This window comes from Burkholderia sp. BCC0097 (assembly GCF_902832985.1).
GTDB classification, from domain to species: Bacteria; Pseudomonadota; Gammaproteobacteria; order Burkholderiales; family Burkholderiaceae; genus Burkholderia; species Burkholderia orbicola.
Map to the genome: position 1 here is coordinate 1 of NZ_CADFDM010000009.1, position 57,671 is coordinate 57,671.

Sequence of the window (57,671 nt, forward strand, 5' to 3'; positions counted from 1 at the left end):
TAATCCCGCTGCGTCCGCTTGATCCCTTGCTCCACTTGCCACCTCTTCGTCTCGGCGAAAAAGTGTCAACCTATTTCAGGATGGGTCAGCCAGACAAAAAAAGCCGCTCCGGAGAGCGGCTTTTGGATCGGGCAAGCGGGGCGAGGTAAGGCGCTACCGGTCGCCCGCAGCCCGCCGCATCAGTCGTCGAGCAGCGACAGATCGCGCACGGCGCCCTTGTCGGCCGACATGACGAGCTTCGCGTACGCCTTGAGCGCCGCGGACACCTTGCGCGGACGCGGCTGCGCAGGCTTCCAGCCCTTCGCGTTCTGCTCCTCGCGGCGGCGCGCCAGTTCCTCGTCCGACACCAGCACGTCGATCGTGCGGTTCGGAATGTCGATGCGGATCCGGTCGCCGTCGCGCACGAGGCCGATCGCGCCGCCTGCCGCCGCTTCCGGCGAGCAATGGCCGATCGACAGCCCCGACGTACCGCCCGAGAACCGGCCGTCCGTCAGCAGCGCACACGCCTTGCCGAGCCCTTTCGACTTGATGTAGCTGGTCGGGTAGAGCATTTCCTGCATGCCCGGGCCGCCCTTCGGGCCTTCGTAGCGCACGATCACCACGTCGCCGGCCTTGACCTTGTCGTTGAGGATGTTCTCGACCGCTTCGTCCTGCGATTCGGTCACGTGCGCGGAGCCTTCGAACACGAGGATGCTTTCGTCGACGCCGGCCGTCTTCACCACGCAGCCGTCGAGCGCGATGTTGCCGGTCAGCACCGCGAGGCCGCCTTCCTTCGAGAACGCATGCTCGTACGAGCGGATGCAGCCTTCGGCGCGGTCGAGGTCGAGGCTCGGCCAGCGCGTGTTCTGGCTGAACGCGACCTGCGTCGGGATGCCGGCCGGGCCGGCCAGGTAGAACGTGCGGACCGCTTCGTCCTGCGTGAGGACGATGTCCCACTGGTCGAGCGCATCCTTCAGCGTCGGCGCATGGACGGTCGGCACGTCGGTGTGCAGCTTGCCGGCGCGCTCGAGCTCGCCGAGGATCGCCATGATGCCGCCGGCGCGGTGCACGTCCTCGATGTGGTACTTGTTCGTGTTCGGCGCGACCTTGCACAGCTGCGGCACGGTGCGCGACAGGCGGTCGATGTCCTTCATCGTGAAGTCGATGCCGGCTTCCTGCGCGATCGCGAGCAGGTGCAGGATCGTGTTGGTCGAGCCGCCCATCGCGATGTCGAGCGTCATCGCGTTCTCGAACGCCTTGAAGCCGACCGAGCGCGGCAGCACGCGTTCGTCGTCCTGCTCGTAGTGCTGGCGCGTCAGTTCGACGATGCGGCGGCCGGCGCGCTTGAACAGCTGTTCGCGATCGGCGTGCGTGGCGACCACCGTACCGTTGCCGGGCAGCGACAGGCCGAGCGCTTCGGTCAGGCAGTTCATCGAGTTCGCGGTGAACATGCCCGAGCACGAGCCGCAGGTCGGGCAGGCCGAGCGTTCGACTTCGGCGACGTCGGCGTCCGAATACGACTGGTCGGCCGCGATCACCATCGCATCGACGAGGTCGAGCTTCTTCAGTTCGACGGTCTTGGTGACCGGGTTCGCGAGGCGCGTCTTGCCGGCTTCCATCGGGCCGCCCGACACGAAGATCACCGGAATGTTCAGGCGCATCGCGGCCATCAGCATCCCCGGCGTGATCTTGTCGCAGTTCGAGATGCACACCATCGCGTCCGCGCAGTGCGCATTCACCATGTATTCGACCGAGTCGGCGATGATGTCGCGGCTCGGCAGCGAGTACAGCATGCCGTCGTGGCCCATCGCGATGCCGTCGTCGACCGCGATCGTGTTGAATTCCTTCGCGACGCCGCCGGCAGCCTCGATCTCGCGCGCGACGAGCTGGCCGAGATCCTTCAGGTGCACGTGCCCGGGCACGAATTGCGTGAACGAGTTGACGACCGCGATGATCGGTTTCGAGAAATCGTCGTCTTTCATGCCGGTGGCGCGCCACAGCGAGCGCGCACCTGCCATGTTGCGGCCGGCGGTGGAGGTTTTGGAACGGTAAGTGGGCATGGTGATGGCTGAAGAAATATCGCGGGAAAAGGGTGGAGGCACGGGAATAAAGGCCTCTCTCGCGCCCGTGCGAACAACCTCTTGAGCTGCGCCCTGGGCAAACTCCGCGATTATCCCACAGCCGCCGGGCGGAGCGGGCGAGTGGTGCCGGTGGTGCCCCGGACAGCGGTTAAGTGCACCGGGCACACCGACGTCACGAAGCACGAAGCCCCAAGCCCCAAGCCCCAAGCCCCAAGCCCCAAGCCCCAAGCCCCAAGCCCCAAGCCCCAAGCCGGACGCAGGCCCGCCGGCGGCTTCATTGCCCGTTCTGCCGACGATGAAGCCGCGCCATGCCACTCGATCGCGCGTCAGTCGAGCAGCGTCAGGATCTCGTCGTACAGCGCCTTCGGAATCCGCACGCCGTTCGCGATGCTCCGCGCGCGGGCGTCGAAGCGCCGTTGCGACGGCAGCCGCGCGCCCTGCGCGACGATTGATTCGAACATCCGCTCGCCGCGCGCGAGCCCCGCGTCGAGATCGTCGCCGAGAAACACCTTCGGATCGAACGCGATCACGAGTTCGCCGTGGCACGGCGTCGCGCCGACGCCTTCGTCGAAGTCCATCGATTCCCGGCTCGTCATGTCGCCGATCAGCGCGCCGCCGAGCAACTCGACCATCGCCGCGAGCGCCGAACCCTTGTGGCCGCCGAACGTGCGCATCGCGCCTTGCAGCGCGGCTTTCGGGTCGGTGGTCGGCTGGCCATCCGCGTCGATCGCCCAGTGCGGCGGAATCGCCTTGCCTTGCTTCGCGTGCAGCTCGATGTCGCCGCGCGCGATCGCGCTCGTCGCGAAATCGAACACGAACGGCTCGCCGCCCGGGCGCGGCCACGCGAACGCGATCGGGTTGGTGCCGAACACCGGTTCGCGGCCGCCTTCCGGGGCGACCCAGCTATGGCTCGGGTTCATCGCGATGCCGACCAGCCCTTCGGCCGCGATCGCCTCGACCTCGGGCCACAGCGCGGAGAAGTGATAGCAGTGGTTGATCGCCATCGCGGCGATGCCGTGCTGCTTCGCCATCTCGACCAGCACCGGCAGCCCGGTCTCGAAGCTCAGCAGCGAGAAGCCGCGATGCGCGTCGACCGCGACGATCGACGACGACAGCCGGCGCAGCGTGGGCACGGCTTGCGGATCGACCTTGCCTTTCCTCAGCGACCGCACGCAGACGAGCAGCCGGTACACGCCGTGCGAATGGCATTCGTCGCGCTGGCCTTGCGTGATCACGTTCGCGATGGCGCGCGCATGTGCGTCGGACATCCCGTGGTGCGTCAGCACGCGCAGCGCGAGCGCATGGACTTCATCGAGCGACAGGACGACTTCGGCGGTGGGCTCAGCCATGGTTCACCTCGCGCGGAACGGGCACGCCGTCGATGCGTTGCGGCACGTGCAGCGGATTGCTGCTGCGGAGCGCGTGCGGCAGCAGCGCGTCCGGCACGTCCTGGTACGACACGGGGCGCAGGAAGCGCTCGATCGCGCGGGCGCCGACCGACGTCGTGCGGGTGTCGGACGTCGCCGGGAACGGGCCGCCGTGCACCATCGCGTGGCCGACCTCGACGCCCGTGCCGAAGCCGTTGACCAGAATGCGGCCGGCCTTGCGTTCGAGCGTCGGGCGCAGCGCGGCGAACAGCGCCGCGTCGCCATCGGTGATGTGTGCGGCGATCGTCAACTGGCCTTCGAGCGATTTCAGCACGCGATGCAGCGTGTCGGCGTCCGGGCAGCGCACGATCAGCGATGCGGGACCGAATACTTCGTCGCGCAACTGGGGGTGGGCGATGAACGCGTCCGCAGAGGTTGCGAACAGCGCCGCACGGGCCTGATGGCGGCCGCCTTCAACGCCTTCGGCCAGCAGTTCGATGGCCGAGTGATCGCGCAATGCCGCGACGCCTTGCGCATAGCTCGCATGGATGTGCGGTGTCAGCATCGTCTGCGCGGCGACGGCGCGCACGGCATCGGCGGCAGCGGCCTCGAATGCGCGCAGCGGGGGGCCGTCGACCGCGAGCACGAGGCCCGGGTTCGTGCAGAACTGGCCGGCGCCGAGCGCGAGCGACGCGACGAACTGCGGGGCGATGGTGTCGTGACGGGCCTCGAGCGCGGCCGGACACAGCAGCACGGGATTGATCGAGCTCATTTCCGCATAGACGGGGATCGGCTCGGGGCGTGCGGCCGCGATATGCATCAGCGCGACGCCGCCGCGGCGCGACCCGGTGAAGCCGACGGCCTTGATGCGCGGATCGGCGACGAGCGCCTGGCCGATCTCGCGCGACGCGTCGAACAGTAGCGAGAACACGCCGGCCGGCATCCCGCATTCGCGCGCGGCCTGCTGGATCGCGCGGCCGACGAGTTCGGACGTGCCCGGATGCGCGGAATGCGCCTTGACGATCACCGGGCAGCCGGCCGCCAGCGCCGATGCCGTGTCGCCGCCGGCCACCGAGAACGCGAGCGGGAAGTTCGACGCGCCGAACACGGCCACCGGCCCGAGCGCGACGTTGCGCAGGCGCAGGTCGACGCGCGGCAGCGGTTTGCGCTCGGGGCGCGCCGGATCGATGCGCGCATCGAGGAAACCGCCGTCCCGCACCAGCGACGCGAACAGCGCGAGCTGGCCGACCGTGCGGCCGCGTTCGCCTTCGATGCGTGCACGTGGCAGCCCCGTTTCGACGACGCAGCGCTCGATCAGGTCGTCGCCGAGCGCCATGATGTGGCGGCTGATCGCGTCGAGGAACGCGGCGCGTGCTTCGAGCGACGTTTCGCGATAGGTGTCGAACGCGTCGTCGGCGAGTGCGCACGCCGTTTCCAGGTCGTGCAGGCTCGCGCCGCCGAACGCCGGTTCGAGCGGTTCGCCGGTCGCGGCGGCGAGCGCGTGGAGGGTGCCGTTCTGTCCGGCGACGGCCGACTGGCCGATCAGGAGCTGACCTGTGAGTTGCATGGGTTTCCTCGGAAAAGGCAGGGCCGGGCGTACTGCGCCCGGCCGATGGAAGGGAAAAAGGGCGCGGGCGCGTCAGTCCTCATCGTCGTCGAGTTGCAGCTTGTCGGCGCGCACGCCGGTGTTCGCGCCCCAGTAGTAGATGACGAGTGCGACGGCCGCGACGACGACCGTGTCGTACGGATGCGCGAGCCGGCCCGTGCCGCCGAAGCCGCCGAGATACGACAGCACGATCATCGCTGCATAGAACGCGATCAGCCACGCGGACGAACGCACCTGCTCGGCGAGGCTCAGGTGCGCGGTCGGCACCCAGCGGCGGCACGCGAGATAGATGACGAACATCACGATCTGCAGCCCGAGCAGCCAGGACACCGTGCTCCAGCCCGACCAGTAGACGATCAGCGCGGCGATCACGAACGACGCGGGGCCGGTGAGGCCGAACGCGCTGGCGCGGAACGGCCGCGGCAGGTCGGGCGCGGTGCGGCGCAGCGCGGCGACCGACACGGGCGCGACCGCATAGCTCAACACCAGCGCGGCCGACACGATGTTGATCAGCGCTTCCCACGACGGGAACGGCAGTGTCCAGAAGATCGCGAGGCCGAACGTGAGCCACAGGCCCGCGCGCGGGATGCCCGACGCTTCGTCGACGCGTGTGAACACCTTGAAGAACGTGCCCGTCTTCGCCCAGCCGTAGACCACGCGCGGCGTCGCGTTCATGTAGATGTTGCCGCAGCCGCTCGGCGAGATCATCGCGTCGGCGACGACCATCACCGCGAGCCAGCCGACGCCGAGCGCGAGCGCGATGTCGCGGTACGGCAGCGAGAACGCCTTGCTCACGTCATGCCAGCCGGCGGCGAGCATCGCCGTCGGGATGCTGCCGATGAACGCGAGTTGCAGCAGCACGTAGATCAGCGTCGACAGCAGGATCGACAGGATCAGCGCGATCGGGATCGTGCGCTGCGGATTGCGTACCTCGCTCGCGACCGACACGATCGGCGTGAGCCCGAGATACGCGAAGATGATGCCGCCGGCGGACACGGCCATCTCGATGCCCGGCATGCCGAACGGCGCGAAGCCGTGCACGGTCAGGTTCGCGGGCTTGAAGAACGTGAACAGCACGCCGATCACCGCGAGCGGCACGATGAACTTGAAGACGCTGATGATGTTGTTCGCCTTCGCGAAGGTCTTCACGCTCGAATAGTTCAGGTAAAAGAAGAAGCAGAGCAGCGCGGCCTGCACGAGCCAGCCGACGGTGGTCGGGTCGCTCGATCCTTCGACCGTGAGGCCCGGAAACCATGCGGCCGCGTACTGGCGCGCGGCGACGACTTCGATCGCGATCAGGCTCGAGAATGCGATCAGCGTGATGAAGCCCATCAGGTAGCCGAGCAGCGGGCCGTGCGAGAACACCGGGTAGCGCACCACGCCGCCCGCGCGCGGCAGCGCGGCGCCGAGTTCGCAGTAGACGATGCCGAGCAGCAGCACCGCGAAGCCGCCGAGCAGCCACGAGAAGATGCCGGCCGGGCCCGCGATCGTCGATACGTGACTCGCGGCGAACAGCCACCCCGAACCGAAAATGGCGCCGAGACCGATGAACGTGAGATCGGTCAGCGACAGCTGTTTCTTGAACTTGCCGTGACCCGCGTCGGGGTGCGCGGAACGGGAAAGCGGGACAGACGGGTGTGCGTTGCCTTGGCCTGGCATGGGCGTGTCTCCTGGAGGGAATATCGGCACAGGCTTGAGGTGCGCCACGCTCCGACGGAGCAGCAGCGCCTGCCTGTCGGCCGGCAACGCCCGGTTCGAGCGACCGGGGCGGGCTACGGGGCATTCACGCGGGGCACGCTCTGGCGCCGGGGCGAACGGGCCCGCATGCCATGCCGGACCGGAGAGGGCGGCGCGCAGGCACAATGCCCGCGCGCCGCCGCAGGGCATCGATCAGAGACCGACGTCGGGCAGCGCCGGGCGCGTTTCGAGCGCCTTCGCGACGATGGCCTTCACTTCCGCAAGCGTGTCGCCTTGCAGCGCGAGGCGCGGCGGACGCGTGATCGCGCTGCCCCGGCCGACCAGCTCTTCGCACAGCTTGATGCACTGCACGAGGTCGGGGCGTGCGTCGAGGTGCAGCAGCGGCATGAACCAGCGATACAGCGCGAGCGCTTCGTCGAAGCGCTTTTGCTTCGCGAGGCGGAACAGCGTCTCGCCTTCCTTCGGGAACGCGTTCGACATGCCCGACACCCAGCCTTCGGCGCCGACCGCGATGCTCTCCACCACGACGTCGTCGAGGCCCGCGAACAGCACGAAGCGATCGCCGACCGCGTTGCGCAGGTCGATGAAGCGGCGCGTATCGCCCGACGAATCCTTGAAGCAGACGATGTTCTCGCAGTCCTGCAGCGCGATCAGCACGTCGGGCGTCACGTCGTTCTTGTAGATCGGCGGGTTGTTGTAGACCATCACCGGCAGGTCGGTGCTCGTCGCGACCGCGCGGAAGTGCGCGGCGGTTTCGTGCGGCTTCGCCGAGTAGACGAGCGCGGGCATCACCATCACGCCGTCGACGCCGACGCGCTGCGCTTCACGCACCGTGTTGCGCGCGAATTCGGTCGTGAATTCGGCGATGCCGGCGATCACCGGAATCTTGCCGCCGGCCGCGTCGCGCGCGGCCTCGATCACCTGGAGCTTCTCGCTCGTCGACAGCGACGTGTTTTCGCCGACCGTGCCGCAGACCACGAGGCCCGACACGCCGTCGTTCACCAGGTTCTTGACCACGCGGTGCGTGGCGTCGATGTCGAGGGAAAAGTCCGGCTTGAACTGGGTGCTGACGGCCGGGAAAACCCCGGTCCACTGAATGGCTTTGCGGCTCACTGAAATCTCCTACGTTCGTATCGGTCGGCCGACGGGTGTGTCGGTGTGGCAACCAGTATCGCCGCGCAAACGCCCATCACGCTTGAGTCGTATCGCGGAGCAAAATGACGAAATCGGCACAGCGGCCGGCAGGGGCGGGAGGGGCCCGCCGCACTATGCCGATTTCGTCGTCGTCCTCATCGAAAAGCCACAAGCGGACGGACGCGCGACGGAGGAAGCTATGCTCCTTTCCCCACTTCGGACGGCTCATGATGAAGCGCATCCAGATCATCGATTCGCACACGGGCGGCGAACCCACTCGGCTCGTCGTGTCCGGCTTTCCGTCGCTCGGCAGCGGCACGATGGCCGAGCGCCGCGACGTGCTCGCGCGCGAGCACGATCGTTACCGCACCGCGTGCATCCTCGAGCCGCGCGGCAGCGACGTGATGGTCGGCGCGCTGCTGTGCGACCCGGTGGCGCCCGACGCGGCGGCCGGCGTGATCTTCTTCAACAATAGCGGCTATCTCGGGATGTGCGGGCACGGCACGATCGGCGTCGTGCGCACGCTGCATCACATGGGGCGCATCGCGCCCGGCGTGCACCTGATCGAGACGCCGGTCGGCACCGTCGAGGCGACGCTGCACGACGATCTGTCGGTCAGCGTGCGCAACGTGCCCGCCTATCGTCATGCGCAGGGCGTCGCGCTCGACGTGCCGGGATACGGCCCCGTGAAGGGCGACATCGCGTGGGGCGGCAACTGGTTCTTCCTGATCAGCGACCACGGGCAGCGCGTCGCCGGCGACAACGTCGCGGCGCTCACCGCGTATGCGTCGGCCGTGCGCGAAGGGCTCGAACGCGCGGGCATCACCGGCGCGAACGGCGGCGAGATCGATCACATCGAGTTGTTCGCCGACGATCCCGAGCACGACAGCCGCAGCTTCGTGCTGTGCCCGGGCCTCGCGTACGACCGTTCGCCGTGCGGCACCGGCACCAGCGCGAAGCTCGCGTGTCTCGCGGCGGCCGGCAAGCTCGCGCCGGGCGCCGTGTGGCGGCAGGCGAGCGTGATCGGCAGCGTGTTCCACGCGAGTTACGAGCGGGCCGACGGCGGCGGCATCGTGCCGACGATTCGCGGCAGCGCGCACCTGAGCGCGGAAGCGACGCTGCTGATCGACGAAGACGATCCGTTCGGCTGGGGCATCGGGTCGTGAGCGAAACGAAGACCGACGTCGTCGTGATCGGCGCGGGCATCGTCGGCGCGGCCTGCGCGCACGAACTCGCGCAGCGCGGGCTGCGCGTGCTCGTCGTCGACGACGCCAGCGGCGGCGCGACCGGCGCGGGCATGGGCCACCTCGTCGCGATGGACGACAACGCGGCCGAGCTCGCGCTGAGCCATTACTCGATCGAACTGTGGCGCGCGTTGAGCCGCGAGATGCCCGACGGCTGCGCATACCGCAACTGCGGCACGCTGTGGCTCGCGGCCGATGCGCACGAGATGGATCTGGCGCGCGCGAAGCAGGCGACGCTCGCCGCGCACGGCGTGGCCGGCGAGCTGATCGACGCGGCGGCGCTCGCGCAACGGGAGCCGATGCTGCGCGCCGGGCTTGGCGGCGCGCTGAAGATTCCCGGCGACGCGATTCTCTATGCGCCGGTTACCGCGAACTGGCTGATGCAGCGCGCGCCGCGCATCACGTTGCGTCGTGATCGGGCCGTCGCGGTCGACGGCCCGAGCGTGACGCTTGCAAGCGGCGACACGCTGCGCGCGGAACGCGTGGTCGTCGCGAACGGCGTTGCCGCGCGCACGCTGCTGCCCGAGCTGCCGCTGCGCCCGAAGAAGGGCCATCTGCTGATCACCGACCGCTATCCAGGCCACGTGTCGCATCAACTCGTCGAACTCGGCTATGCGGCGAGCGCGCACGCGAGCGACGGCACGTCGGTCGCGTTCAACGTGCAGCCACGGCCGACCGGCCAGTTGCTGATCGGCTCGTCGCGCCAGTTCGACACCGAGGACGCTCAGGTCGAGCCGCCCGTGCTCGCGCGCATGCTGCGCCGCGCGGTCGGCTACCTGCCGGATCTGGCCGACTTGAACGGTATCCGCGCATGGACCGGCTTCCGTTCGGCGAGCCCCGACGGCCTGCCGCTGCTCGGCGAGCACCCCGCGCGGCCGGGCGTGTGGCTCGCGGTCGGCCACGAAGGGCTCGGCGTGACGACCGCGCCGGGCAGCGCGCGGCTCGTCGCCGCGCTGATGGCCGGCGAGCGGCCGCCCATCGATATCGAACCGTATTTGCCGGGACGCTTCCTCACCGCGTCGTCCTTGGCCGGAGCGCTGACGTGAAACGACCCCCACGCTTACTTCATTCGCGATCGACCGGAGTTGGCGCTTCAGCGCTTACTCCGGTCCCATGCAAGGTGCCCCCCGCAGGGGCTGTCAGCCGCCCACGGCCGGCTTTGCAAAGCCGGCCGGCTACGCAGGCGCAGAGCGATGCTCTGCGAATTCCCTGCTACGCCCTTGGGGCGGCCCGGCGGAGGCTGACATGATCATTCATCTGGACGGCCGCGCGCTGACCGTGGCCGACGGCGCGACCGTCGCGGCCGCCGTTGCAGCGAGCGGCGACGACACGACGCGCGTGTCGTGCACGGGTGCGGCGCGTGCGCCGTTTTGCGGGATGGGCATCTGCCAGGAATGCCGGATGACGATCGACGGCCGGCGCCGGCTGGCGTGCCAGACGCTGTGCCGCGACGGCATGCAGGTGGAGCGCACGCGATGAAACAGGAACGACTGAGCGCTGACGTCGCGATCATCGGCGCGGGCCCGGCTGGACTGTCGGCCGCGCGGGCCGCCGCGCGCAGCGGTGCGACGGTCGCGATCGTCGACGACAACCCGCGCGCGGGCGGACAGATCTGGCGGCAGCCGGCAGCCGCCGCACCGACGCCGGCCGCCGCCGAACGCCTCGCCGTGCTGCGGCAGCCGAACGTCATGCACCTCGCGGCGACGCGCATCGTCGCCGAAACGCAGCCGGGCACGTTGCTGCTCGAAGACGACGAACGCGGGCGGCTGCTCGATTTCCGGACGCTGATTCTCTGCTGCGGCGCGCGCGAGCTGCTGCTGCCGTTTCCGGGCTGGACGCTGCCGGGCGTGACCGGCGCGGGCGGCTTGCAGGCGCTGATCAAGTACGGGCTCGACGTGCGCGGGCAGCGCACGGTGATCGCGGGCAGCGGGCCGCTGCTGCTGGCGAGCGCGGTGACGGCCCGGCAGGCCGGCGCACGCGTGTCGCACGTGCTCGAACAGGCCGCATGGGGCGACGTCGCCGGCTTCGGCGCGGGGCTGTGGCGCTGGCCGTCGAAGCTCGCGCAGGCCGCGAAGCTCGCCACCGCTGCTTATCGGCCCGCTGCGTACGTCGTCGAGGCATTCGGCGACCAGCGGCTCGAACGTGTGCGGATCCGTCAAGGCGATCGCGAATTCGACGTCGACTGCGACCGGCTCGCGTGCGGCTTCGGCCTCGTGCCGAATACCGTGCTGCCGCGTCATCTCGGCTGCCGGATCGAGCACGGCGCGGTGGTGGTCGACGCACACCAGCGCACGAGCCGCGACGGGTATTTCGCGGCGGGCGAGTGCACGGGCGTCGGCGGCAGCGAGCTGGCGATGGTCGAAGGCGAGATCGCCGGCTATGCGGCGACCGGGCAGACCGACCGACTGGCCGCGCTGGTCGCACGCCGCGCGCGCTGGCAGGCGTTCGCGGATGCCGTACGCGAGCGCTTTGCGATCCGCGAGCCGATCCGCCGGCTCGCGCGGCCCGACACGCTGCTGTGCCGGTGCGAAGACGTGCGGTTCGATACGGTCGCACGGGAACCGGGCTGGACGGCTGCCAAACTGCAGTCGCGTTGCGGGATGGGCGCATGCCAGGGTCGCGTGTGCGGCGCGGCCGCGCAGGCGCTGTTCGGCTGGACGCCGCCGGCGCCGCGCACGCCGCTCGTGCCCGCGCGGGTCGGCACGCTGATGCTCGACGGTACGGAATCCTGCGATGGCGCGTGACGCGCGCCGCATGACGCGTACAGCGGCCCGGTTCGCGCCGGGCCGCGCTCGTTACGCCTGTTCCGCCTGTCACTCCACCTTCACTTTCTCCCACCCGCCGACCTGCGGCGCCGCACAGGCGCGCAGGCACTCGATCGTCGCGGCCACGGCCGCGCGGTTCGCGCTGTCGGGGTGCCAGTACATCGACACCGCGCCCTGGCCCTCGAGCTCCATCGGCAGGATGCGGATCGCGTTCAGTTGCGCGAAGCGCCGCGCGGCGCGGTGCGACGCGACGCCCAGCAAGTCGGTGTTGTTCAGCAGCGTGAGGTTGAGGATCGACGAATTCGATTCGACGCAGTGCGGCGGCTGCACGCGGCCGGCGGCTTGCAGCGCGGATTCCAGCGCATTGTGGACGGGCGTGCCCGCCGGCCACACGATCCACGGATAGGCGAGCACGTCGTCCCAGCCGAGCGACGTCGCGCCGGCCAGTGCGTGGTCGGGCCGCGCGACGAACACGACCGGATCGACGTACAGCGCTTCGGCATGCAGCAGCGGATCGACGGACGTCGAACCCGAGCGGCCGACGACGATATCCAGTTCGCCGCGCGCGAGCTGCGGCATCAGCTGGTTCATCGTGCTTTCGGTGAGCCGCACCTGCGCGCGCGGCATCCGTTTCAGCAATTGCGACACCGCGAACGGCACCGTGTCGGCCGCCGCGACGCCCGACGTGCCGATCGTCACGAGCCCGCTGCCGCCTTCGCGCAACGCGGCCATGTCGTCGCGCGCGATGTCGAGTTGCGCTTCGACGCGTCGCGCATGCTCGATCAGCGCTTCGCCGTAAGGCGTCGGCCGCAGCCCGCGCGCATGCCGCTCGAACAGCGGCAGCCCGACATCCTCTTCCAGCTCCTTCAGCCATTTCGACAGCGCCGGCTGCGTGGTCGCGAGCGCGACCGCCGACTGGCTCAGATTGCCGGTGCCGGCGAGGCTCAACAGTACCTGCAGATGTCTCAGCCGCAGCCGATGGGTCCAGTCCATTGCGTGCCTCGTCGCGAGAAGGTATATCCGGAACTATATGGATCAGATGATTTGACCATTTTACCGGGTATGTCTGCGTCGAATATAAATGCGCTAACGGACTGCAGCACGGTCCCCGCCCCGACATAGCGCCGACGCCGATCGGCCACCCCGAAGGAGACATCATGACGACCCATCCGGATGCGACGCGCGCCGCCTACTACGCACGGATCGCCGAGCAGCGCCTCGCGCCGCTGTGGGAATCGCTGCACAACCTCGTGCCGACATCCCCGCAGCCGGCCGCGCAGGCCGCGATCTGGAAGTACGCGCAGGTGCGCGATCTCGTGATGCAGGCTGGTAGCGTGATCAGCGCAGAGGAAGCGGTGCGTCGCGTGCTGGTGCTGGAGAACCCTGGGCTGCCGGGCAAGTCGAGCATGACGCCGAGCCTGTATGCAGGATTGCAACTGATCCTGCCGGGCGAAATCGCGCCGAGCCACCGTCATACGCAGTCGGCGCTGCGCTTCATCGTCGAAGGGAATGGCGCGTGGACGGCCGTGAACGGCGAGCGCACGACGATGCATCCGGGCGACTTCATCATCACGCCGTCGTGGGCGTGGCACGACCACGGCAATCCGTCGGTGGAAGACGGCGGCGAGCCGGTCGTGTGGCTCGACGGACTCGACATTCCGCTGGTCGCGAACCTCGACGCCGGTTTCGCGGAGAACTACCCGGAAGCCGTGCAGCCGGTGAATCGTCCGGAAGGCGACAGCTTCGCGCGCTTCGGTCACAACATGGTGCCGGTGCGGCATCGCGTCAGCGACCCGACGTCGCCGGTATTCAGCTATCCGTACGCGCGCAGCCGCGAGGCGCTCGACGCGCTGTACCGAAACGGCGAGCTCGATGCGTGGGACGGCGTGAAGCTGCGCTACGTGAACCCCGCGACGGGCGGCTGGCCGATGCCGACCATCGCCACCTTCATGCAGTTCCTGCCCGCCGGCTTCGACGGCCGCCCGTACCGCAGCACCGACGCGACGGTCTATTGCGTCGTCGAGGGCAGCGGCACCGCCGTGATCGGCGACCAGGCATTCGCGTTCGCGCCGCACGACATCTTCGTCGCGCCGTCGTGGGCGCCGGTGCGGCTGTCGGCGTCGCGCGACAGCGTGCTGTTCAGCTACTCCGACCGGCCCGTGCTGTCCGCGCTGAACCTGCTGCGCGAAGCGCGCGACTGACGCCGGCTGTTTTTCCACTATCCGTTTTTCCGTGCGCCGCCGCCAAGGCGCGCGCCCCTTCATTCATGCCCACGCTGGAGCCGTTCATGACTTTCGTATTCCCGCCCGAAGCGCCGGTGGCGCTGCCCGTCGCCGGCAGCGACGCCCGATTCGCGGTACGCCGCGTCTATTGCGTCGGCCGCAACTACGCGGCCCATGCGCGTGAAATGGGCTTCGATCCCGATCGCGAGCCGCCGTTCTTCTTCTGCAAGCCGGCCGATTCGATCGTGCCGGTGGCATACGGCGACACGCTCGAGCTCGCCTATCCGTCGCAGACCCGGAACTATCACTACGAAGCCGAACTCGTCGCGGTGATCGGCAAGGGCGGCGCGGACATTCCGCTCGAGCGCGCGCTCGACCACGTCTGGGGCTATGCGGTCGGCCTCGACATGACGCGCCGCGACCTGCAGATGAAGATGCGCGAGATGGGGCGGCCGTGGGAAATCGGCAAGGCGTTCGACCGTTCGGCGCCGATCGGGCCGGTGCATCCGGCGAGCGACGTCGGTCATGTCGAGCAGGGCGGCCTGTGGCTGACCGTCAATGGCGCGACGAAGCAGAAGAGCGACGTGTCGCACCTGATCTGGTCGGTCGCCGAGACGGTGGCCGACCTGTCGAAGTTCTTCCGCCTCGAACCGGGCGACGTGATCTTTACGGGCACGCCCGAAGGCGTCGGCGCGGTGGTCGCGGGCGACGTGATGAAGGTCGGCGTCGAGCGTCTCGGCGAACTGACCGTGCGCGTGGTTTGACGCCCGTTCGTCGATTTCCTCGAAAGGCCACATCGTGCAACTGCATAGCTTCTTCAACAGTTCGACTTCCTACCGGGTGCGCATCGCGCTCGCACTGAAAGGGCTGCCGTACGACACGCTGCCCGTCAACATCCGCACCGGCGAGCATCGCGATGCCGATTACGTCGCGCGGGTGAACCCGTCGGCCGCGGTGCCGGCGCTGGTCGACGGCGATTTCCGTCTCGGCCAGTCGCTCGCGATCCTCGATTACCTCGACCAGATCCAGCCGACGCCTCGGCTGATTCCGCTCGAACCGCGACGCCGCGCGCGCGTGCTGGAACTGGCGGCGCTGATTGCCTGCGACATCCATCCCGTCAACAACCTGCGCGTGCTGCGCTATCTCGACAGCGAACTGAAGGTCACGCCGCAGCAGAAGACCGCGTGGTACCGGCACTGGATCGCGGAAGGGATGGCCGGCGTCGAGCGGCTGCTGGCCCGCGCGGACGACGGCCCGTGGTGCTTCGGCGATACGCCGACGCTCGCCGACGTGTGCCTGGTGCCGCAGGTCTCGAACGCGTTGCGGATGGGTTGCGACCTGAGCGCGTATCCGCGCTGCCTCGCGGTGGTCGAGCACGCGCGGCACGAGCCGGCGTTCGAGGCCGCGCAACCGCAGCGGCAACCGGATTACGTCGCGTAACACGAATCGCGTACCAGAAGCAGGAGACGAACATGGACGAGACAATCAATAAAGGCCGGCACGTACTCGTGATCGGCGGCGGTATCGGCGGGCTCGCGGCGGCGCTGGCGCTTGCGCGTCAGGGCATTCGCGTGAAGCTGCTCGAACAGGCCGAACGGATCGGCGAGATCGGTGCGGGCATCCAGCTCGCCGCGAACGCGTTCAATGCGCTCGATGCGCTGGGTGTTGGTGAAGCGGCGCGCGGCCGGGCGGTATTGACCGACTGGCTGCAACTGATGGACGCGCTCGATGCACGCGAAGTCGCACGCATCGATACGGGCGCCGCGTATCGCGAACGCTTCGGCAATCCGTACGCGGTGATCCACCGCGCGGACATTCACCTGTCGATCTACGAGGCGGTCGAGGATCACCCGCTGATCGAATTCCGGACGAGCACGCAGGTATGCGGGTTCGAGCAGGACGGCCACGGCGTGACCGTGATCGACCAGCACGGCGAACGCTATCGTGCCGACGCGGTGATCGGCTGCGACGGCGTGAAATCCGCCATCCGTCAGGCGCTGATCGGCGATGCGCATCGCGTGACGGGCCACGTCGTGTATCGCGCGGTGGTGGACGTCGACGACATGCCGAAGGATCTGCAGATCAACGCGCCGGTCGTATGGGCCGGCCCGCATTGCCATCTCGTTCACTATCCGCTGCGCGGCGGGCGGCAGTACAACCTCGTCGTCACGTTCCACAGCCGCGAGCAGGAGACCTGGGGCGTGCGCGAGGGCAGCAAGGAAGAGGTGCTGTCGTACTTCGACCGCATCCATCCGCTGCCGAAACAGATGCTCGATAGGCCGACGTCGTGGAAGCGCTGGGCGACTGCCGACCGCGATCCGGTCGAGCGCTGGAGCACGGGCCGCGCGACGGTGCTCGGCGACGCCGCGCATCCGATGACGCAATACATCGCGCAGGGCGCGTGCCAGGCGCTCGAAGATGCGGTGACGCTCGGCGCGGCCGTTGCGCAGACCGACGGCGATTTCGAGGCCGCGTTCGCGCTGTACGAACGCGTGCGGATTCCGCGTACCGCGCGCGTGCTGTATTCGGCGCGCGAGATGGGGCGGATCTATCACGCGAAGGGCGTCGAGCGGCAGGTGCGCAACGGGCTGTGGGTCGGGCGCACCGATGCGCAGTTCTACGACGCGCTCGACTGGCTGCACGGCTGGCGTGCGGAGGATTGCCTGAAGACGGTCGCATGACGCACCAGTTCAGCCCGATTCCGGCGACGCACATTTCAACGACAGACGACGCGCGCCGCCTTCCTGGAGGAGACACCATCATGGCCGATACGCTGTCCATCGACGTCAGCGAATGGATCGACCGGCATCGCATTGCGCCGTTTCAGGCCGCGATCGTCGTCCTGTGCTTTCTGATCGTCGCGATCGACGGATTCGATACCGCGTCGATCGGGTTCATCGCGCCGGTCATCCGCGCGGAATGGGGCCTGTCGCCCGCGCAGCTCGCGCCGGTATTCGGCGCGGGATTGGCCGGGCTGATGGCCGGCGCGCTCGTATTCGGGCCGTTCGGCGACCGGTTCGGCCGCAAGCGGCTGCTGCTCGCATGCGTGGCGTGCTTCGGCATCGCGAGCGCCGCGTCGGCGAGCGCGGGCGGCCTGACGGAGCTGATCGTGTGGCGCTTCGTGACCGGGCTCGGGTTGGGCGGCGCGATGCCGAATGCGATCACGCTGACGTCCGAATACTGTCCGGCGCGACGTCGCTCGCTGCTCGTGACGACGATGTTCTGCGGTTTCACGATCGGCTCCGCGCTCGGCGGGCTCGCGGCCGCGTCGCTGATCGAGCACCACGGCTGGCGCGCGGTGCTGGTCGTCGGCGGCGTGGCGCCGCTGCTGCTCCTGCCGCTGCTCGCGTGGCGACTGCCGGAATCGGTGCGCTATCTCGTCAACCAGGGCGCGCCGTCCGCGCGGATCGCGGCGCTGCTCGGTCGTATTGCGCCGGGTCCGTACCTCGCGCACGCGTCGTTCATCGCGCCCGCCGGCAAGCCGGCCGGGTCGCCGCTCGGGCGGCTGTTCGCCGCCGACCTGCTGCGCGGCACGCTGCTGCTGTGGCTCACGTTCTTCATGAGCCTGCTCGTCATCTACCTGCTGTCCAGCTGGCTGCCGACGTTGCTGCGCGCGACCGGCGCGACGTTGCAGACGGCTGCACGCGTGACCGCGATGTTCCAGGTCGGCGGCACGCTCGGCGCGATCGTCCTTGGCTGGCTGATGGACCGCTTCGATCCGCATCGCGTGCTGGCCTGCAGCTATGCGGCGGCCGGCGCCTGCGTCGCGGCGATCGGCGTATTCGCCGCGACGCCATGGGGTGCGGCGCTCGCGGTGTTCGCCGCCGGCTTCTGCGTATCGGGCTCGCAGGTCGGTGCGAACGCGTTGTCGGCCGCGTTCTATCCGACCGAGTGCCGGACGACCGGCGTGAGCTGGGCGAACGGTATCGGGCGCGGCGGCTCGGTGGTCGGCTCGATGGCGGGCGGCGCGATGCTGGCGATGGGCGTGCCGCTGTCGACCGCGTTCGCCGTCGTTGCCGCGCCATGCGTGATCGCAGCGGTTGCAGTGCTGGCGCTCGGCGTGGTTCGCGCCGGTGCGGTACGCGCGGCAACCGCCGACGGGATGGCGGGCAGGCAGGCCTGACAGAAGGAGGACGGCCGGATTGCCGATCCGGCAAGCAGCGGGACACAACGATATACAAATTAATATAATATCTATTCTTTAATCGTATTCCCGCTGCGATGAACGACGATTTTCCCGCCGGGTTGCCCGGTCCCGATCAGATGCGCGCCGCCGCCGAGTCGGCCTGCGCGCTCCTCAAGGTGATGTCGAATCCCGACCGGCTGCTGCTGCTGTGCGAACTGTCGCAGGGCGAGCGCTGCGTGAGCGATCTCGAGGCGCGACTGGACATCCGTCAACCGACGCTGTCGCAGCAGCTCGGCGTGTTGCGGGACAACGCTCTCGTCCGTACGCGCCGCGAAGGCAAGACCATCCGCTATTCGCTCGATAGCCCGCCCGTGGTCGCGGTGATGGGCGTGCTGTACGAACAGTTTTGCGGCGCGACCGCGGAGGAGGCGCGCGATGCAGGTTGATACGCTTCATTTCACGCCGTGGCTGTCGCTGGCCGGCGGCGTGCTGATCGGGCTCGCGGCTGCGGCGCTCGTCGCGTTCAACGGCCGGATTGCCGGCATCAGCGGGATCGTCGGCGGCTTGTTGACGGCGGGCGGCGCAGAGCGCGGCTGGCGCGCGGCGTTCATCGCCGGGCTGATCGCCGCGCCCGTTGCGATGCGTTTCGCCGGGAGCGGCCTGACGCCGCAGATCGACGCCGGTTGGCCTGAATTGCTGGGGGCCGGGCTGCTGGTCGGGATCGGCACGCGGTACGCGGGTGGCTGCACGAGCGGTCACGGCGTATGCGGGGTATCGCGCGGGGCGCTGCGCTCGGTGGTCGCGACGGCGACCTTCATGGCCGCCGGCTTCGCGACCGTCTTCGTGCGGCTGCACGTGCCGGGAGGCTGACATGCAGGCAGGATTCTCGTTTCTGGCGGGGCTGCTGTTCGGCATCGGCCTCATCGTGTCGGGCATGGCCAATCCGCGGAAGGTGCTCGGTTTTCTCGACCTGGCAGGCCGCTGGGATCCATCGCTCGCGTTCGTGATGGCGGGAGCGATCGGCGTCGCGGTGCTCGCGTTCGCGTGGGCGAAGCGTAGGACACGGTCGTGGCTCGGCTTGCCGATGCAGTTGCCGGCCGCTCGCACCATCACTGTGCGCTTGGTCGCGGGAAGTGCGGTATTCGGCATTGGCTGGGGGATTGCCGGCTTCTGCCCGGGGCCCGCGATCGTGTCGATCGGCTTCGGGGCGGCCAAGGGGATCGGGTTCGTCGTCGCGATGCTGGCCGGGATGGCGCTGTTCGAGTGGATCGAGCGCCGGCGGAACGGGCGGTGACGCAGGGGCGCATTCGATCGGCACCTGCACCGGTTTCGCGAGCAGTTGCGCGTGCAGCGCGACGTGACGACCGACGCGATTGCGCGGCATTTCCCGGCTGGCACGCGGATGAACCAGCCGCCGGGCGGGATGTTGCTGTGGATCGCGTTGCCGGCAGGCGTGCGCTCCGATGCGCTGTTCGATGCCGCGCTGGCGCAGGGAGCAGGGAGTCAAGATCGCGCCCGGTTCGATCTTCTCGAATTCGGACCGTTTCGACGGCTATCTCCGGCTCGCCTGCACGCGCGTGTTCGATGCGGCGCACGAGGCAGCGTTCGACACACTCGCCCGCCTCGTACGGGAAGCCATGGCGGCCGTGTGAGCGCGACGGCGGCAGCCGGCCGGACTTCCGAATACGCGTGTGCTCCGGCCGGACGCGGTACCGAAGCGGCAAGCCGCCGCCATTTCATCGGCTGACCGAGTGCGTGGCGAGGTGCTGGCGAATCAGCGACAGATAACGGTCGCCGACCGAGAAATCGCGTGCCGCGCGCGGCCGGGCGGCCGCCGGCCGCAGCGTGGCCGGCGCGCTCATGCCCAGATACCGGCACACGGCGGACGGGAAGGGCTTGCGCGTATGCCCGAGCTGACGCGCCGCGCGCTCGACGCGGGCATCGCCGACCTGGGCTCGAAGCCACGCCAGCACTTGGCGATCGGTTTCGTTGACGATACGGACCAGATGTTCCATCGCGCACCTCACTGTTCATAAATACAGTACTGTAAATATAACCAGTGTTTGCGCTGACCGCAAGCGGGCGCGCGTCGGCTGGCCGTTCGGCCAGGGGTCAGCGCACCGGCGCGGCGGCGGCCGGGGCGGCGCGGCCGGTATAGCGCGCGTCGGTCAGCGTGCCGAGGAACGCGACGATGTCGTCGATTTCCGCGTCGGTGAGCGCGGGCGGCGTGCCGGGCCGGCGGTTCATCGGCGTCGAGTTGACGTTGATGTTGCCCCGATAGGCGGCCGGCACGTCGTCGAACGTTTGGGCGCCGTGGTACCAGAAGCCCGGGTTGGTCGAGCGCGTGTTGTAGAACGCGACCGCGTCGCGCAGCGTCGTGAATACGCCGTTGTGCATGAACGTCTGCTTGACCGCGACGTTGCGCAGCCCCGGCGTGCGCAGGTAGCCGCACCATTGCGTCGGCTCGGGCCAGCGCAGCCGCCGCGCGGTGTCGCACAGCCCGTTGTCGAAATGGTGCGGATCGCGGTTCGCGGGCAGCGCGCGATTGCGCGGCACCGCGATCGCGTCATAGCCGAAATCGGTGAACAGCGAGCGCTCCGGGCGGCTCGACGTGTCCGACAGCGTATGGCAGGTCATGCAATTGCCCTTGTCGGGATTCCGGAACAGCGCGAGGCCGCGCATCTCGGCCGGCGCGAGCGGCTTGCGTGTGCGCAGGAATGCGTCGAAGCGCGACGTGAACGGCGCCATCTCGTCGCTCTGCAGATAGGCTTCGACGGCCGAACCCAGCGCGCGCACCAGTTGCTCGGGATCGCGCCGCACCGGCGCGCCGAAGCGCGCGGCGAGCTCGGGCGCGAGTTCGGTCGCGTTGACCTTGCGCAGCAGCGCGGCCGGCGACCGATTGTTCATCTCGTTCGGATCGAACAGCGGCCCGCGGATCTGTTCGGCGAGTGTATCCGCGCGGCCGTCGCTGAACAGGCCGCCGAACGGCGACGGCGCAGGCGCATCGTCGTCCTGGTAGAAGTGGCGGCGCGGCACGTAGCGCACGTACAGCAGCGACGGCGCATTGCGCCGGCTGAAGCGCCCGGGCCGGCTGCCTTCCGGCACGCCGGGCCCCGCGAGCGATGCGGCCGACAGCGTCGGCGCGAACGCGCGGCCCGGATCGTGGCAGCCCGCGCACGACATGCCGCGCGGCTCGGACAGCCGCGGGTCGAAGAAGATCCGGCGGCCGAGCGCGACGAGCGTCGGGTCCGGCGCGAAGCGCGCGGTGGCCGCGTCGATCTTGCCCGTCACCTGCGGCGTGCCGTTGCCGATCGTGTCGACGACGCGCGACGGTGGCGCGCCGGGAAGCAGGACCGTTTCGGCCGGCGCGGCGTGGGCCGCCAGCGTCAGACCGGCGAGCAGGGGCGCGACAAGCGTGCGCAACGTCCGCCGGCCACGCCCCCCGCGGCCGTCACATCGAACTTCTTCCGTCACGGCGCGATGAACCCCGTCTTGTCGCAGGCGAGCGTCCTGCCCGACTGGTTGCACGACGCCAGTAACTTGCCGGCCGCCGAATACGCATGGAACACCCAGCCCGTCGCCGGTGCGGCGTTGCGCTCCATGATCAGGAAACCGAAGCTGTTGTTGTGCGACAGCCGCTCGATCACGGCGCCCGGCGCCGGTGTCAGGCCGGCCGGGAACGGGTCGGGCAGCGCGACGTCGAGGTTGTCGCCGCCGTTGCCGGACACGATCGTCGCCGGGTGCCCGGACGAGAAGTTGATCGCCTGGAAATCGTGCACGTGGCCATGCAGCGCGACGTGCACGCCCGGCGGGTAGTACGCCTGCGCGTTGAGGCTCGACATCACCGACTGCAGCGCGAGGTTGCCCGGCGCCGGCGTGCTGCCGGCGATCGGCGCGAACGCGAGGATCGGGTGATGGTTCGTGAAGATCGTCGTCGTCATGCCGGCTTTCGACGCGAGCGATGCGACCGTCTGGAACTGCTTCTGGTAGATGCCGAACTGCGCATCGGTCGTCTTCAGCGGCGTGCGGCCGACCTTCGCGGTGTCGAACACGATCACCTGCGAGCCGCCGCCGAGCGACACCGCATAGGGTTCCGAATAGTTGGCGTTGTTGTCGTTGGCCGGATCGTCGCACGAGCGGGCGGCAGAATACGGGCGCGGGTCGAGGAAGCGGAACCAGCCCTGGCCCGCTCGCGCGCATTCCTCGTGGTTGCCGCGCACGACGACCCACGGCGCCTTCGCGAGCAACGGCGCGGCCGGGCGGAACAGGTCGGCCTGCCACGTATCCCAGCCGTAGCCCCACGGGCTGTCCTTGCAGCCGGCGATGTCCGGCGGGCACGCGTTCTCGCGATAGTGGTAGTCGCCGACGTGCAGCACGAGATCGGGTGACAGCTTCGCGACGCTGGCCGCGATCGTCTCGAGCGGCCAGACCGCGGCATCGTTGCACGCCTGCCAGGCGTTGTCGGCCTTCTTCATCCGGCAGCCCGTGTCGGCGATGATCGCGATGCGCTGCGGCTGCGCTTTCGGCAGCGGCAGCGTGCGGCCCGCGACGCTCGCTGCCTGCACGCCGGCCGGCAGCGTGGCCTCGCAGACGGACACCGGGAAGCTCGAGGGCTTCGAATCGGCCGGATCGCTGGCGGTCGGCCGCTGGGCGACGGTCGCGGCGCCCGCGCGCAGTGCCATGCGCGACACCTTGCCGTCGACGGTCAGTTGCGGGCACAGCGGATCGCTGGCCGACGCGGGCGTGTAGTTCGTGATTACGCGCGCGATCGCCTGGTTCGCGTCGCCAATCTCGACCCATGCGGCCTGGACGTTGGCCGAGGCGCTGGCCGGATCGTCCGGCGTATCGATGTGATTCGAGCACGCGGACAGCGCGGCCAGGGCAGCAAGGGGAGCGCAGCGCACGAGCAGCGCACGCGTGAGGAATCGTCGCATGGGAGGGGCAGGCACCGTAGGAAAGTCGTCAACGATACGCAGCGCGAATGTAAGAAATGTGAAAAGCGGGGCGCGCGCCGGCCACCCTTGACTTCAAGCCGGCTTGAAGCAGCACAGTGCGATTCGTCATCAATGAATCGGAAGGGGATCGACGATGGAAGCCAACCGGCCCAACGAAGCGCAATCCGCGCTCTGGAACGGTCCGTCGGGGCGCGCGTGGGTCGATGCGCAGGCGCCGCTGGACCGGATGTTCGAGCCGTTCGCAACGCTGCTGGCGGAGGCCGCGGCAGCGTCGTTTGCCACGCGCGTGCTCGATGTCGGCTGCGGTACGGGGGCGGTCACGCTCGCGATCGCGCGGCGGCTCGGTGCGAGTGCGCGGTGCACGGGCATCGACATTTCGGCGCGGATGATCGATGCCGCCCGGGCGCGTGCCGAACGCAGCGGCGTGCCCGCCCGGTTCGTGTGCGCGGACGTGCAGACGCACGCGTTCGAGCCGGCGAGCGTCGACCTGATCGTGTCGCGCCTCGGCGTGATGTTCTTCGACGATCCGGTGCGGGCGTTCGCGAACCTTCGGCGTGCGGCGCGGCCGGGCGCGCCGATGCGGTTCGTCGCGTGGCGCGGCGCGGCCGACAATCCCTTCATGACGACGGCCGAGCGGGCGGCCGCGCCGCTGCTGCCGAACCTGCCCGTGCGGCAGCCCGGCGCACCGGGCCAGTTCGCGTTCGGCGACCGGCAGCGGATCGCGTCGGTGCTGTCGGACAGCGGCTGGGCGGACATTGCTATCGAGCCGGTCGACCGGGTGTGCGTGCTGCCGGAATCCGCGCTGGACGACTACATTGGCCGGCTGGGCCCGGTCGGCTTTGCATTGCTGGAGGTGGACGAAGCGACGCGGCGGCGCGTGATCGACACGATACGCGTCGCGTTCGAGCGATACGTGCACGGCGCCGAGGTGCGCTTCGAGGCGGCGTGCTGGCTCGTGACGGCGCGCGCGCCGTCCGCATGATGCGTGGCGTGAAAGCAGCGGATCTAGGCCGGGGCGGTGGCCCGTTCGCCCCGCACGCGGCCGTGCCCGCGTGACGAAGCGGGGACATGCGACCTGCGTGCGTCAGCGTTTCCGCGCGCGCAGCATCAACCAGGCGCAGCCGCCGGCCGCCAGCGCGAGGCCGAGCAGGACGGCCTCGGCGCCGAGCGCGAAACCGGGCGGCATGTCGCCGCTGTTCGGCAGCGGCGCCAGGTTGCCGGCCATCGCGACGGCGCCGCCGGCGAGCAGCGCCGCGCAGACGATCCAGTAGATCTTGCCGGGCAGTGCCGCGGCGCGGATTCGCCACAGCGCGATGCCGGCGCCGCCGAGGTACAGCACGGCGAGCGTGCCGAGCGCGATGATGTCGGCCGCGCGGCTTTGCAACAACCCGCTCATTCGGCCTCCGTCGCGTGCCCCGGTGCCCGGCTCAGCAGATGCGTGCGGGTGTCTGCCGCGAGCGACACGTAGCGTTCGTATTGGCGCAGCACGTCGGCGATCACTTCGTCGCCGCGCAGGTATTCGATGTCGTAGCCGAGCCGGCCGTCCTCGAAGAACGTGACGACGCCATGGACGTGCGCACGCGTCTCGTCCGGCTCGGCCGCCTCGCGCACCAGGAACGCGGCCGCGGATTTCGCGGTGACGCGCACGCCGTAGACGAAATCGCGGTGTTCGGCGGTCGGCACGGTGAGCCGCACCGCATCGTCGCTGTCGCGCTGCACGTGCGCATCGACGCCGCTCGCGCGCAGTTCGTCGGCGACCTTGCGCAGCGCGGGTTCGACCGTTTCCGCGACGAACTGGCGTGCCTCGGCCTCGGTCGTCTGCCGCAGGATGTGCGTCAGGCGATGGCGCCAGTGCTGGCCGGTCCAGAAGCTCGTTGCAGGCGCAACGTCCTGCGAGTAGTGCGCGCGGTCGGCCGCGAGCCCGCGCCACAGCCCGTAGCAGAGCGCGAGCATGATGATGGCGACCGGCAGCGCGGCGATCAGCGTCATTGCCTGCAGCGCGCCGAGCCCGCCCGCCACGAGCAGCACCGCGGCCGTCACGCCGAGCAGCGCGGCCCAGAACAGCCGCTGCCAGACCGGCGAATGCGCATTGCCGCGCGTCGCGATCTGGTCGATCACGAACGCGCCCGAATCGGCGGACGTGACGAAGAACACCGCGATCAGCACGATCGCGACGATCGACAGCAGTTGCGGGAACGGCAGGAAATCGAAGAAGCGGAACAGCAGCGCATCGACGTTGGTCGCCGTCTGCGCGAGCGCGCCGGCCGCGCCGTGCGTATCGAGCCAGATCGCGCTGTTGCCGAACACGGTCATCCACACGAGGTTGAACGCGGTCGGCACGAGCAGCACGCCGATCACGAACTGGCGGATCGTGCGGCCGCGCGAGATGCGCGCGATGAACATGCCGACGAACGGCGACCACGACACCCACCACGCCCAGTAGAGAATCGTCCAGCCGCCGAACCAGCCTTCCTCGCGCGGCGGCGCGTACGCATAGGTGCGGAACGACAGGTCGACGAGGCTCGACAGGTACTGGCCGATGTTGTCGCCGAGCGCGCGCAGCAGAAAGGCCGTCGGGCCCGCGACCACCACGAAGGCGAGCAGCAGGAATGCGAGCAGCAGGTTCAGCTCGGACAGCCGGCGCACGCCCTTGTCGAGGCCGGTCGCGGCCGACACGCCCGCGAGGACCACGACCACCGCGACGAGCCCGATGCGGAACAGGTTGCTGCCCGTGTCCCATCCGGCCACCGTATGCAGGCCCGCGCTCAACTGCATCACGCCGTAGCCGAGCGTCGTCGCGATGCCGGCGACCGTGCCGACCAGCGCGAACGCGTCGACGGTGTGGCCGATCCAGCCGTTGATGCGCTCGCGCAGCACCGGATACAACCCGGAGCGCAGCGTCAGCGGCAGGTTGTAGCGAAAGCCGAAGTACGCGAGCACGAGCCCCATCAGCCCGTAGATCGCCCACGCATGGAAGCCCCAGTGGAAGAAGGTCATCAGCATCGCCTCGCGCGCGGCGGCGGGCGTGCCGGGGTCGACGGTGGGCGGCTTGAGGAAGTGCTGCATCGGCTCGCCGACGCCGAAATACATCAGGCCGATGCCCATGCCGGCCGCGAACAGCATCGCCGTCCACGACACGAAGCTGAATTCGGGTTCGGCGTCATCGGGGCCGAGTCGGATATTGCCGAAGTCGCTGGCGGCGATCAGCACGAGAAACACCAGGAAGCCGGTGACGGCGAGCACGTAGAACCAGTCGAACCGTGCGATGACCCATTGCTGGCCGGCGGAGAACAGTGCGCCGGCTTCGCTCGGGTGCAGTGCGCACACGACGAGTAGCGCGCCGATCACGGCGAGCGCGGGCAGGACGACCTGTGGCTTGAATGTCGTGCGGGGCGAGGGACGGGAATCCGGCATGGCGGGCATCCAGTTGTGGGCGCAACGAGGCGCGACGCCGCCCGGCGCGCACGTTGCGCGTCGGACCCTGATACGGCGTGCGTCGAGTGTACCGCGGTGTCAGGACTGCAAGAAGGGGCATGCAGAAGGGTAAACCTGACGAATTGTAAGGTATCAGGGCGATCGAGAAAACCCGCGCGGTGCGCGCGGCGGGCCGGCGGGGCGGGAAAATGCAGCGACGAACGCGGATCGGGCACCCGGACGGCGCACGCGCGGTATACGCATCGTCCGGGCAAGGGGCGGCGCTCGGAAGGCGTCGCCAGGCGGGTTCAGAACGTGACGGCGATCCCGGCCATGCCGACGAACTGGCCATGCGTCGTCGACGGCGTGAGCTGCTGCGAATCGCCGACGATCGGCGCCGCGTCGACGATGTGCCCGGCGCCTTGCGCGCCGAGCGTCCGCCCGCTCGAATGCGTGTACGCCTGCAGCGCGTAGAGCGTCGTGCGTTTCGACAGGCTGTACGACTCCTTCAGCGAATACTGCTGATAGCGGGCCGCGTTCGCGACGCCGTTCGCCTTCGATGCGAGCGTGTACGCGAATGCGCCGGCCACCGAGAACGTCGGCGTGAAGCGGTACGCGGCAAGCGCGCCGTAGGTGTTGAACACGGCCGTGTCGGTGAATGCCGAGCCGTTGCCGGGCAGGTACTTCACGTTCGAATAGTTGAGCCCCATCGTCAGGTCGCCGAGCGTGTAGTTGCCGGCCGCCGCCACCTGTTCGACCGCTTTCGCGCTCAGGTAGCCCTGGTTCAGCACGGACACCGCGAAGCTGCCCGACGATGCGGTGGCCGGATTCAGGAAGCCCGCGGACGAGCCCGAGCTGTTGATCCGCAGGTAGCCGGCCGCGATTCCGATCGGCCCGTTCGCGTAGCGCAGCGCGGCGCTGAACGTGTTGCCCTTGCCGGTCGCGCCGGCGATGCCGCCGAATGCGTACATCGCGCTCGCGGTCAGCCCCGCGAAGGTCGGCGACGTATAGGTTACCGAATTGTTCACGCGGATCGTGGTGTCGAGACCGTCGATGTCGCCCGGATGCGCGCCGGTGGCGCCGGTCAGCCAGCTGCTCGACGCGTACGGGCCGACGAACAGGAAGTAGGGCGTGTACTGGCGGCCTGCCGTGACCGTACCGTAGCTGGCGTTGCGCAGGCCGACGAAGGCCTGGCGATTGAACATCGTGCCGGCGGCGGCCTGCGCGCCCGTATTCAGGTTGAAGCCGGCCTGCAGGTCGAAGATCGCGTGCGTGCCGCCGCCGAGGTCCTCGTCGCCGCGCAGCCCGAACTTCGACGCATACAGGTTACCGTCGCGCATGTAGACGTTCGAATGTCCCTGCTGGTTGTTCACGTACGCGAGCGAATCGTCGACCACGCCGTACAGCGTGACGCTGCTCTGTGCGTGGGCGGCGGTCGTGCCGAGCGACGCGGCCGATAAAATCAGGATTACAGAACGGTTGACGGATGCTTTCATGCTCGATCTCCAGGTCTCTTCATCTTTTCAAGGGGGCGGGAGGCTGAATGCCTCCTCTGTGGCAGGCGGCGGGCCGCGCGAACGGCCCGCCTGATCGGGGTGGCTTCGACTTCAGTCGTTCAGTGGCTCATTGATCGAACGCGACGACGAGGCGGCGCCACGCGCCGTCCCGCGCATCCTGCTCGACACGCGCGCCGCGCACGGCAATCGCGCCTTGCAGCGACGCGGGCAGCAGGATCTCGACGCGGTCGGACGGACGCGCCGGGCGGCCGTCCCAGCGGACCGACACGCCGAGCACGCCGGACGCCTCGCGGCCGGTCTCGATGCGCCACAGTCCGTATTCGCCGTCGCGCCATGCTTCCGTCTCGCCGTCGTCCTCGACGCATTCGCCGTATGCGATGCCATCCTCGATCCGCGGTGCGACGAGGAAGCCGCGCGTGTCGGCGCGCGCCCCGAAATGCTGTTCCGCGACGTTCAACGGCAGCACGCGGCCTTCGCGCAGCAGCATCACCGGCGTGTCGAGCGGCGCGGGCAGCGTCACGCTCGCGCCGCCGTCGAACGACTGCGCGCTCGCGCAGCACGTCCAGCGTGCGCCCGACGGCAGATACACCGTGCGCTCGGTCTGGCCGGGCTCGACGACCGGCGCGACCAGCAGCGCGTCGCCGAGCATCATGTCGTCGCACGCGTCGTAGCAGCGCGCATCGCCGGGGAAATCGGCGAGGGTCGGCCGCAGCACCGGCTCGTAGCGCGTCGTCGACAACCACAGCAGGTGATAGAGGTACGGCAGCAGCCGGTAGCGCTGCTTGATCAGCGACGCGATCTGCCCGGTGATCTCGGGGTACATCCACGGTTCGTTGACGGTGCCGTCGTCGTTCCATGAATGGATGCTGAAGCGCGGCATGAAGATGCCGAACTGCACCCAGCGCAGCAGCAATTCGGGCGACGGCGCGGGGCCGGAGAAGCCGCCGATGTCGTGGCCGATGTTCGACACGCCCGACAACGCGAGTCCGAGGCCCATCTTCAGGTTGTAGCGCAGCGTTTCCCACGACGTGTAGTTGTCGCCCGACCACGTCTGCACGTAGCGCTGCATGCCGGCGCCGCCGGAGCGCGACACGAGGAACGGCCGCCGCGCCGGCGCATGCGTGCGCTGCGCGTCGCGCGATGCACGCATCATCAGCATCGTCTGCAGCACCTTCGCCTCGCGCGCCGGAAACGGCTGGCCGAAGCCGTGCGCGATTGCGTCGGGCGACCAGATCTCGTATTCGTTGTTGTCGTTCCAGGTTGATTCGATCCCGTATTCCAGCAGCGCCGACGTGACCTGCTCGCGCCACCAGCGGTACGCGTCCGGCTGCGTGAAGTCGAGATACGCGCCGACTTCGTCCCAGAACTGCACCCATGCGGGCTCGCCGGACGCGGAGCGGATCAGCAGCCCGCGCCGCGCCGCGTCGTCGAACGCGGGATGGTCGCGCAGCAGGCACGGCTTGATGTTCGCGCACAGGCGGATGCCGTGGTCGCGGTAGTGCTGCACGAAGCCCTTCGCGTCGGGAAACTTGTCGCGGTTCCAGTTGAACACGTAGCGCTTCGCGCCGATCGACGTATAGCCCGACGACAGGTGGAACGAATCGCACAGGATGTCGTGCTCGTCGCACTGCTCGACGAACCGGTTCATCTGCTGCTGCGCGTCCGGCGCGTCGGTGTAGCTCATCGTCGAGCCCGAATAGCCGAGCCCCCATTTCGGCGTGCGCGCGGGGCGCCCGGTGAGCCACGTGAAGCGCCGCGCGGCCGCGAGCGGCGTAGCGGGCGACGCGATGAAGTAGTAGTCGAGATCGCCGTGCTCGGCGACGAAATAGCGATAGAGCCCGTGGTAGTTGTCGAGCTCGCGGCCCATGTCGAACGCGCAGTCGGACAGCGTGTCGTAGAACAGCCCGAAGCCCTGGCACGTATCGGGCGACCACGTGATGTAGAACGGGATGTGCTTGTACAGCGGGTCGGTGTGCTTCGCGCTGTAGCCCATCGCGTCGATGTTGCGCATCTCGAAGCGGGCGCCCGTGCGATCGAGTTCGCCCGCGCGTTCGCCGAGGCCGAACACCTGGTCGCCGCGCTCGCGGGCGACGTAGTGATATGCGCGATCGTCCCACCAGCCGAAGTTGTACGCCTGCGTCGCGCGGTCGGCGAGCGCGACGCGCCATGCGCCGTCCGCGCCGCGCAGCGACCACGTGCAGTGGCCGCCTTGCCGGCGCACCGCGAGCCGGACCTGCGCGGTTTCGATGCGCACGCCGTCGTCGTCCTCGGCGAACTCGTAGTGGGGCAGCGCGAAGCCGCTCAGGTCGAGGCGGTCGCGCCCGTCGAGCGGCACGTCGTCGAGGCCTGGCGCGATCGTCCACGTGCGCGGCGTGCGCGCCGTCGCGTCGGGCAGCACGCGCACTCGCACGATGTCGTCCTCGAGCACGAAGATTTCGACGGTGGCGCCGGTATCGGCTGCGAGCAGCACGCGGTTCGCGTGGTGGCTGGCGACGCGGAACACGGGCGGATGAAGAAGCGAAGTCATGAATGCGGTTCCTGGTGAAAACGGAGGTCAGGCGTGCTGCGCGAGCAGGCGTTCCTGCTTCGATTGTCCGCGGATCAGCACCGCGAGCAGCGTGACGCCGATGATGTCGAACAGGCCGAGACATGCGAACAGCGGCGCATAGCCGATCTTGTCGGCGAGCGCGCCGACCAGCAGCGAGAAGCCGAGGCCGCCGATCCACGCGGCCATCCCGGCGAAGCCGCTCGCGGTGCCGACTTCCTCGGGATCGAACACGTCGGCCGACAGCGTGTTGACGAGCGCGGAGATCATCTGGTGCGCGAAGCCGCCGACGCAGAACAGCGCAATCGCCGTGTACGGCGACGACACGAGCCCGATCATCGCGGGCCCGAGCATCAGCAGCGCGCCGAGCGCGACGCCCGCGACGCGCGACCACACGAGCGGCAGCTTGAAGCGATTCGCGAGGTACGGCGACAGGTAGCCGCCCGCGATGCCGCCGGCGTCGGCCGCGAGGAACGGCATCCACGCGAACACCGCGATCTGGGTGAGCGGCATGTGGCGCTCGGTGGCGAGGTACAGCGGAATCCAGAAGCTGAAGGTTTGCCACGCGGGTTCCGCGAAGAAGCGCGGCAGCGCGATCGCCCAGAAGCGCCGCGCGGTGACGACGTCGCGGATACGGCGCTTCGACACGGGCGGCATCGTGGCCTGGCCGTCGCGGATCAGCGTGCGCTCCTGCGGCGTGATGCGCGGATGGTCGGCCGGCGACCGGTACTGCGTGTACCAGAGGGCGGCCCAGACGAACCCGAGCGCGCCGGTGGCCATGAACGCGGCCTGCCAGCCGAACCGCATCGACAGGAACACGACGAGCGGCGGCGCGATCGCGGCGCCGAGCGACGTGCCCGCGTTGAAGTAGCCGACCGCGACGGATTTCTCGCGATCGGGAAACCATTCGGCGACGGCCTTCATCCCTGACGGAATCGCGGCGGCCTCGAACAGGCCCAGAAAGCCGCGCAGGATGCCGAGCGACAGCCAGCCCGACGCGAAGCCATGCGCGACGCCGACCACCGACCACAGCATCGCGAACAGCGCGAACCCGAGCCGCAACCCGATCAGGTCGACGATGAACCCGCATACAGGCTGCATGATCGTGTAGCCGATCTGGAACGCGCCGACGATGTACGAGTACTGCTGCGTCGAGATCGCGAACACCTGCTTGAGCTCGGGCGCGAGCACCGCGAGGGAATTCCGTGCGAGGTAGTTGAGGATCGTGCCGAGACACACGAGCACGATGATCCACCAGCGCAACGCCTTGACTGTCTTCACTGCTGTCTCCTGTCAGGGAGGGCGGGCGCGTGGCACCTGCCCGGTCCGTGAGGGCCACCCGTCGGGGGATGGCGTGTTTCGTTTTCGTTCGTATGATGTCTGATCTTGATGCGCGCCGGCTTTGCCGGCTTATATCGAAATCACGGTATTCGAGCGAACATTTCGTCGCCATTGAGTCGCAATGTTATCTGACGACTGATCATTTTCGAACATCCTATGTTCGAATGCGAATCTGGTCAACGTGAATCTGCATTCGAACGAACGTACTCGGGGTTTTCCCGATGAGCGGGGCGATCGCGCGAGCGGCGGCGCAGGTCCGCCGCTCGTCAAAGGCCCGTGCAGCGGGGCCGAACGATCGTCCGGACGGTCGGCGCACGCCGGATGGGGCGTGACAACCCTGATGAAAATTTATTTCTTTTCGGGAATCTGATTGTGTAAATTCATTTTCATCGAACCTTGCAACAACCCTTCGCATGACGCCTCTCGCTCCGCCCGATGTCAGTCACGACGAACCCGCGATCGCCGAGCGGATCGCATCGGCGATGCCGTTGATGACGCCGATTCACCGGCGCATGGGCGAATTCGTGCTCGCGAACCCGTTTCGCGCGGCGACGATGCGGATCGACGAGCTCGCGCAGGCGGTGAATGCGTCGATCGCGACCGCGAACCGCTTCGCGAAGGCGCTCGGTTTCGACGGCTATCCGGCGATGCGCGCGGCGCTCGTACGCGGCTTCGAGGCCACGCTCGGGCCGGTCGAGCGGCTGCGTTCCGCGCAGGAGCAGGAGCCCGGCGTACGCGGCGCGGCGTGGATCGATGCGGTGTTCGACCAGGCTGTCGCCAACATCGAGAACACGCGTGCGCAACTGGACGCGGCCGATGTCGAGGCGGCGGTCGAGGCGATCGTCGGCGCGCGCCGCGTGCTGATTCTCGGCGCCGGGTCGAGCGCGTTCCTCGCCGGGCTGATCGAGCACGGCCTGTCCGTCTGCCATGACAGCGTGCAGTCGCTCGCGTTGCTCGGCGGGCCTTCGCATGCGGCCCGGCGCCTGTACACGGCCGATTCGCGCGATCTCGTGATCGCGCTCGCGTTTCCGCGCTACGTGAAGGACACGATCGAGCTGGCCCGCCGTGCGGCGGCCCGCGGCGCGCGCGTGCTCGGCATCTCCGACGGCCCGCAATCGCCGCTCGCGCCGATCGCGTCGCTGAACCTGTACGTCAAGGCCGAACGGCGTTTCGCGGCCACGTCGGAAGCCGCGGTGCTGACGATGATCGAGGCGCTGATCGATGCGGTCGCGCTGCGCACCCACCGATCCGCGAAATCCGCCGCCGAGATGACCGAATTCCTGCTGCCGTGGCTCGTGCAGCCGCAAGCGGCGCTGCCGGCCGCCAACCCTTCTTCCCCACGTCCGAAAAAATCATGACTTCATCCGCGATCGTCGCGATTCACGGCGGCGCAGGCACGATCCTGCGCGAAGCGATGGATAGCGACACCGAACGTCGGTACCGCGCCGAACTCACCGCGATCCTGCAGGCCGCGCAACAGGTGCTGGCCGACGGCGGCAGCGCGCTCGACGCCGTCACCGTCGCGGTGCGGATGCTCGAGGATTGCCCGCTGTTCAACGCCGGGCGCGGCGCCGTCTATACGGCCGAAGGCAAGCACGAACTCGATGCGGCGGTCATGGACGGCGCGACGCTCGGCGCCGGCGCGATCTGCTGCGCGACGCGCGTGCGCAACCCGGTGCTCGCCGCGCGGCGCGTGATGGAGGCGAGCGAGCACGTGCTGTTCGCCGGCGCGGGCGCCGATGCGTTCGCGGCCGCGCAGGGGCTCGAACTCGCGGAACCCGGCTACTTCGACACCGAATCGCGGCATGCGCAGTGGGTGAAGGCGCGCGCGGCGGCCGGCATGATGCTCGACCACGACGCGGCCAGCTTCGCGTTCGGCGCTGCCGCACAACCCGCCGCACAAGTCGCCGAGCCGCTCGATCCGGACCGCAAGCACGGCACGGTCGGCGCGGTCGCGTGCGACCTGAACGGCCACATCGCGGCGGCGACGTCGACGGGCGGCATCACGAACAAGCAGCCGGGGCGCGTTGGCGATTCGCCGATCATCGGCGCCGGCTGTTACGCGGACGACGCGACCTGCGCGGTCTCCGCGACAGGTACCGGCGAGATGTTCATCCGGCTCGCGACCGCGCATGACGTGGCCGCGCAGATCGCGTATCGCGGCGCGTCGCTCGCCGACGCCGCGCACGACGTCGTGATGAACAAGCTGCCGCGCCTGGCGGGCCGCGGCGGGATCATCGCGGTCGACGCGCACGGCAACGTCGCGATGCCGTTCAACACCGAAGGGATGTATCGCGGCTACGCACGCGTCGGTGAAGCGCCGGTCGTCGGCATCTACCGCGACGACGCGGCCTGATCCGGATCGCACGAGGAGATACGCCATGACTTCGAGCCGTAACCCGTCGCCCCTGGCGCTGCCCGAGCAACGCGTGGTGGCCGTCGACGACCTGTCGGTGACGTTCCGCCGCGAAGGCGCGACGTTCGACGCGGTGCGCAACGTGTCGTTTCACGTCGATCGCGGCGAGACGCTCGCGATCGTCGGCGAATCGGGCTCGGGCAAGTCGGTCACGTCGCTCGCGCTGATGCGGCTCGTCGAGCACGGCGGCGGCGAGATCACGAGCGGCCGGATCGCGTTCCGGCGCCGTGGCGGCGCGCTGGTCGATCTCGCGCGGGCGAGCGCCGCGACGATGCGCGGCATCCGCGGCGCGGACATCGCGATGATCTTCCAGGAGCCGATGACGTCGCTGAACCCGGTGTTCAGCGTCGGCGACCAGATCAGCGAGGCGATCGCGCTGCACCAGTCGAAGGGCGCGGCCGAAGCCCGCGCGGAAGCGCTGCGGCTGCTCGATCTCGTGCGCATCCCCGAAGCGCGCCGCGTGTTCGCGCGCTATCCGCACCAGTTGTCGGGCGGGATGCGGCAGCGCGTGATGATCGCGATGGCGCTGTCGTGCCGGCCCGCGCTGCTGATCGCCGACGAGCCGACGACCGCGCTCGACGTGACGATCCAGGCGCAGATCCTGCAACTGGTGCGCGGGTTGCAGGACGAAATGAACATGGGCGTGATCTTCATCACGCACGACATGGGCGTGGTGGCCGAAGTGGCCGACCGCGTGCTCGTGATGTATCGCGGTGAGAAGGTGGAGGAGGGCGAGTCGGAGCGCATCTTCGCGACGCCCGCGCATCGCTACACGCGGGCGCTGCTCGCGGCCGTGCCGCGGCTTGGCTCGATGCAGGGCACCGACGCGCCCGAGAAATTCCCGCTGCTGAAGGTGGACGGCACGCGCGCGACGGCCGAGGCTCCGACCGCGGCGTCCGCCGCGAACGACGCTCAGCCGCCCGTCGATCACGCCGCGCCGCCGATCCTGCGCGTGCGTGATCTCGTCACGCGCTTTCCGGTGAAGAGCGGCGTGTTCGGCCGCGTGTCGCAGTACGTGCACGCGGTCGAACGCGTGAGCTTCGAGCTGCGCGCGGGCGAGACGCTCGCGCTCGTCGGCGAATCGGGCTGCGGCAAGTCGACCACCGGCCGTTCGCTGTTGCGTCTCGTCGAATCGCAAAGCGGCTCGATCGAATTCGACGGCCGCGACATCAGCGCGCTGAAGGGTTCGGACCTGCAGGCGCTGCGCCGCAACATCCAGTTCATCTTCCAGGATCCGTTCGCGTCGCTGAACCCGCGCCTGACCGTCGGCTTCTCGATCATGGAGCCGCTGCTCGTGCACGGCGTTGCGAGCGGCCGTGAAGCACAGGCGCGCGTCGACTGGCTGCTCGAGAAGGTCGGCCTGCCGCCTGAGGCCGCGCGCCGCTATCCGCACGAATTCTCGGGCGGCCAGCGCCAGCGGATCGCGATCGCGCGCGCGCTCGCGCTGAACCCGAAGGTCGTGATCGCCGACGAGTCGGTGTCGGCGCTCGACGTGTCGGTACAGGCGCAGATCGTCAACCTGATGCTCGACCTGCAGCGCGAGCTCGGCGTCGCGTACCTGTTCATCTCGCACGACATGGCGGTGGTCGAGCGCATCAGCCATCGCGTCGCGGTGATGTATCTCGGCCAGATCGTCGAGATCGGCCCGCGCCGCGCGGTGTTCGAGGCGCCGCAACATCCGTACACGAAGAAGCTGATGAGTGCGGTGCCGGTGGCCGACCCCGCGCGCCGGCATGCGCCGCGCCAGCTTGCCGCGGACGAGATTCCGAGCCCGATCCGCGCGGTCGGCGACGAGCCGGTCGTCGCGCCGCTCGTCGCGGTCGGCCCCGATCATTACGTCGCGACGCATCGCGTCGGCGGCGCGTATTGAACGCGCGGGAGGTTGATATGGACCGAAGCTGCGCACGAGCAAGGCAACGGCGGCTTTTTCCCGAGACGGGGCAGTCACGCCGCGATTTCCACCACGCGTTACCGAATCATCCACAGGAGCCCAGCAAGATGAACAAGCCGTATTCGTTCCCGATGTTCCGTCCGCGCGCGCTGTTCGCCGCGGGGGCCGGCGCGCTCGCGCTGTCGGTCGCGGTGCCCGCGTTCGCGCAGCAGAACGTCGTGGTCGCCGTGTACTCGACGTTTACGACGATGGACCCGTACGACGCGAACGATACGGTGTCGCAGGCTGTCGTCAAGTCGTTCTACGAAGGTCTGTTCGGTTTCGACCGGAACATGAAGCTCGTCAACGTGCTCGCGACCAGCTATACGGCGTCGCCGGACGCGAAGGTGTACACGGTCAAGCTGCGCCAGGGCGTGAAATTCCACGACGGCACCGACTTCAATGCCGCCGCGGTGAAGGCGAATTTCGACCGCGTGACCGATCCGGCGAACAAGCTGAAACGGTACGGCCTGTTCCGGGTGATCGAGAAGACCGAAGTGGTCGATCCGAACACCGTGCGGTTCACGTTGCGCGAGCCGTTCTCGGCGTTTATCAACACGCTCGCGCACCCGTCCGCGGTGATGATTTCGCCGGCCGCGCTGAAGAAGTGGGGGCGTGACGTGTCGCTGCATCCGGTCGGCACCGGGCCCTTCGAGTTCGTCGAATGGAAGCAGACCGACGACATGAAGGTGAAGAAATTCGCCGGTTACTGGAAGAAGGGGTATCCGAAGGTCGACGCGATCGACTGGAAGCCGGTGGTCGACAACAACACGCGCGCCGCGCTGATCAAGACCGGCGAGGCCGATTTCGCGTTCACGATTCCGTTCGAGCAGGCGACCGATCTGAAGAGCAATCCGAAGGTGGACCTGATCGAGGCGCCGTCGATCATCCAGCGCTACATTTCGCTGAACACGCGGCAAAAGCCGTTCGATAACCCGAAGGTGCGCGAAGCGCTGAACTACGCGGTCAACAAGGAGGCGCTCGCGAAGGTCGTGTTCGCCGGTTACGCGACGCCACAGACGGGCGTGGCGCCGACGGGCGTCGAATACGCAACGAAACTCGGGCCCTGGCCGTATGACCCGGCGAAGGCGCGTGCGCTGCTGAAGGAGGCTGGCTATCCGAACGGCTTCGAATCGACGCTGTGGTCCGCCTACAATCACACGACGGCGCAGAAGGTGATCCAGTTCGTCCAGCAGCAGCTCGCGCAGGTCGGCGTGAAGGTGCAGGTACAGGCGCTCGAGGCCGGCGAGCGGGTCGCTCGCGTGGAGAGCGCCCAGGATGCGGCGAAGGCGCCGGTGCGGATGTACTACAGCGGCTGGTCGGCGTCGACCGGCGAGGCGAACTGGGCCCTGTCGCCGCTGCTTGCTTCGGAGTCGGCGCCGCCGAAACTGTACAACACGGCGTACTACAAGAACGGCCTGGTCGATGACGATCTCGCGCAGGCACTCTCCACGACCGATCGCGCGAAGAAGGCCAGCCTCTACGCCGACGCGCAGAAGCAGATCTGGGCCGACGCGCCGTGGATCTTCCTCGTGCAGGAGAAGATCGTCTACGCACGCAGCAAGCGCCTGCAGGGCATGTACGTGATGCCGGACGGCTCATTCAACTTCGACGAAATCTCGGTGAAATGACGCCGGTTCACCTGCCACGCGGCGCCGGCGGTGCAATCCGCCGGCGCGTTGACCCGATCGGTGCCCCATGCTGAATTTTCTCGTCAAACGCCTGTTCGGCCTGCTGCCCACGCTCGCGATCGTCGCGGTGCTGGTGTTCCTGTTCGTGCACCTGCTGCCCGGCGACCCGGCGCGGCTCGCGGCCGGCCCCGAAGCCGACGACGCGACGGTCGCGCTCGTGCGTGCCGATCTCGGGCTCGACAAGCCCATGCCGACCCAGTTCGCGAACTTCTTCGTGAAGATCGCGCACGGCGATTTCGGTGTGTCGACGCGGAGCAAGCGACCGGTGTCGACCGAGATCGGCGAGCGTTTCATGCCGACGCTGCTGCTCACGCTCGTCAGCATGGTGTGGGCGACGGCGTTCGGGATGGCGATCGGGATCGCGTCGGCGGTCTGGCGCAATCGCTGGCCCGACCGCCTCGGGATGACACTCGCGGTGTCGGGCATCTCGTTTCCGGCATTCGCGCTCGGCATGCTGCTGATGGAAATTTTCTCGGTGAAGCTCGGCTGGCTGCCGGTCGTGCCGGACGGCACGTGGAAGAGCTACGTGCTGCCGTCGCTGACGCTCGGCGCCGCGGTCGCGGCGGTGATGGCGCGCTTCACGCGCGCGTCGTTCGTCGAGGTGCTCAACGAGGACTTCGTGCGCACCGCGCGGGCGAAGGGCGTGCACGAGCCGATGGTCGTGCTCAAGCACTGCCTGCGCAACGCGATGATTCCGGTCGTCACGATGATGGGGCTGCAGTTCGGCTTCCTGCTCGGCGGCTCGATCGTCGTCGAGGCCGTGTTCAACTGGCCGGGGCTCGGCCGCCTGCTGGTCGATGCGGTGACGATGCGCGACTACCCGGTGATCCAGGCGATCGTCCTGCTGTTCTCGCTCGAATTCATCCTGATCAACCTGACCGTCGACGTGCTGTACGCGGTCATCAACCCGACCATCCGGTTCAAGTGAGGCGCGCATGAACGCGACTGTCCAGCCCGCGGCGCCGGCCGCACCGACCGCGATCCGCACGCCGTGGCGCGAATTCTGGCGCAAGTTCCGCAAGCAGACCGTCGCGCTCGTCGCGGGTGGCTTCGTGCTCGCGCTCGTCGTGCTGGCGTTCGTCGGCCCGCACATCGTGCCGTTCGATCCGGAAAACTATTTCGACTACGACGCGCTGAACGCGGGGCCGTCGGCCGTGCACTGGTTCGGCGTCGATTCGCTCGGCCGCGACATCTTCAGCCGGATCGTCGCGGGCACGCGGATCTCGCTCGCGGCCGGCTTCTTCTCGGTGGCGCTCGGCGCGGTGATCGGCACGTTCTTCGGGCTGCTCGCGGGCTATTACGAAGGCTGGTGGGACCGCATCACGATGCGCGTGGCCGACGTGCTGTTCGCGTTCCCCGGCATCCTCCTCGCGATCGGCGTGGTCGCGATCCTCGGCAACGGGATGGTCAACGTGATCTGCGCGGTCGCGATCTTCAGCATCCCGGCGTTCGCACGGCTCGTGCGCGGCAACACGCTGGTGCTCAAGCACATGACCTACGTCGAGGCCGCGCGCAGCATCGGCGCGTCCGACTGGACGATCATCATGCGGCACATCCTGCCGGGCACCGTGTCGTCGGTCGTCGTCTACTTCACGATGCGGATCGGCACGTCGATCATCACCGCCGCGAGCCTGTCGTTCCTCGGGCTCGGCGCGCAGCCGCCGACGCCGGAGTGGGGCGCGATGCTCAACGAGGCGCGCGCGGACATGGTGACGGCGCCGCACATCGCGGTGTTCCCGAGCCTCGCGATCTTCCTGACCGTGCTCGCGTTCAACCTGCTCGGCGACGGGTTGCGCGACGCGCTCGACCCGAAGCTGGAGCGCCGTTGATGTCGGCTGCATCGATGTGGACGGCGACGCTGCCGGTCGGGCCGCGCGGCACGATCGCCGACGTGCCGGGCGTGACGGTCGGCCATTGCACGCTCGATGCCGGCAGCGTGCAGACCGGCGTGACCGTCGTGAAGCCGCATCCGGGCGACGTGTACCGCAGCAAGGTGCCGGCGGGGGCGGCCGTGATCAACGGGTTCGGCAAGAGCGTCGGGCTCGTGCAGGTCGACGAACTCGGCACGCTCGATACGCCGATCGCGCTGACCAATACGTTCGGCGTCGGCGCGGTCGCACAGGCGCAGATCCGCGCGGCGATCGCGGCGAATCCGCGGATCGGCCGCGACTGGTCGACCGTCAATCCGCTCGTGTTCGAATGCAACGATGGTTATCTGAACGACATCCAGGCGTTCGCGGTCACCGCCGCGCATTACGACGTCGCGTGCCGCGCGGCGTCGCGCGACGTCGCACGCGGCGCGGTGGGCGCCGGGCGCGGGATGTCGTGCTTCGACCTGAAAGGCGGGATCGGTTCCGCGTCGCGCGTGGCCGTCGCGGCCGGCCGGCCCTATACGGTTGGCGCGCTCGTGCTCGCGAATTTCGGCCGGCTGCCGATGCTGACGCTCGGCGGCGTGCCGCTCGGGCGCATCGTCGCGCAACGGCGCGCGGCCGAAGCGGCCCACGCGGCGGCGCCCGAGCAGGGCTCGATCATCCTGTTGCTGGCCACCGATGCGCCGCTCGACGCGCGGCAACTGGCGCGGCTCGCACGCCGCGCGGGGGCGGGGCTGGCCCGCACGGGTTCCGTGTACGGGCATGGCAGCGGCGACATCGCGCTCGCCTTCTCGACCGCCTACACGATCGCGCACGACGCATCGACGATCGCGCTGCCGGCCCTCGTGGCCGATGCGGCGCTCGATCCGCTGTTCATGGCCGCGGCCGAAAGCATCGAGCACGCGATCGCCGACGCCTTGCTGCAGGCGGTGACGGTCGCCGGGCGCGACGGCCACGTGCGGCAAGCGCTGCGCGACGCGGTGCCCGATCTCGACCGGTTGTTCCACGAAGATAACGAAGGGCATCTGACCCAGTCATGAAGATCCTGATCTCGACCGACATCGAGGGCGTCGCCGGCGTATTCGCGACCGAACAGACGCGCGCCGGCAATCCGGAATACGAACGCGCACGCCGCTGGATGACCGCCGAGGCGAACGCGGCGATCGAAGGCGCGTTCGCGGGCGGCGCGCAGGCCATCTGGGTCAACGATTCGCATGGCGGCTATCGCAACCTGCTGCCCGACGGGCTCGATGCGCGGGCGCGCGTCGTGCTCGGCAAGCCGCGCACGCTCGGAATGATGGCGGGCCTCGAGCAGCAGCCCGATCTCGTGTTCATGATCGGCTATCACGCGAAATCGCAGACGCACGGCGTGCTCGCGCACACGATCAACAGCTTTGCGTTCACGCAGGTGTGGCTGAATGGCGTCGAGCTCGGCGAAGCCGGGCTGTACGGCGCGCTGGCGCGCGAATACGGCGCACACGTCGCGCTCGCGACCGGCGACGACGTATTCGCCGAGGAAACGCAGCCGCTGTTTCCGGACGCACGTTTCGAGACGGTCAAGACGGCCGGCGGCACATCGAGCGGCGAGACGCTCACACCGTCCGCATCGTGCGCCCGGATCGCGACCGCGGCGCGCGAGACGGTCGCGCAGGCGCTGTCGTCCGGCCGGCGCGCGGGCGCCCATCGGCCCGCGCCGACCGCCTGCACGCTGCGCGTACAGACGGCCGCGCTCGCCGACCTCTTCTGCGTGCTACCGTCGCTCGAGCGCGTCGATGCGGTGACGCTGCGCTTCGACGGGCCGTCGGTCGAGCACGTGGTGCGCACGCTGAACAGCCTGTCGGCGATGTCGTTCATGCTGCGGTGATGCGTGCCGCGACGATGCCGCCGGCGCGCGGCCGGTCAGCCGATCGCGACGGGGCGGGCCGTCGCGGCGAGCAGGAATGCTTCCATCGCCGCGACCAGCGCGAGCGGGGTTTCGTTCATCGGATAATGGCCGGCATTGCGCAGCACGTCGACGCTGGCGAGCGGATACCGCCGCAGGTAGGTGCGAGCCATCAGCGCCGCGTCGAACGCCGGATCGTGCTCGCCGATCAGTACCTTGACCGGATGGATGCCTGTGATCTCTTCGCTGAAATCCGTATCGGCCCACGCGCGGAAGTATGCGGCGAATGCCCGCGCCGACGAACAGGCTGCCGAATACGCGGCTTTCCACTCGATCCAGGCGGCGGGCAGCCGGTTGCCGGTGCTGCGGTCGATGATGGTCCGGCGATCGGCGAGGTGGTCGGCGGCCCGCTCGAATAGCGCGCGTCGCGCGGCGTCGAACGGCAGGCCGCCGCACGGCACGGGTGCGATCGCCACCAGCGCGCGCACGCGGTCGGGCGCGATGGCGGCGATCTTCTCGATCGCCATGCCGCCCATCGAATGGCCGACGAGACTGAAGGTCGGAAAGCCGAGCGCGTCGGCGAGCGCGAGCGTATCGGCGGCGATCTCGTCGATCGTGTAGTTGCCGTGTGCGTCGCGCATACGGCCGTAACCTCGGTAGTCCATGAATACATAGCTGAAGTGCTCGCGCGACAGCCAGGCTTCGAGCGGTTCGAACGCGCGGGCGTCGCCGAACCAGCCGTGCAGCACGAGAACAGGGTGGGGGCCTTCCCCCACGCGATGAAACGTATTGGGCATGTCCGCTCCGATGAGGTTGTCATCCGGCCGATCGGGCCGGCGGGTGTCGCGGCCGCGAGGTCGCGCAACGGTGGAGCGGATCGTAGATCGTTCGAAGGCGACCCGCCTTCGATATCGGGTCATTGATGATGGAATTCGGGCCGTGAGAAATACGCTGCTAGATCCCTACGAACACATTCCCCGGAGCGTGGTCGTGCTCGCCAACGACTTTGCGGCTGGCACGACGTTTCCGGATCACGCGCACGTGCGCGGGCAATTCGCGTTCGCGTCGCGCGGCACGATCAGCGTGTCGACGCCGCACGGGCGCTGGCTGGTGCCGCCGCAGCGTGCGTGCTGGGTGCCGGCCGGCGTGCGGCACGAAATGACGATGACCGGGCCGGTCACGATGCTCAATGCATTCGTGTCCGTCGACGCTGCGGAGGCGGCCGGACTGCCGGCCCAGTGCGGCGTGTATGGCGTGTCGCCGTTGCTGCGACAACTGCTCGACGATGCGATCGACCTGCCGGCCATGTACGACGTCGACGGTCGCGCGGGCAAGCTGATGGATCTGATGGTCGCGGAAATCGCGACGATGCCGCGCCTGTCGCTGCATGCGCCGCTGCCGGCCGATGCGCGGCTGGCGAAGGTGTGCCGGCACCTGTTCGCGGCGCCGTCGATCGACGCCGATCTCGACCGGGTCGCGGCGGACGCAGGCGTGAGCCGCCGCACGTTCACGCGGCAGTTCCGCGCACAGACGGGCGTGAGTTTTGCCGCCTGGCGCCAGCAGGTCTGCATGCTCGCGGCGATTGCCCGCCTGACCGACGGGCAGCCGGTGACGCGCGTGGCGCTCGATCTCGGCTACGCGAGCGCGAGTGCGTTCACGTCGGCGTTTCGCCGCATTCTCGGCGACACGCCGAGCCGCTATCTCGAGATTCGTCGCTAGCCGGACGCCGCCAAAAAATACGCGTCCGCCAACTTCGGCCAGACGCGTTTAAAGGCACTCTGTCTGAAAAAAATGCGCGGGCCGCCTCGGGGGGCAGCGTCGCGCACGATGCATGTCATTGTTGCTTCGTCCGATTTAATCCTGTCTGCTCGTTGCGGATAACGAAGCATACGCCGCATAACGCGCAAACGATATCGTGTCGACCCGCCGATTGATGTGCTGTCGCAGCATACGTTTCAATGGCGCGTTCGATATCGGGGCGGGAAACCGATGACGACGGGCATCCGCGGCCCTGTTGGTCACAATGCAGTGCATCATCGAATGATGGCGACGCCGTGCGCAAAAACGCCGTGTGGCGCGATGCCCGTCGGTATCGCGCCACACGGCGAAGCGGTTGCACCCGAAGCCGTCAAGCGTCGGCGCGTGCGTGCGTCAAACGTCGAAGAACACGGTTTCTTCCGGCCCCTGCATGCGGATGTCGAAGCGGTAGACGATCGGCCGGCCCGGCTGCGCGTCGCGCTTCGCGACGAGCGTCGCGCGGCGCTCGGCCGGCACCGCGTTCAGCACGGGGTCGATCGCGTTCGCGGCGGCTTCGTCGTCGAAGTACACGCGTGTGAACGCATGGGTGAGGATGCCGCGCATCATCACGGTCACGTTGATGTGCGGCGCCTCGTCGGCGGCGACGCGGCCCGGCTTCACCGTCTCGACGACGAAGCGCTGCTGCGGGTCGGTGCCCGTGCCGACTCGCGCGAAGCCCGTGAAGCCGGATTTCGCGATGTCGTCGCGCGACGCGGGGTAGCGGCCCGCGCCATCCACCTGCGTGAATTCGAGCACCGCGTCACCGACCACGTTGCCGTCGCCGTCGAACACCTGCCCGACCAGCAGCACATGCTCGCCCTCGGCGTGCGCCGCGGCGATCGTCGGCGTGAACAGGCTTTTCAGGTCGTAGTCGTATTGTTGCGGGCACAGGCCGTACGCGAAGTACGGGCCGACCGTCTGCGAAGGGGTTTGCTTCAGCGTCGTCATGGTTCAGCGCTCCATCGGGGTGGCGTCGCGGCCGCGCAGCACGATGTCGAATTCGTAGCCGAGCGCATAGCCTTCTTCGGTGATGTCCATCGAGAAGCGCGAGATCAGGCGCTCGCGCGCGGCTTCCGGCGTGCCCTGGAAGATCGGGTCGTACGCGAGCAGCGGATCGCCGGGGAAGTACATCTGCGTGACGAGACGCGAGCCGAAGTAATCGCCGAACAGCGAGAAGTGGATGTGATTCGGGCGCCACGCGTTCGGATGGTTGCCCCACGGATACGCGCCGGGCTTGATCGTCAGGAAGCGGTAGCGGCCTTCGTCGTCGGTCAGGCAGCGGCCCGCGCCGAGGAAGTTCGGGTCGAGCGGCGCGTCGTGCTGGTCGACCTTATGCACGTAGCGGCCGGCCGCGTTGGCCTGCCACACCTCGACGAGCGTGTTGCGCACGGGCTTGCCGCCTTCGTCGAGCACGCGGCCGGTGACGACCATCCGCTCGCCGAGCGGCTCGCCGTTCTTCACGGCGTTCTTCGTCAGGTCGTGGTCGAGCGCGCCGAGATCTTCCGCGCCGTAGACGGGCGCGTACTGGTCGCGCAGTTTTTCCTTCAGCGGGATCAGCGGGCGGGTCGGGCCGCGCTTCACGGATGAACGGTACTCGGGGTGAACATAGGCCGGATGCGACGGCCAGTCGCGCGGCGTGAGGATCGTGGGGGAATCCATCGGGCGTCTCCTGGTAAGTATTGGGCGAGGTGGATGGCAAGACTTTAGCCAATCCGGAAAGTTATGAAAAATGACCTTTTCTCGCGAATCGCATAACCATTCGTTATGTGCGTCCCCGTAATGAAAAATCCGCCGAACAGGAAGCCCGTCCGGCGGAAAAAAGCGATCGGGCTTCGCGTCGTCGGTGACGACCCCGTGCACGGCCCTCCAGCCAGCCCGTCGCTGTTTTTTGTCGTTCGTTCTCGTTGTTATCCGGTCTCCCCGAGCGCGCCCGTCGTCAGGGATGGCGGGGATCGAACACGATCCCGTCGAATTCGAGCGCCAGCGTGCCGCTGCGCAGCAGGGCCGACGGTGTCGCCGCGTGGCCGGCACCGAGCACGTCGGTCACGTACTGCGCGCAGAAGCCGCGGCGCGCGCGCAGGTTGAAGCGGCTGCCGAGCAGCGCGTCTATTCGCTGCTCGGCCAGCGCATGGATGCGGCGTTGCGCGTCGGCCGACGCTGCCGCGACGCGCCGCGCCAGCGCGATGCGTCCGCCGTCGGTACGGGCGACGAAGCGCGACAGCGGCGTGAGCTTCGTCCACGCGAACACCGTGGGCTCGGCGATCACCGGTTCGTCGCCCGACGTATCGACGACGATGCCGAAGCGGTTGGCCCACGTGCCGGCCGAGCCGGCCGTGGCATCCGGTGCACCGGCCGGCACGCGGATGAACACGAGATCGCCGACGCGCGCGCCGGCGGCCAGCGTGCGCACGGTGGCGAGCGGCATCGTGCGATCGGTGTCGCGTGCATCGCGTGGTGCGGTGAGGTGTGGTTCGCAGGCGGCTGTGTCGATTCGGGTGGTCATTTCGGCTCCGTCGTTGCATGACAGGACGGAGCGGATTATGCAGACAAGTATCCAAAAGTGCTGATGTAGATGCGTGAGTAGCCTAATATCCGACCTCGAGCATCATTTTTTGATACCGACATGACCGAGACTGCCCAACTCATCGAAACGCTGAAGCGCCAGCTCAAGGCGCAGGGAATGACTTACCGGGACGTCGCGCGTGCGCTCGACGTTTCCGAGACGAGCGTGAAGCGGCTGTTCGCGAGCGGCCGCTTCACGCTGGAGCGCGTCGCGGAGATCGCGCAGCTGCTCGGCTATACGCTCGCCGAGCTCGTGCAGGAAGCATCGGCGTCCGCGCCGCGCCTGCGCGTGCTGACCGAGCAGCAGGAGGCATTGCTCGTGTCGGACGAGAAGCTGCTGCTGGTCGCCGTCTGCGCGATCAACTACTGGACCGTGCAGGACATCGTGACGGCTTATCGGCTCACGCGGGCCGAGTGCGTGAAATACCTGCTGATGCTCGACCGGATGAGCGTGATCGCGCTGCTGCCCGGCGACCGGATTCGCGTGCGGGTCGCGCGCGATTTCGACTGGCTGCCGGGCGGCCCGATCCGCCGTTACTTCCACGCGCACGTGCTCGACGACTTTCTCGGTAGCCGCTTCGACGGCCCGGGCGAGACGATGACGTTCCTGCAGGGGATGCTGACGGACGCCGCCGCCGCGGAGCTCGAGCAGGAACTGCGGCGTCTCGCCAGCAAGGCGGCCGCGCTGCATGCGGAGTCGTCGTCCGCACCGCTCGGGCAGAAGCACGGCACGGCCCTGCTGATCGCGAAACGGATCTGGGAGCCGACGGGATTCCACGCGCTGCGGCGTCACGGATGACGCCGAGCCGAACGCTTGGGCCTTTCCGGAAAGTTATGCAAAATGACGGTTCATCGTCATTCGCATAACCATCCGTTATGAATAACCGTATCGCCGACGGCCGCGTCAAATTCCGGCACCTGCAATGCTTTCTCGCGGTCGCGCAGTTGGGCGGCGTGCAGAAGGCGGCCGAAAGCCTGTCGATCACGCAACCGGCCGTGTCGAAGACGATCGCCGAGCTCGAGGCGATCCTCGGCGTGAAGCTGTTCGAGCGCGGCCGGCACGGCGCGCAGCCCACCCGCGAAGCGCAACTGTTCATGCCGCACGCGAATGCGTGCGTGCTGGCGCTGCGGCAGGGCGTCGGGCTGCTGGCGCGCGAGGGCGGGGCGGCAACCGCGACGCTGGAAATCGGCATGCTGCCGACCGTCGCGGCCTCGCTCGCGCCGGCCTTGATGAAGGCGTTGACCGCGCGCTGGCCGCGCATCGTCGTGCGGATCGCGACGGCCGCGAACGCCGAGTTGCTCGAGCGCCTGAAAGCCGGGGCGATCGAATGCGCGATCGGGCGGCTGTCGGAGCCGGAGCGGATGATCGGGCTCGCGTTCGAGCAGTTGTACAACGAGCCGCTCGTCGCGGTCGTGCGCGCCGGGCATCCGCTGCTCGCGAGCGCGGCGCCGGCCGCCGAGCTGGCGCGCTATCCGGTCGTGCTGCCGCCGTTCGGCACGCTGATCCGCCAGTCCGCCGAGCAACTGCTCGGCGCATGCGGCGCGCCGCCGCTGGATTCGTTCATCGAGGTGCTGTCGGTATCGGTCGCGCGCGCGCTCGCGCTCGAGAGCGACGCGGTCTGGTTCGTGCCGCTCTATGCAGCCGAATACGATCTGTCGGCCGGTGCGCTGGCGCGCCTGCCGCTGCCGGCGGCGGGCACCGACGAGCCGGTCGGACTCGTGCTGCGTACCGATGCGCAGCCGTCGCCGGTCGCGCGGACGCTGATCGACGCGGTGCGCGACATCGCGCGGTCGCGGTTCGGCGATGCACGCCCGCACCGGGCGTCACGCACGGCGCGCAAGCCCGTTCGCGGCAAGCGTTGATCTCATCGGGCCCGGGGCGATCCACCGGGCCGATTTCCTTCGTTGCCGCAGGATTGGCCATCCGGTCAGTAGCCGTCGTCGGGGCGCTTGGCATATCGTATCATTTTTGATACGATGAGCGACAAGACGATGGCGAGACAGCAGATTCAGGTCACGCTCGGCGTGCGGTTCTTCCGGACGGCCCGCGGCCACGAGCCGGTGCGCGAATGGCTCCACGCGCTCGGGCAAGCGGAGCGAAGGGCGATCGGCGAAGAGATCAAGACCGTTCAACTCGGCTGGCCGCTCGGCATGCCGCTGGTCCGGAAGATGGCGAAGGATCTGTGGGAGATCCGCGTGACGGTGCCGGGGCGAAGCGCTCGCGTGCTGTTCACGGTCGTCGGCGACACGATGGTGCTGCTGCACGGCTTCTTCAAGCAGTCGCGGGGCACACCGTCGGACGATCTCGACGTGACCGTCGCGCGCCTGAAAGCGCTGACGCGCGCCATCTGAATTCCCCGGTTGCGCCGGCACGCACCGTCTCCGACGGTCGGGCAGCCGGCAACGCCATGCACCTGGAGTACGACATGACGACCACGAACAATCCGCATATCGGCAGCGATTTCGACGCCTTCCTCGAAGCGGACGGCAATCTCGAAGCGGCCACCGCCACCGCGATCAAGCGCGTGATCGCGTGGCAGATCGGGCAGGAAATGAAGGCGCAGCACATCACCAAAACCGCGATGGCCGCGCGGATGAAAACCAGCCGCGCCGCACTCAACCGCCTGCTGGACGAAACCGACACGAGCCTCACGCTGGCGACGCTCGCGAGCGCGGCTGCCGCGCTCGGCAAACGGCTCAGCTTCGAGCTGGTGCCGGCTTGAGCGGCGCGAACGATCGGCGCGCGGCCGGATCGGCGTGATGGTTCGCGCGACGGGCACGGCGAGCGGGGTAGCGTCGTCGACCCGCGGGCGCTTGCCGGGTCATCGACGCGGGCCGGTGATCTGCAGATAAAGCAACGCACCGCCCGCCAGCAGCAGCGGGCACAGGAAATACCAGCCGGTCGTCACGAACAGCCCGGCCACCGCAATCAGCGAAATCCACGCGCAGCGGTACGCGATGCCGCCGCGCGGCAGCAGCTTCAGCGCGGCTGCCGCACCGAGCCCGTACACCATCACGAAACATCCGGACGTCACGAGCACGAGCGGCTTCGGCCCGACGTCCGACAGCGCCGTGGCAGCCAGCGCGACGGCCGCCAGCACCGCGATCACGCCGAGGCTGCGACGCGGCACGCCGCCGACCTGGCTGCCCTGCGCAAGCCACGAAGGCAACGCGCCGTCGCGTCCGAGCGCGGCGCCGAGCTTGGCTGCACCGGCGAAATACGCGTTCATCGTGCCGAGCGTGAGCAGCAGCGCGGCGGCGGCGGCCAGCACCTGCGCATGGCCGCCGATGCCGCCCGCGATCAGTTCGGCGAGCGGCGCGCCCGATGCGCCCGCGGAAGGCCCGAGCACCGTCACGCTCGCGGCCGCAACCGACAGATACAGGAACCCGACGACCACGACCGCGATGCCGGCCGAGCGCGGCATGTCGTGCGCAGGCCGGCGGAATTCGGCGGCAAGGTGCGTGATGGCTTCCCAGCCGGCGAAGCTCCACACGAGCAGCGCGGCGGCCTGGCCGACCGCGAGCCAGCCGTGCGGGACGAACGGATGCAGGTTCGCGGCGCGCGCATGCGGCGCGGACGCAAGCACCGCGGCGAGCAGCAGCGCGACGAGCAGTGCCGACAACACGAGTTGCATGCGGCCCGACACGGTGACGCCGAATGCGTTCGCGGCCGATACGGTCGCGATCAGTGCGGCGGCGGTGACGACGACCGTCGTATGTCCGCCGCCCGTGACGGCCGCGACGTAGGCGCCGCCGAACATCGCGGCGGCCGGCGCGCCGGCCGGCACCGCGAAATAAAAGCACCAGCCGACGACGGCCGCGGCCTTCGGGCCGAATGCGCGCCGCGCGTAGGTCGATACGCCGCCCGCATCGGGATAGCGGGCGCCGAGTGCGGCGAAGGTGGCCGCGAGCGGCCCGGACAGCACGACGAGCGCGGCCCACGCGAGCAGCGAGGCGGGCCCGGCGACTTCGGCGGCGAGCGCGGGCAGCGCGATCACGCCGGTGCCGAGCACCGCGCCGATATAGAGTGCTGCGCCCTGGAAAATGGTCAGCGAACCCGCGTGATGGGCAGTGGGCGAATCGGCATGCGAAGGCATGAGCGGCAGTCTCCGGAAAGTTCTGTTTGTGTGGGCGACGTGCGGAAGTTCGCGCGGTCGATCGTCCGATGCTACCCGAACGATGGCGCCCGCGCGGCCCGGCGATCAGTAGTCCGGTGCCGCTTGCGTGTCAGCCGATGTCAGCAGGAACGCGCGAGCCGCAGACGTGCGTCCTCGCGTGCGGTGGGCGGCAGATCGGGCGCGTAGTGGAACGTACCCGATACCAGCGAGGCGACGGGCACGCCATCGCGAAACAGCACGCGATTGCCGGCCAGCGCCGGCACCTTGTCGCCGGGCAGCAGCGTGCCGGCGAGATTCAATGGGTCGGCGCCTGTCACGCACACATACTGCCCATCGCCCGGCTGCCGCCGCAGTTCGCGCAGGATCGGGATGGCCTCGGGCAGTGCGAACTGCTCGCCCGCGAGCCCGGCGACGAAGCGTCCGCCGCGAATCTCGCCGCGTGCTTCGAGGCGTTGCAGCACGCGCACGAGTTCGCGCCAGCTCGGCAGCCAGTCGGCTTCGCGTTCGAGCAGCCGCCAGAACACGACGCCGTAGCGGCGCAGCAGCGTCCACACGATATGTTCGAGCGCGTCCGGATCGGTCGTGGCGGGGCCGCGTTTCGATGCGTGCGCGTCGTCGTCGGGCTGCGAATGACGCTGCACGAGCGCCCAGCGGCCCGCGTCGTCCATCCCGCCGATCAGCGCGCCGCCGCGCCGCGTGCGAGGCGCATAGGTCGCGCTGCGCTTGACGGCCGGCTTCAGCAGCGCGCGCAGGCCCGCGTAGCTGTCCGCATTTACCAGGCCGGCCGACACAAGTTCGCCGAGCGCCTGTTCGAGCTCGACGGGCAGCATATGCAGATCGTCGAGCAGCGCATCGAAGAACATCGCGCCGTGCGTGGCGAGCGCGTCGCGCACTTGCGTGGCGCGCGCGGACAGTGCCGGTTGCGCATCAGGGTCACGCAGCGCCTGCCATGCGGAAAGATGGCGGCGCGGCAGCAGCACGATCGGCGTCGTCTTCACGGGCGTGCCGGCCGCGCGCGCCGGCGCGCCGATGCGGGTCCACACCAGCTTGCCCGAGCGGCACAGCTCGTCGAGGCCGCCCGCCGTGTAATCGGTGAGCCGCGCGGGCAGCAGCGCGTCTTCCCATGCGCTCGCCGCGGCCTCGTAGCCTTCGAGCTGTTCGACCACGGCTGCCAGCGCGTCGCGCCCGGTGCCGCGCGTGTCGGGTGTCAGGTGCTGCCAGTGGAACAGGAAGCGCATGAAATCGGCGCGTTCGACCGGTTCGATCTCGCGGCGCAGCCGCTTCACCGTATAGCGATGAATGCGCGCGAGCAGATGGCGTTCGCACCATTCGTCGGTCGTCGCGCCCGGCGTGAAGCGGCCGCGCATCACGTAGCCTTCGCGCTCCAGCGCGGCGAGCGCCGTCGCGATCGACGCGGGCGGCAGGTCGAGCGGCGCGGCGATCGCATTGAGCGTGAGCGGCCCGAAGCCGGTGAGCCGCGCGCGGATCACGTCGACGAGCGCCGCATCGGCTTCCCACGGCTGCGCGCACGCGGCCGGCACCTTGAGCGCGGGTGTCGCGCGGGCGTCCGGATGCAGCGCCCGCACGCAGACGAGCCGCTCGACCGGCACCCACAGCGCGGCGCCGCCCGGCGTCGCGAGTTTCGTCGCGCGGCGGCGTTCCGCGAGTTCCGCGAGTCGCTCGGGCCAGCCTGCGTGGGCGTGCGCCTCGTCGTCGGCGACGCAGGCGAGGGTGAGCAGCGCATCGTGCATTTCGTCGGCGTCGCGCACGAGCGGCCACGCTTCGTCGCGTACCGCATCGATCGCGTCGGCATCGAGCGCGCCGAGATCGTCGGCCGTTTCGGGGTCGCTCCAGCGGCGCGACTGCACGGCCTGCGTGCGCCGCTCCTCGAGCGGCGCATCGTCGAGGAACGCGTAGGGCTTTGCGTTCAGGATCTCGGCCGCGAGCGGCGACGGCGCGGGCAAGTCGCGCGCGACGAGCTCGATCGCGCCGCTTTCGATCCGGCGCAGCAGCGCGAGCCAGCCGTCGGTGTCCATCGCGTCGTGCAGGCAATCGTCGAGTGTCTGGTCGACGAGCGGGTGATGCGGAATCTCGCGTTCGCCGACGATGTTCTCGAGGCACGCGACCTGGTCGGGAAACACCGTCGCGAGCAGATCGTCGCTCTTCATCCGCTGCAGTTGCGGTGCGGTGCGCCGGCCGCCGGTGAAACGCGGCAGCGCGAGCGCGGTGGTCGCGTTCCAGCGCCAGCGCACGCCGAACATCGGCGCATCGAGCAACGCCTGGATCAGCACGTGCTCGGCGCTGGCCGAACGCAGGTAGCGCCACACCTCGTCGAGCGCGAAGCTGTGCGCAAGCGACAGCGACAGGATGATCGCGTCGTCGGTTGCAGCGGCCTGCAATTCGAAGTTGAAGTTGCGACAGAAGCGCTTGCGCAGCGCGAGCCCCCATGCGCGGTTGATGCGGCTGCCGAACGGCGAATGGATCACGAGCTGCGTGCCGCCCGATTCGTCGAAGAACCGCTCCATCACGAGCGTGTCCTGCGTCGGCAATGCGCCGAGCGCGGCGCGGGTGCGGGCGAGGTAGTCGGCGATCTGGCGCGCGGCGTCGGGCGACAGGCGCAGATCGTCGACGAGCCAGCGCAACGCGGGCGCGAGGCGGCTTTCGGTGGGAGCGAGCGCGGCGCCGCCGGGCGCGTTGTCGGGCGAGGTGGGCGGCGCGTCAGTCTCGGCGGCCATCGGTCGGGATTTGCCGCGGGTGGTCGTCTTGCCGGCCTCGGTGACGTTCGCGTGCTTCGCCGCGTCGGTCCGCGCATGCCGGTCGCCGTCGGCGAACAGCCCGTCGAGCCGCGCACGCAGCCGGCCGACCGCCGCCGACAGTTCATCGCTGCGCCCGAGCCCCTCGCCGAGCCAGAACGGAATGCTCGGCGATTGGCCCTGCGCATCCTCGACGCGCACGCGGCCCGTTTCCACGCGAATGATCCGGTACGACTGGTTGCCGAGCTGGAACACGTCGCCGGCCAGGCTCTCGATCGCGAAATCCTCGTTGACGGTGCCGACCTGGATGCCCTGCGGCTCGAGCAGCACCGCGTAGTCGGCCATGTCGGGGATCGTGCCGCCGGAAGTGGTCGCGGTCATCATCGCGTTGCGGCGGCCCCGCACGGTGCCGCCGACCACGTCGCGGTGCAGGTACGCGCCGCGCACGCCGCGACGGCTCGTGAACCCTTCGGCGAGCATCTTCATCACTTCGTCGAAGCGTTCGCGCGCGAGCCGCGCGTACGGCGCGGCGCGCGTGAAGCTCGCATACAACGCGTCTTCCTGCCATTCCGCGCACGCGACTTCGGCGACGATCTGCTGCGCGAGCACGTCGAGCGGCGCTTCGGGAATCCGCAGCGCATCGAGTTCGCCGCGCTGCACGCAATCGAGCAGCGCCGCGCATTCGACCAGCTCGTCGCGCGACAGCGGAAAGAGCCGCCCCTTCGGCACGCCGCCGACGTGGTGTCCCGAGCGGCCGACACGTTGCAGGAACGGCGCGATGCCGCGCGGCGAGCCGACCTGGCAGACGAGATCGACGTCGCCGATGTCGATGCCGAGTTCGAGCGACGCGGTCGCGACGAGCAGCTTCAGTTCGCCGCGCTTCAGGCGCTGCTCGGCGTCGAAGCGGTGCTCCTTCGCGAGACTGCCGTGATGCGCGGCGATCGCGTCCTTGCCGAGCCGGTCGGCGAGATGGCGTGCCATGCGCTCGGCGGTACGCCGCGTGTTGACGAACACCAGCGTCGTGCGATGCGCGGCCGCGAGCCCGGCGATGCGGTCGTACACCTGTTCCCACACGTCGGTCGCCATCACCGGTTCGAGCGGCACGTTCGGCAGTTCGAGCGCGAGGTCGCGCTCGCGCGTGTGGCCGGTGTCGACGATCGCGCAATCGCGCGGCGCGTCGGCCGGCCCGCCGACGAGGAAGCGCGCGACCGCGTCGATCGGCTTTTGCGTGGCCGATAGCCCGATGCGCGGCAGCGCGCGCCCGGTCAACGCGTCGAGGCGTTCGAGCGACAGCGCGAGATGGCTGCCGCGCTTGGACGACGCCAGCGCATGGATTTCGTCGACGATGACCGAGCGCACGTTCGACAGCATCTGCCGCCCCGACGTGGACGACAGCAGCACGTACAGCGATTCGGGTGTCGTGACGAGGATGTGCGGCGCGCGCTTGCGCAACGCGGCGCGCTCGGCCTGCGTCGTGTCGCCGGTGCGCACCGCGGTGCGGATCGCCGGCACCGGCAGGCCGAGCTGCGCGAGCGATTCCGCGATGCCGGCGAGCGGCGCGTCGAGGTTCACGTGGATGTCGTTCGACAGCGCCTTCAGCGGCGACACGTAGACGACCAGCGTCGCATCGGGCAGCGTGCCGTCGTGCGCGAGCGCATCGCGCACCAGATCGTCGAGCGCGCACAGGAACGCGGTGAGCGTCTTGCCGGAGCCGGTCGGCGCGGCCACGAGCGTCGAGCGGCCGGCCTTGATGTGCGGCCACGCGAGCGCCTGCGCGCCGGTCGGCGCGGCGAACGTGCGTGTGAACCACGCGGCGACGGCCGGGTGGAACACGTCGAGCGCACGGGCGGCAGGGCGGGTAGCGGTGACGTCCATCGGAGCGTTGAAATAGGGTGCGAGCGGGGTGCGAGCGCGCGGACGCATCGCACGCGAATCGAATCGTCAGTGTGCCAGACGTCACGGGCGCGTGCCGGGCATGCGTGCCGACGATTCACACTCAGGTGGGGGCCCGCGGCGCGCTTTCAATGGACCGAAAGTTGCGTACGCGTCGGCATGCCGATCGCGCACGGAATTGCGTCGAATTGCAACTAGACGCGATGCAGCCAGCCGAGCCACTGTTCGATCAACGGCGCACGCGACCACAGCGACTGCGCGAGCCACAGCGTGCCGCCCCAGGCGGCCGCGACCACGATCAAATCGCAATGCCCGCTGTTCCACAGGTTCAGCGAATGACGTCGCCAGATCCACGGTACGCCGAGCGGATTCGGCCAGTCGGCGAGCAGGTGCATCACGCCGCCGCAGGCGAAGCCGAACAGCGGCGCGGCCCACAGCGGATGCGGATGATGGATGAGCCCGTGCCAGCCGAGCGCGAGCAGCGCGACCCAGCCGATACCCCAGTGCGTGATGGTGCGATGCGTGATCCACAGGCGGCGCTTGCGGCTCCACCAGGCGACTTCGAGCCAGTCGGGCGCGGTGCCGCCCGCGACGCCCGCCGCGAACGCGGCGAGCATGCCCGAGTGCCACGGGCCGGTTGCGCCGGTTTGCGCGACGAGGACGGCGGCGGCGACGCCGGCTGCGAAGCCGGACGCGTGATGTGCATTGTGTGATGCCATAGGGAGCGAGACGAAGCAACGTGAAGCGGCGCGTGCACGAAACGATGATGCGGCGCGCAAGCGGGGCGCTATCTTCGCAGATCGGGCTGTGCCGCGGGCGGGTCGTTCGCGGATTTTTTTACACGCGCTGCGCCGCTTGCCGCGCTGTTCGCAACTTTCGGTTTTGTGCACTGCGCGACGGCGCGCGCCGTGACGAGGTCGAGCGATTCGCGTGCGCGTCGCGGCAGCGCAACGTGACGGCGCGCACACGATCGCCGCGCTTTCGTCGGCCCCCGCGTGTTCGACCCTTTTTGTCCCCCTATACTACGTAGCCGGCACAGGGCCGTCGGCGCGCCCGCGGCCTTCCACGGATCAGGTGCTCGTCGTGCCTGAAGGAGATCCACATGGGGGACATGCAATGACTACGCTGAATCGCTTCAAATCATCCGCGGCCGTGCTCGCGACGGTGGCGGGCATCGGCTTCCTGCCGAACGCGCCCGCGTATGCGAAAGGGCCGCAGCCCGCGGTCCTGACGAGTTCCGCGGTGGCGGTGGCCGACAAGTACAGCGCGGATGCCGCGGAGCGGATCTTCAAGGAAGGCGGCAACGCGATCGACGCGGCCGTCGCGATCGCGTTCACGCTGGCCGTCACGTACCCGGAAGCCGGCAACATCGGCGGCGGCGGCTTCATGACGATCTACAAGGACGGCAAGCCGTACTTCATCGATTACCGCGAGCGAGCGCCGCTTGCCGCGACGAAGGACATGTATCTCGACAAGGACGGCAACGTCGTCAAGGGCATGAGCCTGTACGGCCCGCGCGCGGTCGGCGTGCCAGGCACCGTGGCGGGCATGTGGGAAGCGCAGAAGCGCTTCGGCAAGCTGAGGTGGAAACAGGTGCTCGCGCCGGCGATCCACTATGCGCGCGACGGCTTCGTCGTCGACGAGCAACTGGCGCAGCGCGGCGTCGACGCATCGAAGGAGTTCGGCGGCAAGACCAACTTCGACAAGTACTTCTCCGGGCTGAAGGCGGGCGCGAACTTCAAGCAGCCCGATCTCGCCGACGTGCTGACGCGCATCGCAGACGGCGGCGCCGAGGGCTTCTACAAGGGCAAGACGGCCGAGCTGATCGCCGCGTCGATGAAGACCGGCGACGGCAACGGGCTGATCACGACCGAGGATCTCGCGCAGTACCGCGCGGTGTGGCGCCAGCCGGTGCAGGCGAAGTGGAACGGCTATGACGTGATCACCGCGCCGCCCCCGAGCTCGGGCGGCATCGGCCTCGTGCAGTTGCTGAAGATGAAGGCCGACCTCAAGCAGGACTTCGAGGGCGTCAAGCTCAACTCGCCGCAGTACATCCACCTCGTCGCGGAAATCGAGAAGCGCGTATTCGCCGACCGCGCGCAGTATCTCGGCGATCCCGACTTCTACAAGGTGCCGATCGCGCAGCTGACCGACGACGCGTACATCGCGAAGCGTGCGGCCGAGGTCAATCCGAAGGAGCCGTCGGATACGAAGAGCGTGCAGCCTGGCCTCGGCACGACGATGCCGGAGAAGGCCGAAACGACGCACTTCTCGGTGGTCGACAAGTGGGGCAACGCGGTGTCGAACACGTACACGATCAACGGCTATTTCGGTTCGGGCGTGATCGCCGACGGCACGGGCATCGTGCTGAACGACGAGATGGACGACTTCTCCGCGAAGCCGGGCGTCGCGAACATGTTCGGCGTGGTGGGCAGCGACGCGAACGCGATCGAACCGAAGAAGCGCCCGCTGTCGTCGATGTCGCCGACGATCATGACGAAGGACGGCAAGGTATCGCTTGTGATCGGCACGCCGGGCGGCTCGCGCATCTTCACGTCGATCTTCCAGGTGATCAACAACATCTACGACTTCAAGATGCCGCTGAAGGAAGCGGTCGGCGCGATGCGTTTCCATCACCAGCTGCTGCCGCCGAACACGATCTTCTGGGAGCCGTACCACCCGATCGAAGGCGAACTCGCGAAGCAGATCGAAGCGCGCGGCTATACGCTGAAGGGGCAGGACTTCAGCGGCGACATCCAGGTCA

At 68.9% G+C, this 57,671-nt stretch carries 48 protein-coding genes and 1 pseudogene (1 of these 49 running past the window's edge); 28 read left to right on the plus strand and 21 right to left on the minus strand.

The features are described from left to right. Positions 1–179: 179 nt before the first annotated feature. The 5 genes from ilvD to HWX07_RS27645 form a co-directional block, all read right to left on the minus strand. A complete protein-coding gene (gene ilvD, locus HWX07_RS27625; protein WP_011547929.1) occupies positions 180–2,039 on the minus strand; it encodes a dihydroxy-acid dehydratase in 1,860 nt (619 codons plus the stop codon). 347 nt (positions 2,040–2,386) lie between these two features. Continuing rightward, the gene (locus HWX07_RS27630) at positions 2,387–3,409 is read right to left on the minus strand and encodes an Ldh family oxidoreductase (protein WP_053526625.1); all 1,023 of its coding nucleotides are present in this window, start codon (positions 3,407–3,409) and stop codon (positions 2,387–2,389) included. Further along, positions 3,402–4,994, minus strand: coding sequence for an aldehyde dehydrogenase (NADP(+)) (locus HWX07_RS27635; protein WP_175878437.1), 1,593 nt, complete (start codon positions 4,992–4,994; stop codon positions 3,402–3,404). Before HWX07_RS27635 ends, HWX07_RS27630 begins: the two co-directional genes overlap by 8 nt. A 72-nt stretch (positions 4,995–5,066) precedes the next feature. After that, on the minus strand, positions 5,067–6,692 hold the full coding sequence (locus HWX07_RS27640) for an APC family permease (RefSeq protein WP_175878438.1): 1,626 nt from the start codon (positions 6,690–6,692) through the stop codon (positions 5,067–5,069). Positions 6,693–6,923: 231 nt separating this feature from the next. Further along, positions 6,924–7,844 carry a dihydrodipicolinate synthase family protein gene (locus HWX07_RS27645; RefSeq protein ID WP_011547925.1) on the minus strand — a complete coding sequence of 307 codons (921 nt, stop codon included), beginning with the start codon at positions 7,842–7,844 and terminating at the stop codon, positions 6,924–6,926. 251 nt (positions 7,845–8,095) lie between these two features. On the opposite strand from HWX07_RS27645, the gene HWX07_RS27650 reads away from it, so the two are divergent. From HWX07_RS27650 to HWX07_RS27665, 4 genes are all read left to right on the plus strand, one after another. Beyond that, positions 8,096–9,031, plus strand: coding sequence for a 4-hydroxyproline epimerase (locus tag HWX07_RS27650; protein ID WP_175878617.1), 936 nt, complete (start codon positions 8,096–8,098; stop codon positions 9,029–9,031). After that, positions 9,028–10,155, plus strand: coding sequence for an FAD-dependent oxidoreductase (locus HWX07_RS27655; RefSeq protein WP_175878439.1), 1,128 nt, complete (start codon positions 9,028–9,030; stop codon positions 10,153–10,155). Before HWX07_RS27650 ends, HWX07_RS27655 begins: the two co-directional genes overlap by 4 nt. Positions 10,156–10,354: 199 nt before the next feature. Further along, positions 10,355–10,588, plus strand: coding sequence for a 2Fe-2S iron-sulfur cluster-binding protein (locus HWX07_RS27660; RefSeq protein WP_012338331.1), 234 nt, complete (start codon positions 10,355–10,357; stop codon positions 10,586–10,588). Further along, entirely contained in the window at positions 10,585–11,853 is a 1,269-nt protein-coding gene (locus HWX07_RS27665) for an FAD/NAD(P)-binding oxidoreductase (RefSeq protein WP_175878440.1), read from the plus strand. The genes HWX07_RS27660 and HWX07_RS27665 overlap by 4 nt, the downstream gene beginning before the upstream one ends. Before the next feature lie 69 nt (positions 11,854–11,922). Here HWX07_RS27665 and HWX07_RS27670 read toward each other — a convergent pair whose 3' ends face one another. Further along, on the minus strand, positions 11,923–12,867 hold the full coding sequence (locus tag HWX07_RS27670) for a LysR substrate-binding domain-containing protein (RefSeq protein WP_012338329.1): 945 nt from the start codon (positions 12,865–12,867) through the stop codon (positions 11,923–11,925). Between the two features lie 164 nt (positions 12,868–13,031). Between HWX07_RS27670 and gtdA the strand changes: the two genes are divergently transcribed. The 9 genes and pseudogenes from gtdA to HWX07_RS27715 all read left to right on the plus strand — a co-directional run. Further along, the gene (gene gtdA / locus HWX07_RS27675) at positions 13,032–14,075 is read left to right on the plus strand and encodes a gentisate 1,2-dioxygenase (RefSeq protein WP_175878441.1); all 1,044 of its coding nucleotides are present in this window, start codon (positions 13,032–13,034) and stop codon (positions 14,073–14,075) included. A gap of 86 nt (positions 14,076–14,161) precedes the next feature. Beyond that, the gene (locus tag HWX07_RS27680) at positions 14,162–14,860 is read left to right on the plus strand and encodes a fumarylacetoacetate hydrolase family protein (RefSeq protein WP_175878442.1); all 699 of its coding nucleotides are present in this window, start codon (positions 14,162–14,164) and stop codon (positions 14,858–14,860) included. A gap of 34 nt (positions 14,861–14,894) precedes the next feature. Further along, complete coding sequence (gene maiA / locus HWX07_RS27685; RefSeq protein WP_012338326.1) at positions 14,895–15,536, plus strand: maleylacetoacetate isomerase; 642 nt, start codon at positions 14,895–14,897, stop codon at positions 15,534–15,536. Between the two features lie 32 nt (positions 15,537–15,568). After that, positions 15,569–16,777: a 3-hydroxybenzoate 6-monooxygenase gene (locus HWX07_RS27690; RefSeq protein WP_175878443.1), complete on the plus strand. Its 1,209-nt coding sequence runs from the start codon at positions 15,569–15,571 to the stop codon at positions 16,775–16,777. 80 nt (positions 16,778–16,857) lie between these two features. Further along, entirely contained in the window at positions 16,858–18,219 is a 1,362-nt protein-coding gene (locus tag HWX07_RS27695; protein ID WP_175878444.1) for an aromatic acid/H+ symport family MFS transporter, read from the plus strand. 98 nt (positions 18,220–18,317) lie between these two features. Further along, entirely contained in the window at positions 18,318–18,668 is a 351-nt protein-coding gene (locus HWX07_RS27700) for a metalloregulator ArsR/SmtB family transcription factor (RefSeq protein WP_012338323.1), read from the plus strand. Continuing rightward, complete coding sequence (locus tag HWX07_RS27705; protein WP_175878445.1) at positions 18,658–19,092, plus strand: YeeE/YedE family protein; 435 nt, start codon at positions 18,658–18,660, stop codon at positions 19,090–19,092. The genes HWX07_RS27700 and HWX07_RS27705 overlap by 11 nt, the downstream gene beginning before the upstream one ends. Before the next feature lies 1 nt (position 19,093). After that, the gene (locus HWX07_RS27710; protein ID WP_012338321.1) at positions 19,094–19,516 is read left to right on the plus strand and encodes a DUF6691 family protein; all 423 of its coding nucleotides are present in this window, start codon (positions 19,094–19,096) and stop codon (positions 19,514–19,516) included. Positions 19,517–19,522: 6 nt separating this feature from the next. Continuing rightward, positions 19,523–19,874, plus strand: a pseudogene (locus HWX07_RS27715) (PLP-dependent aminotransferase family protein); the annotation flags it as partial. Positions 19,875–19,958: 84 nt separating this feature from the next. Here the strand turns inward: HWX07_RS27715 and HWX07_RS27720 are convergent. The 3 genes from HWX07_RS27720 to HWX07_RS27730 form a co-directional block, all read right to left on the minus strand. Continuing rightward, on the minus strand, positions 19,959–20,237 hold the full coding sequence (locus HWX07_RS27720; RefSeq protein ID WP_012338320.1) for a hypothetical protein: 279 nt from the start codon (positions 20,235–20,237) through the stop codon (positions 19,959–19,961). 97 nt (positions 20,238–20,334) lie between these two features. Further along, positions 20,335–21,696, minus strand: a complete 1,362-nt coding sequence (locus HWX07_RS27725; protein ID WP_175878446.1) for a cytochrome c peroxidase — start codon at positions 21,694–21,696, stop codon at positions 20,335–20,337. Further along, entirely contained in the window at positions 21,693–23,156 is a 1,464-nt protein-coding gene (locus tag HWX07_RS27730) for a metallophosphoesterase (RefSeq protein ID WP_175878447.1), read from the minus strand. Before HWX07_RS27730 ends, HWX07_RS27725 begins: the two co-directional genes overlap by 4 nt. A gap of 154 nt (positions 23,157–23,310) precedes the next feature. Between HWX07_RS27730 and HWX07_RS27735 the strand changes: the two genes are divergently transcribed. Further along, complete coding sequence (locus tag HWX07_RS27735) at positions 23,311–24,159, plus strand: methyltransferase domain-containing protein (RefSeq protein ID WP_175878448.1); 849 nt, start codon at positions 23,311–23,313, stop codon at positions 24,157–24,159. 102 nt (positions 24,160–24,261) lie between these two features. Here the strand turns inward: HWX07_RS27735 and HWX07_RS27740 are convergent, their stop codons facing one another. The 5 genes from HWX07_RS27740 to HWX07_RS27760 form a co-directional block, all read right to left on the minus strand. Next, positions 24,262–24,573 (minus strand): hypothetical protein, encoded by a 312-nt coding sequence (locus HWX07_RS27740; protein ID WP_175878449.1) that lies wholly within the window; start codon positions 24,571–24,573, stop codon positions 24,262–24,264. After that, entirely contained in the window at positions 24,570–26,591 is a 2,022-nt protein-coding gene (locus HWX07_RS27745; RefSeq protein WP_175878450.1) for a BCCT family transporter, read from the minus strand. Before HWX07_RS27745 ends, HWX07_RS27740 begins: the two co-directional genes overlap by 4 nt. 308 nt (positions 26,592–26,899) lie before the next feature. Further along, on the minus strand, positions 26,900–28,087 hold the full coding sequence (locus tag HWX07_RS27750; RefSeq protein WP_175878451.1) for a porin: 1,188 nt from the start codon (positions 28,085–28,087) through the stop codon (positions 26,900–26,902). A gap of 127 nt (positions 28,088–28,214) precedes the next feature. After that, entirely contained in the window at positions 28,215–30,635 is a 2,421-nt protein-coding gene (locus HWX07_RS27755) for a glycoside hydrolase family 31 protein (RefSeq protein WP_175878452.1), read from the minus strand. Between the two features lie 27 nt (positions 30,636–30,662). After that, on the minus strand, positions 30,663–31,934 hold the full coding sequence (locus HWX07_RS27760) for an MFS transporter (protein ID WP_175878453.1): 1,272 nt from the start codon (positions 31,932–31,934) through the stop codon (positions 30,663–30,665). A gap of 473 nt (positions 31,935–32,407) precedes the next feature. Here HWX07_RS27760 and HWX07_RS27765 point away from each other — a divergent pair, with 473 nt between their 5' ends. The 8 genes from HWX07_RS27765 (at position 32,408) to HWX07_RS27800 (ending at position 41,766) form a co-directional block, all read left to right on the plus strand. Then, complete coding sequence (locus tag HWX07_RS27765) at positions 32,408–33,352, plus strand: MurR/RpiR family transcriptional regulator (protein WP_012338312.1); 945 nt, start codon at positions 32,408–32,410, stop codon at positions 33,350–33,352. Then, positions 33,349–34,350 carry an isoaspartyl peptidase/L-asparaginase gene (locus HWX07_RS27770; protein WP_175878454.1) on the plus strand — a complete coding sequence of 334 codons (1,002 nt, stop codon included), beginning with the start codon at positions 33,349–33,351 and terminating at the stop codon, positions 34,348–34,350. The genes HWX07_RS27765 and HWX07_RS27770 overlap by 4 nt, the downstream gene beginning before the upstream one ends. A 25-nt stretch (positions 34,351–34,375) precedes the next feature. Next, positions 34,376–36,280 carry a dipeptide ABC transporter ATP-binding protein gene (locus HWX07_RS27775; protein ID WP_175878455.1) on the plus strand — a complete coding sequence of 635 codons (1,905 nt, stop codon included), beginning with the start codon at positions 34,376–34,378 and terminating at the stop codon, positions 36,278–36,280. A 128-nt stretch (positions 36,281–36,408) separates the two neighbouring features. Beyond that, positions 36,409–37,971: a glutathione ABC transporter substrate-binding protein GsiB gene (gene gsiB / locus HWX07_RS27780; RefSeq protein WP_175878456.1), complete on the plus strand. Its 1,563-nt coding sequence runs from the start codon at positions 36,409–36,411 to the stop codon at positions 37,969–37,971. 67 nt (positions 37,972–38,038) lie between these two features. Beyond that, positions 38,039–38,959, plus strand: coding sequence for a glutathione ABC transporter permease GsiC (gene gsiC, locus HWX07_RS27785; protein ID WP_175878457.1), 921 nt, complete (start codon positions 38,039–38,041; stop codon positions 38,957–38,959). Between the two features lie 7 nt (positions 38,960–38,966). Beyond that, a complete protein-coding gene (gene gsiD, locus HWX07_RS27790) occupies positions 38,967–39,860 on the plus strand; it encodes a glutathione ABC transporter permease GsiD (RefSeq protein ID WP_175878458.1) in 894 nt (297 codons plus the stop codon). Further along, a complete protein-coding gene (locus HWX07_RS27795) occupies positions 39,860–40,942 on the plus strand; it encodes a P1 family peptidase (RefSeq protein ID WP_175878459.1) in 1,083 nt (360 codons plus the stop codon). Before gsiD ends, HWX07_RS27795 begins: the two co-directional genes overlap by 1 nt. After that, complete coding sequence (locus HWX07_RS27800) at positions 40,939–41,766, plus strand: M55 family metallopeptidase (protein WP_175878460.1); 828 nt, start codon at positions 40,939–40,941, stop codon at positions 41,764–41,766. The genes HWX07_RS27795 and HWX07_RS27800 overlap by 4 nt, the downstream gene beginning before the upstream one ends. Before the next feature lie 35 nt (positions 41,767–41,801). Here the strand turns inward: HWX07_RS27800 and HWX07_RS27805 are convergent, their stop codons facing one another. Then, positions 41,802–42,581 (minus strand): alpha/beta hydrolase, encoded by a 780-nt coding sequence (locus HWX07_RS27805; RefSeq protein WP_012338305.1) that lies wholly within the window; start codon positions 42,579–42,581, stop codon positions 41,802–41,804. 142 nt (positions 42,582–42,723) lie between these two features. Here HWX07_RS27805 and HWX07_RS27810 point away from each other — a divergent pair, with 142 nt between their 5' ends. Continuing rightward, entirely contained in the window at positions 42,724–43,503 is a 780-nt protein-coding gene (locus HWX07_RS27810) for a helix-turn-helix transcriptional regulator (RefSeq protein ID WP_175878461.1), read from the plus strand. Between the two features lie 432 nt (positions 43,504–43,935). Here the strand turns inward: HWX07_RS27810 and pcaG are convergent, their stop codons facing one another. From pcaG to HWX07_RS27825, 3 genes are all read right to left on the minus strand, one after another. After that, the gene (pcaG, locus tag HWX07_RS27815) at positions 43,936–44,529 is read right to left on the minus strand and encodes a protocatechuate 3,4-dioxygenase subunit alpha (protein WP_175878462.1); all 594 of its coding nucleotides are present in this window, start codon (positions 44,527–44,529) and stop codon (positions 43,936–43,938) included. 3 nt (positions 44,530–44,532) lie between these two features. Continuing rightward, a complete protein-coding gene (gene pcaH / locus HWX07_RS27820; RefSeq protein ID WP_011547893.1) occupies positions 44,533–45,240 on the minus strand; it encodes a protocatechuate 3,4-dioxygenase subunit beta in 708 nt (235 codons plus the stop codon). Positions 45,241–45,517: 277 nt separating this feature from the next. Next, positions 45,518–46,084, minus strand: a complete 567-nt coding sequence (locus tag HWX07_RS27825; RefSeq protein ID WP_175878463.1) for a YiiX/YebB-like N1pC/P60 family cysteine hydrolase — start codon at positions 46,082–46,084, stop codon at positions 45,518–45,520. Between the two features lie 120 nt (positions 46,085–46,204). Here HWX07_RS27825 and HWX07_RS27830 point away from each other — a divergent pair, with 120 nt between their 5' ends. The 4 genes from HWX07_RS27830 (at position 46,205) to HWX07_RS27845 (ending at position 48,866) form a co-directional block, all read left to right on the plus strand. After that, entirely contained in the window at positions 46,205–46,942 is a 738-nt protein-coding gene (locus HWX07_RS27830) for a helix-turn-helix transcriptional regulator (protein WP_175878464.1), read from the plus strand. Between the two features lie 77 nt (positions 46,943–47,019). Further along, entirely contained in the window at positions 47,020–48,006 is a 987-nt protein-coding gene (gene pcaQ / locus HWX07_RS27835) for a pca operon transcription factor PcaQ (RefSeq protein WP_175878465.1), read from the plus strand. Positions 48,007–48,135: 129 nt separating this feature from the next. Then, positions 48,136–48,495, plus strand: coding sequence for a type II toxin-antitoxin system RelE/ParE family toxin (locus HWX07_RS27840; protein WP_175878618.1), 360 nt, complete (start codon positions 48,136–48,138; stop codon positions 48,493–48,495). A gap of 74 nt (positions 48,496–48,569) precedes the next feature. Further along, complete coding sequence (locus HWX07_RS27845; protein ID WP_012338300.1) at positions 48,570–48,866, plus strand: XRE family transcriptional regulator; 297 nt, start codon at positions 48,570–48,572, stop codon at positions 48,864–48,866. A gap of 99 nt (positions 48,867–48,965) precedes the next feature. Here the strand turns inward: HWX07_RS27845 and HWX07_RS27850 are convergent, their stop codons facing one another. The 3 genes from HWX07_RS27850 to HWX07_RS27860 form a co-directional block, all read right to left on the minus strand. Continuing rightward, a complete protein-coding gene (locus HWX07_RS27850; RefSeq protein WP_175878466.1) occupies positions 48,966–50,240 on the minus strand; it encodes an amino acid permease in 1,275 nt (424 codons plus the stop codon). A gap of 140 nt (positions 50,241–50,380) precedes the next feature. Then, a complete protein-coding gene (locus HWX07_RS27855) occupies positions 50,381–54,889 on the minus strand; it encodes a DEAD/DEAH box helicase (RefSeq protein ID WP_175878467.1) in 4,509 nt (1,502 codons plus the stop codon). A gap of 212 nt (positions 54,890–55,101) precedes the next feature. After that, positions 55,102–55,626 carry a metal-dependent hydrolase gene (locus HWX07_RS27860; protein WP_053524869.1) on the minus strand — a complete coding sequence of 175 codons (525 nt, stop codon included), beginning with the start codon at positions 55,624–55,626 and terminating at the stop codon, positions 55,102–55,104. Between the two features lie 397 nt (positions 55,627–56,023). Here HWX07_RS27860 and ggt point away from each other — a divergent pair, with 397 nt between their 5' ends. Next, positions 56,024–57,671: the 5' portion of a gamma-glutamyltransferase gene (gene ggt, locus HWX07_RS27865; protein WP_175878468.1), read on the plus strand. 74 nt of this gene lie beyond the right edge of the window; 1,648 of the gene's 1,722 nt are visible here — the first part of the coding sequence; its start codon is at positions 56,024–56,026; its stop codon lies off the right edge, out of view.

Coding starts and splice junctions, on each gene's coding strand:
- ilvD (WP_011547929.1), bottom strand. CDS start 2,039: ATGCCCACTTACCGTTCCAAAACCTCCACCGCCGGCCGCAACATGGCA.
- HWX07_RS27630 (WP_053526625.1), bottom strand. CDS start 3,409: ATGGCTGAGCCCACCGCCGAAGTCGTCCTGTCGCTCGATGAAGTCCAT.
- HWX07_RS27635 (WP_175878437.1), bottom strand. CDS start 4,994: ATGCAACTCACAGGTCAGCTCCTGATCGGCCAGTCGGCCGTCGCCGGA.
- HWX07_RS27640 (WP_175878438.1), bottom strand. CDS start 6,692: ATGCCAGGCCAAGGCAACGCACACCCGTCTGTCCCGCTTTCCCGTTCC.
- HWX07_RS27650 (WP_175878617.1), top strand. CDS start 8,096: ATGAAGCGCATCCAGATCATCGATTCGCACACGGGCGGCGAACCCACT.
- HWX07_RS27660 (WP_012338331.1), top strand. CDS start 10,355: ATGATCATTCATCTGGACGGCCGCGCGCTGACCGTGGCCGACGGCGCG.
- HWX07_RS27665 (WP_175878440.1), top strand. CDS start 10,585: ATGAAACAGGAACGACTGAGCGCTGACGTCGCGATCATCGGCGCGGGC.
- HWX07_RS27670 (WP_012338329.1), bottom strand. CDS start 12,867: ATGGACTGGACCCATCGGCTGCGGCTGAGACATCTGCAGGTACTGTTG.
- gtdA (WP_175878441.1), top strand. CDS start 13,032: ATGACGACCCATCCGGATGCGACGCGCGCCGCCTACTACGCACGGATC.
- HWX07_RS27680 (WP_175878442.1), top strand. CDS start 14,162: ATGACTTTCGTATTCCCGCCCGAAGCGCCGGTGGCGCTGCCCGTCGCC.
- HWX07_RS27690 (WP_175878443.1), top strand. CDS start 15,569: ATGGACGAGACAATCAATAAAGGCCGGCACGTACTCGTGATCGGCGGC.
- HWX07_RS27695 (WP_175878444.1), top strand. CDS start 16,858: ATGGCCGATACGCTGTCCATCGACGTCAGCGAATGGATCGACCGGCAT.
- HWX07_RS27700 (WP_012338323.1), top strand. CDS start 18,318: ATGAACGACGATTTTCCCGCCGGGTTGCCCGGTCCCGATCAGATGCGC.
- HWX07_RS27705 (WP_175878445.1), top strand. CDS start 18,658: ATGCAGGTTGATACGCTTCATTTCACGCCGTGGCTGTCGCTGGCCGGC.
- HWX07_RS27710 (WP_012338321.1), top strand. CDS start 19,094: ATGCAGGCAGGATTCTCGTTTCTGGCGGGGCTGCTGTTCGGCATCGGC.
- HWX07_RS27720 (WP_012338320.1), bottom strand. CDS start 20,237: ATGGAACATCTGGTCCGTATCGTCAACGAAACCGATCGCCAAGTGCTG.
- HWX07_RS27730 (WP_175878447.1), bottom strand. CDS start 23,156: ATGCGACGATTCCTCACGCGTGCGCTGCTCGTGCGCTGCGCTCCCCTT.
- HWX07_RS27735 (WP_175878448.1), top strand. CDS start 23,311: ATGGAAGCCAACCGGCCCAACGAAGCGCAATCCGCGCTCTGGAACGGT.
- HWX07_RS27740 (WP_175878449.1), bottom strand. CDS start 24,573: ATGAGCGGGTTGTTGCAAAGCCGCGCGGCCGACATCATCGCGCTCGGC.
- HWX07_RS27745 (WP_175878450.1), bottom strand. CDS start 26,591: ATGCCGGATTCCCGTCCCTCGCCCCGCACGACATTCAAGCCACAGGTC.
- HWX07_RS27750 (WP_175878451.1), bottom strand. CDS start 28,087: ATGAAAGCATCCGTCAACCGTTCTGTAATCCTGATTTTATCGGCCGCG.
- HWX07_RS27755 (WP_175878452.1), bottom strand. CDS start 30,635: ATGACTTCGCTTCTTCATCCGCCCGTGTTCCGCGTCGCCAGCCACCAC.
- HWX07_RS27765 (WP_012338312.1), top strand. CDS start 32,408: ATGACGCCTCTCGCTCCGCCCGATGTCAGTCACGACGAACCCGCGATC.
- HWX07_RS27770 (WP_175878454.1), top strand. CDS start 33,349: ATGACTTCATCCGCGATCGTCGCGATTCACGGCGGCGCAGGCACGATC.
- HWX07_RS27775 (WP_175878455.1), top strand. CDS start 34,376: ATGACTTCGAGCCGTAACCCGTCGCCCCTGGCGCTGCCCGAGCAACGC.
- gsiB (WP_175878456.1), top strand. CDS start 36,409: ATGAACAAGCCGTATTCGTTCCCGATGTTCCGTCCGCGCGCGCTGTTC.
- gsiC (WP_175878457.1), top strand. CDS start 38,039: ATGCTGAATTTTCTCGTCAAACGCCTGTTCGGCCTGCTGCCCACGCTC.
- gsiD (WP_175878458.1), top strand. CDS start 38,967: ATGAACGCGACTGTCCAGCCCGCGGCGCCGGCCGCACCGACCGCGATC.
- HWX07_RS27795 (WP_175878459.1), top strand. CDS start 39,860: ATGTCGGCTGCATCGATGTGGACGGCGACGCTGCCGGTCGGGCCGCGC.
- HWX07_RS27800 (WP_175878460.1), top strand. CDS start 40,939: ATGAAGATCCTGATCTCGACCGACATCGAGGGCGTCGCCGGCGTATTC.
- HWX07_RS27805 (WP_012338305.1), bottom strand. CDS start 42,581: ATGCCCAATACGTTTCATCGCGTGGGGGAAGGCCCCCACCCTGTTCTC.
- pcaG (WP_175878462.1), bottom strand. CDS start 44,529: ATGACGACGCTGAAGCAAACCCCTTCGCAGACGGTCGGCCCGTACTTC.
- pcaH (WP_011547893.1), bottom strand. CDS start 45,240: ATGGATTCCCCCACGATCCTCACGCCGCGCGACTGGCCGTCGCATCCG.
- HWX07_RS27825 (WP_175878463.1), bottom strand. CDS start 46,084: ATGACCACCCGAATCGACACAGCCGCCTGCGAACCACACCTCACCGCA.
- HWX07_RS27830 (WP_175878464.1), top strand. CDS start 46,205: ATGACCGAGACTGCCCAACTCATCGAAACGCTGAAGCGCCAGCTCAAG.
- pcaQ (WP_175878465.1), top strand. CDS start 47,020: ATGAATAACCGTATCGCCGACGGCCGCGTCAAATTCCGGCACCTGCAA.
- HWX07_RS27840 (WP_175878618.1), top strand. CDS start 48,136: ATGGCGAGACAGCAGATTCAGGTCACGCTCGGCGTGCGGTTCTTCCGG.
- HWX07_RS27845 (WP_012338300.1), top strand. CDS start 48,570: ATGACGACCACGAACAATCCGCATATCGGCAGCGATTTCGACGCCTTC.
- HWX07_RS27850 (WP_175878466.1), bottom strand. CDS start 50,240: ATGCCTTCGCATGCCGATTCGCCCACTGCCCATCACGCGGGTTCGCTG.
- HWX07_RS27855 (WP_175878467.1), bottom strand. CDS start 54,889: ATGGACGTCACCGCTACCCGCCCTGCCGCCCGTGCGCTCGACGTGTTC.
- HWX07_RS27860 (WP_053524869.1), bottom strand. CDS start 55,626: ATGGCATCACACAATGCACATCACGCGTCCGGCTTCGCAGCCGGCGTC.